At 71.2% G+C, this 57,450-nt stretch carries 50 protein-coding genes and 1 tRNA gene (2 of these 51 cut by a window edge); 14 read left to right on the plus strand and 37 right to left on the minus strand.

Features of this window, described 5'->3' with window-relative positions; genetic code table 11:
• A protein-coding gene (gene lipA, locus EDF21_RS03925; RefSeq protein ID WP_123570355.1) for a lipoyl synthase crosses the window boundary here: on the plus strand, positions 1-747 show its 3' portion. 240 nt of this gene lie to the left of the window's left edge; the window shows 747 of its 987 coding nt (coding positions 241-987); its start codon lies beyond the left edge, outside the window; its stop codon occupies positions 745-747.
• A gap of 20 nt (positions 748-767) precedes the next feature.
• On the opposite strand, the gene ftsY is transcribed toward lipA, so the two are convergent.
• Positions 768-1,649 carry a signaling recognition particle receptor family protein gene (ftsY, locus tag EDF21_RS03930; protein WP_369794381.1) on the minus strand — a complete coding sequence of 294 codons (882 nt, stop codon included), beginning with the start codon at positions 1,647-1,649 and terminating at the stop codon, positions 768-770.
• Positions 1,650-1,846: 197 nt separating this feature from the next.
• Here ftsY and EDF21_RS03935 point away from each other — a divergent pair, with 197 nt between their 5' ends.
• Together EDF21_RS03935 and EDF21_RS03940 are read left to right on the plus strand one after the other, a co-directional pair.
• Entirely contained in the window at positions 1,847-2,863 is a 1,017-nt protein-coding gene (locus EDF21_RS03935; protein WP_123570356.1) for a TerC family protein, read from the plus strand.
• Positions 2,864-2,950: 87 nt separating this feature from the next.
• A complete protein-coding gene (locus EDF21_RS03940) occupies positions 2,951-3,532 on the plus strand; it encodes a histidine phosphatase family protein (protein ID WP_056046205.1) in 582 nt (193 codons plus the stop codon).
• Between the two features lie 86 nt (positions 3,533-3,618).
• On the opposite strand, the gene EDF21_RS03945 is transcribed toward EDF21_RS03940, so the two are convergent.
• The 11 genes from EDF21_RS03945 to EDF21_RS03995 form a co-directional block, all read right to left on the minus strand.
• A complete protein-coding gene (locus EDF21_RS03945) occupies positions 3,619-7,353 on the minus strand; it encodes an AAA family ATPase (RefSeq protein WP_123570357.1) in 3,735 nt (1,244 codons plus the stop codon).
• Positions 7,354-7,456: 103 nt separating this feature from the next.
• Positions 7,457-8,470: an Fpg/Nei family DNA glycosylase gene (locus EDF21_RS03950; RefSeq protein WP_123570358.1), complete on the minus strand. Its 1,014-nt coding sequence runs from the start codon at positions 8,468-8,470 to the stop codon at positions 7,457-7,459.
• Between the two features lie 2 nt (positions 8,471-8,472).
• Positions 8,473-9,225, minus strand: a complete 753-nt coding sequence (gene rnc / locus EDF21_RS03955; RefSeq protein ID WP_056046210.1) for a ribonuclease III — start codon at positions 9,223-9,225, stop codon at positions 8,473-8,475.
• A 37-nt stretch (positions 9,226-9,262) separates the two neighbouring features.
• Entirely contained in the window at positions 9,263-9,466 is a 204-nt protein-coding gene (gene rpmF / locus EDF21_RS03960; protein ID WP_043593937.1) for a 50S ribosomal protein L32, read from the minus strand.
• Between the two features lie 71 nt (positions 9,467-9,537).
• A complete protein-coding gene (locus EDF21_RS03965) occupies positions 9,538-10,059 on the minus strand; it encodes a DUF177 domain-containing protein (RefSeq protein ID WP_082452364.1) in 522 nt (173 codons plus the stop codon).
• 77 nt (positions 10,060-10,136) lie between these two features.
• Positions 10,137-12,452: a DUF3488 and transglutaminase-like domain-containing protein gene (locus EDF21_RS03970; RefSeq protein WP_123570359.1), complete on the minus strand. Its 2,316-nt coding sequence runs from the start codon at positions 12,450-12,452 to the stop codon at positions 10,137-10,139.
• Positions 12,445-13,773: a DUF58 domain-containing protein gene (locus EDF21_RS03975; RefSeq protein ID WP_123570360.1), complete on the minus strand. Its 1,329-nt coding sequence runs from the start codon at positions 13,771-13,773 to the stop codon at positions 12,445-12,447. The genes EDF21_RS03970 and EDF21_RS03975 overlap by 8 nt, the downstream gene beginning before the upstream one ends.
• 2 nt (positions 13,774-13,775) lie before the next feature.
• Positions 13,776-14,807: an AAA family ATPase gene (locus EDF21_RS03980; protein WP_370274447.1), complete on the minus strand. Its 1,032-nt coding sequence runs from the start codon at positions 14,805-14,807 to the stop codon at positions 13,776-13,778.
• Positions 14,808-14,836: 29 nt separating this feature from the next.
• Positions 14,837-15,319 (minus strand): pantetheine-phosphate adenylyltransferase, encoded by a 483-nt coding sequence (coaD, locus tag EDF21_RS03985; RefSeq protein WP_056046215.1) that lies wholly within the window; start codon positions 15,317-15,319, stop codon positions 14,837-14,839.
• A gap of 81 nt (positions 15,320-15,400) precedes the next feature.
• The gene (locus EDF21_RS03990; RefSeq protein ID WP_123570361.1) at positions 15,401-17,641 is read right to left on the minus strand and encodes an ATP-dependent DNA helicase RecG; all 2,241 of its coding nucleotides are present in this window, start codon (positions 17,639-17,641) and stop codon (positions 15,401-15,403) included.
• 31 nt (positions 17,642-17,672) lie between these two features.
• Positions 17,673-19,379 carry an acyl-CoA dehydrogenase family protein gene (locus EDF21_RS03995; RefSeq protein ID WP_123570362.1) on the minus strand — a complete coding sequence of 569 codons (1,707 nt, stop codon included), beginning with the start codon at positions 19,377-19,379 and terminating at the stop codon, positions 17,673-17,675.
• 150 nt (positions 19,380-19,529) lie between these two features.
• On the opposite strand from EDF21_RS03995, the gene rsmD reads away from it, so the two are divergent.
• Positions 19,530-20,105, plus strand: coding sequence for a 16S rRNA (guanine(966)-N(2))-methyltransferase RsmD (gene rsmD, locus EDF21_RS04000; RefSeq protein ID WP_123570363.1), 576 nt, complete (start codon positions 19,530-19,532; stop codon positions 20,103-20,105).
• 28 nt (positions 20,106-20,133) lie between these two features.
• Here the strand turns inward: rsmD and thiL are convergent, their stop codons facing one another.
• Positions 20,134-21,153 (minus strand): thiamine-phosphate kinase, encoded by a 1,020-nt coding sequence (gene thiL / locus EDF21_RS04005; protein ID WP_123570364.1) that lies wholly within the window; start codon positions 21,151-21,153, stop codon positions 20,134-20,136.
• A gap of 24 nt (positions 21,154-21,177) precedes the next feature.
• On the opposite strand from thiL, the gene EDF21_RS04010 reads away from it, so the two are divergent.
• The gene (locus tag EDF21_RS04010) at positions 21,178-21,741 is read left to right on the plus strand and encodes a DUF3515 family protein (protein ID WP_056046223.1); all 564 of its coding nucleotides are present in this window, start codon (positions 21,178-21,180) and stop codon (positions 21,739-21,741) included.
• A 28-nt stretch (positions 21,742-21,769) separates the two neighbouring features.
• Here EDF21_RS04010 and EDF21_RS04015 read toward each other — a convergent pair whose 3' ends face one another.
• The 6 genes from EDF21_RS04015 to leuC form a co-directional block, all read right to left on the minus strand.
• A complete protein-coding gene (locus tag EDF21_RS04015) occupies positions 21,770-22,861 on the minus strand; it encodes a D-alanine--D-alanine ligase family protein (protein ID WP_233568395.1) in 1,092 nt (363 codons plus the stop codon).
• A gap of 168 nt (positions 22,862-23,029) precedes the next feature.
• Entirely contained in the window at positions 23,030-24,043 is a 1,014-nt protein-coding gene (locus EDF21_RS04020; protein ID WP_043594016.1) for an NAD(P)H-dependent glycerol-3-phosphate dehydrogenase, read from the minus strand.
• 73 nt (positions 24,044-24,116) lie between these two features.
• Positions 24,117-24,899, minus strand: a complete 783-nt coding sequence (locus tag EDF21_RS04025) for a 1-acyl-sn-glycerol-3-phosphate acyltransferase (RefSeq protein WP_233568353.1) — start codon at positions 24,897-24,899, stop codon at positions 24,117-24,119.
• Positions 24,900-24,906: 7 nt separating this feature from the next.
• Complete coding sequence (gene murA, locus EDF21_RS04030; protein ID WP_043593953.1) at positions 24,907-26,274, minus strand: UDP-N-acetylglucosamine 1-carboxyvinyltransferase; 1,368 nt, start codon at positions 26,272-26,274, stop codon at positions 24,907-24,909.
• Entirely contained in the window at positions 26,275-26,871 is a 597-nt protein-coding gene (gene leuD, locus EDF21_RS04035) for a 3-isopropylmalate dehydratase small subunit (protein ID WP_056046227.1), read from the minus strand.
• Positions 26,871-28,361 carry a 3-isopropylmalate dehydratase large subunit gene (gene leuC / locus EDF21_RS04040; RefSeq protein ID WP_056046229.1) on the minus strand — a complete coding sequence of 497 codons (1,491 nt, stop codon included), beginning with the start codon at positions 28,359-28,361 and terminating at the stop codon, positions 26,871-26,873. Before leuC ends, leuD begins: the two co-directional genes overlap by 1 nt.
• Positions 28,362-28,579: 218 nt before the next feature.
• Here leuC and EDF21_RS04045 point away from each other — a divergent pair, with 218 nt between their 5' ends.
• From EDF21_RS04045 to EDF21_RS04075, 7 genes are all read left to right on the plus strand, one after another.
• Complete coding sequence (locus EDF21_RS04045; RefSeq protein ID WP_123570366.1) at positions 28,580-30,079, plus strand: PQQ-binding-like beta-propeller repeat protein; 1,500 nt, start codon at positions 28,580-28,582, stop codon at positions 30,077-30,079.
• On the plus strand, positions 30,076-31,521 hold the full coding sequence (locus EDF21_RS16655) for a PQQ-binding-like beta-propeller repeat protein (RefSeq protein ID WP_158612850.1): 1,446 nt from the start codon (positions 30,076-30,078) through the stop codon (positions 31,519-31,521). Before EDF21_RS04045 ends, EDF21_RS16655 begins: the two co-directional genes overlap by 4 nt.
• A gap of 53 nt (positions 31,522-31,574) precedes the next feature.
• Positions 31,575-32,219, plus strand: a complete 645-nt coding sequence (locus EDF21_RS04055) for an alpha-ketoglutarate-dependent dioxygenase AlkB (protein ID WP_056046233.1) — start codon at positions 31,575-31,577, stop codon at positions 32,217-32,219.
• A gap of 87 nt (positions 32,220-32,306) precedes the next feature.
• Positions 32,307-33,338, plus strand: coding sequence for a LacI family DNA-binding transcriptional regulator (locus tag EDF21_RS04060; RefSeq protein WP_158612851.1), 1,032 nt, complete (start codon positions 32,307-32,309; stop codon positions 33,336-33,338).
• A gap of 129 nt (positions 33,339-33,467) precedes the next feature.
• Positions 33,468-34,826 carry an ABC transporter substrate-binding protein gene (locus EDF21_RS04065; protein ID WP_123570368.1) on the plus strand — a complete coding sequence of 453 codons (1,359 nt, stop codon included), beginning with the start codon at positions 33,468-33,470 and terminating at the stop codon, positions 34,824-34,826.
• 131 nt (positions 34,827-34,957) lie between these two features.
• Positions 34,958-36,097: a carbohydrate ABC transporter permease gene (locus EDF21_RS04070; RefSeq protein WP_056046238.1), complete on the plus strand. Its 1,140-nt coding sequence runs from the start codon at positions 34,958-34,960 to the stop codon at positions 36,095-36,097.
• A complete protein-coding gene (locus EDF21_RS04075; protein WP_043593968.1) occupies positions 36,094-37,077 on the plus strand; it encodes a carbohydrate ABC transporter permease in 984 nt (327 codons plus the stop codon). The genes EDF21_RS04070 and EDF21_RS04075 overlap by 4 nt, the downstream gene beginning before the upstream one ends.
• Before the next feature lie 222 nt (positions 37,078-37,299).
• On the opposite strand, the gene EDF21_RS04080 is transcribed toward EDF21_RS04075, so the two are convergent.
• Positions 37,300-37,375 (minus strand) — tRNA-Glu (locus tag EDF21_RS04080).
• A 102-nt stretch (positions 37,376-37,477) separates the two neighbouring features.
• Here EDF21_RS04080 and EDF21_RS04085 point away from each other — a divergent pair.
• Positions 37,478-38,113, plus strand: a complete 636-nt coding sequence (locus tag EDF21_RS04085) for an MBL fold metallo-hydrolase (protein ID WP_123570369.1) — start codon at positions 37,478-37,480, stop codon at positions 38,111-38,113.
• Between the two features lie 88 nt (positions 38,114-38,201).
• Here EDF21_RS04085 and serA read toward each other — a convergent pair whose 3' ends face one another.
• The 17 genes from serA to EDF21_RS04170 form a co-directional block, all read right to left on the minus strand.
• On the minus strand, positions 38,202-39,791 hold the full coding sequence (serA, locus tag EDF21_RS04090) for a phosphoglycerate dehydrogenase (protein WP_056046242.1): 1,590 nt from the start codon (positions 39,789-39,791) through the stop codon (positions 38,202-38,204).
• Positions 39,792-39,951: 160 nt separating this feature from the next.
• The gene (locus tag EDF21_RS04095) at positions 39,952-40,395 is read right to left on the minus strand and encodes a hypothetical protein (protein ID WP_123570370.1); all 444 of its coding nucleotides are present in this window, start codon (positions 40,393-40,395) and stop codon (positions 39,952-39,954) included.
• A complete protein-coding gene (locus EDF21_RS04100; RefSeq protein ID WP_148053625.1) occupies positions 40,392-40,895 on the minus strand; it encodes a hypothetical protein in 504 nt (167 codons plus the stop codon). Before EDF21_RS04100 ends, EDF21_RS04095 begins: the two co-directional genes overlap by 4 nt.
• Positions 40,892-42,031, minus strand: a complete 1,140-nt coding sequence (locus EDF21_RS04105; protein ID WP_123570815.1) for a mannitol-1-phosphate 5-dehydrogenase — start codon at positions 42,029-42,031, stop codon at positions 40,892-40,894. Before EDF21_RS04105 ends, EDF21_RS04100 begins: the two co-directional genes overlap by 4 nt.
• Before the next feature lie 102 nt (positions 42,032-42,133).
• Positions 42,134-43,159: a ketol-acid reductoisomerase gene (gene ilvC, locus EDF21_RS04110; protein WP_056046250.1), complete on the minus strand. Its 1,026-nt coding sequence runs from the start codon at positions 43,157-43,159 to the stop codon at positions 42,134-42,136.
• 72 nt (positions 43,160-43,231) lie between these two features.
• Positions 43,232-43,738, minus strand: a complete 507-nt coding sequence (gene ilvN / locus EDF21_RS04115; RefSeq protein ID WP_043593980.1) for an acetolactate synthase small subunit — start codon at positions 43,736-43,738, stop codon at positions 43,232-43,234.
• Positions 43,735-45,627: an acetolactate synthase large subunit gene (locus EDF21_RS04120; protein WP_123570372.1), complete on the minus strand. Its 1,893-nt coding sequence runs from the start codon at positions 45,625-45,627 to the stop codon at positions 43,735-43,737. Before EDF21_RS04120 ends, ilvN begins: the two co-directional genes overlap by 4 nt.
• Positions 45,628-45,731: 104 nt before the next feature.
• Entirely contained in the window at positions 45,732-47,444 is a 1,713-nt protein-coding gene (gene ilvD / locus EDF21_RS04125) for a dihydroxy-acid dehydratase (protein ID WP_056046252.1), read from the minus strand.
• A gap of 53 nt (positions 47,445-47,497) precedes the next feature.
• Complete coding sequence (mnhG, locus tag EDF21_RS04130) at positions 47,498-48,058, minus strand: monovalent cation/H(+) antiporter subunit G (protein WP_233568354.1); 561 nt, start codon at positions 48,056-48,058, stop codon at positions 47,498-47,500.
• On the minus strand, positions 48,055-48,318 hold the full coding sequence (locus EDF21_RS04135) for a monovalent cation/H+ antiporter complex subunit F (protein ID WP_123570373.1): 264 nt from the start codon (positions 48,316-48,318) through the stop codon (positions 48,055-48,057). Before EDF21_RS04135 ends, mnhG begins: the two co-directional genes overlap by 4 nt.
• Positions 48,315-48,935: a Na+/H+ antiporter subunit E gene (locus EDF21_RS04140; RefSeq protein WP_056046254.1), complete on the minus strand. Its 621-nt coding sequence runs from the start codon at positions 48,933-48,935 to the stop codon at positions 48,315-48,317. The genes EDF21_RS04135 and EDF21_RS04140 overlap by 4 nt, the downstream gene beginning before the upstream one ends.
• Complete coding sequence (locus EDF21_RS04145) at positions 48,932-50,569, minus strand: Na+/H+ antiporter subunit D (RefSeq protein ID WP_123570374.1); 1,638 nt, start codon at positions 50,567-50,569, stop codon at positions 48,932-48,934. Before EDF21_RS04145 ends, EDF21_RS04140 begins: the two co-directional genes overlap by 4 nt.
• On the minus strand, positions 50,566-51,078 hold the full coding sequence (locus EDF21_RS04150) for a Na(+)/H(+) antiporter subunit C (protein WP_123570375.1): 513 nt from the start codon (positions 51,076-51,078) through the stop codon (positions 50,566-50,568). The genes EDF21_RS04145 and EDF21_RS04150 overlap by 4 nt, the downstream gene beginning before the upstream one ends.
• Positions 51,075-54,077, minus strand: coding sequence for a Na+/H+ antiporter subunit A (locus EDF21_RS04155; RefSeq protein ID WP_123570376.1), 3,003 nt, complete (start codon positions 54,075-54,077; stop codon positions 51,075-51,077). The genes EDF21_RS04150 and EDF21_RS04155 overlap by 4 nt, the downstream gene beginning before the upstream one ends.
• A gap of 141 nt (positions 54,078-54,218) precedes the next feature.
• Complete coding sequence (gene otsB / locus EDF21_RS04160) at positions 54,219-54,998, minus strand: trehalose-phosphatase (protein ID WP_123570377.1); 780 nt, start codon at positions 54,996-54,998, stop codon at positions 54,219-54,221.
• Positions 54,995-56,494, minus strand: a complete 1,500-nt coding sequence (gene otsA, locus EDF21_RS04165) for an alpha,alpha-trehalose-phosphate synthase (UDP-forming) (RefSeq protein WP_123570378.1) — start codon at positions 56,492-56,494, stop codon at positions 54,995-54,997. Before otsA ends, otsB begins: the two co-directional genes overlap by 4 nt.
• Positions 56,495-56,602: 108 nt before the next feature.
• Positions 56,603-57,373 (minus strand): fructosamine kinase family protein, encoded by a 771-nt coding sequence (locus tag EDF21_RS04170; protein WP_123570379.1) that lies wholly within the window; start codon positions 57,371-57,373, stop codon positions 56,603-56,605.
• Positions 57,374-57,391: 18 nt separating this feature from the next.
• Here EDF21_RS04170 and EDF21_RS04175 point away from each other — a divergent pair, with 18 nt between their 5' ends.
• Positions 57,392-57,450, plus strand: the beginning of a protein-coding gene (locus EDF21_RS04175) for a magnesium transporter CorA family protein (RefSeq protein WP_123570380.1). The gene runs 982 nt beyond the window's last position; only the first 59 of its 1,041 coding nucleotides appear in the window; its start codon is at positions 57,392-57,394; its stop codon lies off the right edge, out of view.

The raw sequence follows: 57,450 nt of genomic DNA on the forward strand, positions 1-57,450 counted from the left end.
CAGTGCACGCGGCGCTGCGACTTCTGTCAGATCGACACGGGCAGGCCGAGCCCGATCGACCGCCGCGAGCCCCTGTCGGTCGCCGAGTCGGTGCGCGAGATGGGGCTGCGCTACGCGACCGTGACAGGCGTCGCGCGCGACGACCTCGACGACGGAGGCGCGTGGCTCTACGCCGAGACCATCCGTCGCATCCACGAGCTGAACCCGGGCACGGGCGTCGAGATCCTCGTCCCCGACTTCAACGGTCGCCCCGACCTGCTCGCGCAGGTCTTCGACGCCCGTCCCGAGGTCTTCGCCCACAACGTCGAGACCGTGCCGCGCATCTTCAAGCGCATCCGCCCCGCGTTCACCTTCGAGCGGTCGCTCGACGTCATCCGGCAGGGGCACGACGCCGGCCTGGTCACCAAGTCGAACCTCATCCTCGGCATGGGTGAGGAACGCGACGAAGTGATCGACGCCCTCGAGCGCCTGAGGGAGGCGCACACCGACGTCATCACGCTGACCCAGTACCTGCGTCCCAGCCCGCGACACCTGCCGGTGGCGCGATGGGTGCACCCGGACGAGTTCGTCGACTTCCGGGAGATCGCGGAGGACATGGGGTTCAGCGGCGTGCTGGCCGGGCCGCTCGTGCGCTCGTCGTACCGGGCGGGCCGACTCTGGGCGAGGGCGACCGAGGCGCGGGGCGAGGTCGTGCCCGAGGCCCTGCGACACCTGCTCGAGGCCGGGGCCGGGCGCCAGGCCGTGTGACCCGTGCCCGCCGGGGCTCGCTACGCGATGAGGTTCTGGACGAACACGTGCGGCGTGAAGCCCGTGAGGTCGCCGATGCCCTCGCCCTGCCCGACCAGCTTGATCGGGATGCCCGTCTGTTCTTGCACCGCGAGGACGAAGCCGCCGCGGGCCGAACCGTCGAGCTTCGTCAGCACGAGGCCCGTGACCCCGGCGTGCTCGATGAAGGCCTGCGCCTGGGCGAGGCCGTTCTGACCCGTCGTCGCGTCGAGCACGAGCAGCACCTCGGCGATCTCGGTCTGCTTCTCGACGACGCGTTTGATCTTGCCGAGCTCGTCCATCAGGCCCGACTTCGTCTGCAGGCGCCCGGCGGTGTCGATCAGGACGATCTCGATGCCCTCGCGCATGGCGAGCTCGACCGTCTGGAACGCCACGGACGCGGGGTCCTGCCCCTGTTGCTGCGGGCGGACGATGCGCGCCCCCGCCCGATCGGCCCAGGTCGCGACCTGCTCGACGGCCGCGGCCCGGAACGTGTCGGCCGCGCCCACGACGACCGAGCGGTCGTAGTTGCGGAGGAACTTGGCGAACTTGCCGATGGTGGTCGTCTTGCCGACGCCGTTGACGCCGACCATGAGCACGACGGCGGGTCGCGCGCTGAGCTTGAGGGTCGAGTCGAGCTTGGAGAGGCGCTCCTCGAGGGTCTCGCGCAGCATGCGCTTGAGGTCGGCGGGGTCGGTGGTCGAGTAGCGCTGCACCTTCGCCTGCAGGTCGTCGATGATCTGCTCGGTCACGTCCGGGCCGAAGTCGGCGCCGATCAGGGCGGCCTCGAGGTCGTCCCACGTGGTCTCGTCGATCGTCTTCTTGGCGAACATGCCACGGAGGGCACCGGAGAGGGACCAGGGAGAAGCCATGCGGGCCAGCATATTCGGCCCCGGGCGAGACCGCGGACGTGCAGAGGCTGTAAGCTCGCCAGGTTGAAGGGGAGTACTCCCACGCGGTGGCGTCGTCAATACGGAAGAGACCGATCTCGACCCGGTGCACCGGTTCGCAGCCGTCCTGATCAGGACGCGTCGCGAGTGGAGGAGACCTTCGGTACCCGCTGCGTACTGGAGGTACACACATGGACGTCCACTTCTTGACCTGGGCGATCACCATCGCCGGCATCATCGGCCTGCTGTTCTTCGACTTCTTCAGTCACGTGCGCACGCCGCACGAGCCGACCATCCGCGAATCGGCCATCTGGTCGGGCGTCTACATCGGCATCGCCGTCCTGTTCGGCGTCGGGGTCGGCGTCTTCTCGAACTGGACCTTCGGTGGCGAGTACTTCGCCGGCTACATCACCGAGAAGGCCCTCTCGGTCGACAACCTGTTCGTCTTCCTCATCATCATGACGAGCTTCGCGGTGCCCCGCATCTACCAGCAGAAGGTGCTGCTCGTCGGCATCGCCATCGCCCTGCTGTCGCGTGGTCTGTTCATCGCGGCGGGCGTCGTCATCATCGAGAACTTCTCGTGGGTCTTCTACCTCTTCGGCATCCTGCTCTTCTGGCTCGCCTACAGCCAGGTCAAGGGCGGCCACGGCGACGACGAGAAGGACGAGGCGGACAGCAAGCTCATCCGTGCCCTGCGCCGCGTCATCCCCACCTCGCAGGACTACGACGGCCAGAAGCTGACCACCAAGGTCGACGGCAAGCGCCTCTTCACCCCGCTCTTCCTCGTGATGGTCGCGATCGGCCTGACCGACGTGCTCTTCGCGCTCGACTCGATCCCGGCCATCTTCGGCCTCACGCAAGAGGCCTACATCGTCTTCACGGCGAACGCGTTCTCGCTGCTCGGCCTGCGCCAGCTGTACTTCCTCATCTCGGGCCTGCTCGAGCGCCTCGTCTACCTCGCCCAGGGCCTCGCGGTCATCCTCGCCTTCATCGGCGTCAAGCTGCTGTTCCACGCCCTGCACGTCAACGAGGTGCCGTTCATCAACGGCGGCGAGCCGATCACCTGGATCCCCGAGATCCCGATCTGGTTCTCCCTCGGCTTCATCGTGCTGACGATCGCCGTCGCGACCGTCGCCAGCCTCGCGAAGACCCGACGGGACGCCCGCGCGAAGGCCGACGTCACGGCGAGCACCGACGACGACCACTGATCCCCCGACGGGCGGCCCCCACCGGGGCCGCCCGTCGCCACTCCCCCGCGGCACCCCCGCGGCCGCACCACGGAACGGAACACCCCGATGCGCCTCGAACTCATCCGCCACGGTCAGACCGACTGGAACCTCGCCGACAAGCTCCAGGGCTCCTCGGACATCCCCCTGAACGACACGGGCCGCGGCCAGGCCCTCGAGGCGGCTCGCCTGCTGGCCGGCGTCGAGTGGAGCGCCATCGTGTCGTCGCCACTCGGGCGTGCCCGCGAGACCGCGGAGATCATCGCCGCCGAACTGGGCATCGAGCTGGGTGACGCCTACGACGAACTGATCGAGCGCGACTACGCGTCGCACGAGGGCCGCACCCCCGAGTCGCCGATCCCCGACCAGCCGAACGCGGACTACCCCGACATCGAACCGCGCGAGTCGGTGGCGGCCCGCGGACTCGGCGCCCTCGAGATGATCCGCGACACGCGGCTGCCCCTCGACGGTGACGACGCCCACATCGTCGTCGTCTGCCACGGCACGATCATCCGGTTCACCCTCGCCGAGATCCTCGGTCGCGAGGTGCCGCACATCGAGAACGCCGCGGCGAACACCGTCGAGTGGGACGGCACCGCCTGGCACGTGCTGAGCATCAACGGCGGGGTCGTCGACACGCCGATCGACTGACACCCCGGTTCCCCACGGGGCGCGGCGAGAACGCAGGAGGCGCGGCCGCGCAGGTCGCGCCTCCTGCGTTTCGCGTCGGGGGGGGCTCAGGAGGCGTCGGTGATGCTGCGCTCGGCCGTGCCGCCCGCGGCGGTGCCGCGCTCGGCGACGACGCGCTGGCCGACGACGGCACTGACCCCGTCCTGACGCATCGAGACGCCGTAGAGGGCGTCGGCGATCTCCATCGTGCGCTTCTGGTGCGTGATGACGATCAGTTGGCTCGACTCGCGGAGGTCCTCGAAGATCGTCAACAACCGGCCGAGGTTGGCGTCGTCCAGGGCCGCCTCGACCTCGTCCATGATGTAGAACGGGCTCGGCCGGGCCTTGAAGATCGCGATCAGCAACGCCACGGCGGCCAACGACCGCTCGCCCCCGGACAGCAGCGAGAGCCGCTCGATCTTCTTGCCGGCGGGCTTCACCGTCACCTCGATCCCGGTCGCCAGCAGGTCGTCGGGGTCGGTCAGGTGGAGCGAACCGCTGCCCCCCGGGAAGAGGATCGGGAAGACCCGGTCGAAGGCGGCCTGGGTGTCGGCGAACGCGCTCGCGAAGATGGTCTGCATCTTGTCGTCGATCTCGTCGATGATCGTCAGCAGGTCCGCGCGGGTGCCGGTCAGGTCGGAGAGCTGCTCGGTCAGGAAGAGATGGCGCTGCTCGAGCGCCGCGAACTCCTCGAGGGCCAGGGGGTTCACCCGGCCGAGCCGGGCGAGCTTCTTCTCGGCCACGGCGAGCCGGCGCTGCTGCGTCGCGCGGTCGAAGGGCACGCCCCGAGGAGGCGCGGTGGCGGCCCCGGCGAGGGTCGCGTCGTCGAGGTCGGCGGCACCGTCGGGTCCGCGGGCGGCACGGCCAGCGCCCTCCCCCGTGGCGTCGTCCTCGCCCGCGGCGTCGTCCTCGCCCGCGGCGTCGACGTCGACCAGGTCGACCTCGTCGTCCACGGACGGGCGGGTCGCGACCTCGTCGTCGCTCGGCACGAGCACGTGCGGTCCGTACTCGGCGACGAGGACGTCCTCGACGAGGCCGAGCTCGGAGCCGGCCCGTTCGAGCAGCCCGGACAGGTGCAGCGTCTTCTCGTAGATCTCCATCTCGAGGCCGTGCACGCTCTCGGTCACGGTGGCGAGCCGGTCGCGCAGCTCGCGCTCGGCTCCGCGGAGCGCCTGCAGCTCGGTGTTCTGCTCGGTCCGGGCCGCCTCGGCCTTCGCCAGGACCGCGCGCGCCTCGGCCACCGACCGGGCCGCGGCGTCCAGGGTCGGCGGCAGGGCCTCGAGCACCGACGACGTGGCGGCCATCTGGCGATGCCGCACCACCGTCTGACGGGCCTGGAGTTCGGCGGCCGCCCGTTGCTCGTCGAGTTGACGCTGCAGGGCCTCGGCCCGGGCGATCTCGGCCCGGACCCGTTCGCGGACGGTCTCGAGGGCGATGCGGCGCTCGGTCTCGACGGCGCGCGCCGTCTCGACCTCGGCCAGCAGGCCGTCGCGCGCCGACGCGTCGAGCAGCGGACGCGGGCGGGCGGCGTGTTCGTCGTGGGCGGCCGCGGCGGCGTCGACGGCGCGGCTCGCGGCGTCGACGGCCTCGACCGACGCGTCGAGCGCGACCGAGAGCCGATCGACCTCGGCCTCGGCGGCCTCGACCCGGGCACGCAGACGACCGAGCTGCTGCCCGTGGGAGGTGACCCGCGCCTCCTCGTCCCGGGCGGCGGCCGCTGCCTCTTTCGCGCGTGTGCGCGTCGTGGCGAGCCGTTCCCGGAGCTCGGCGAGCCCGGGAGCGAGCCGCTCGATCTCGGTGGCCACGCCGGTGAGCCGCTCGGCGGCCGCATCACGCTCGGCGACGAGCTCGAGACGCGACCGCTCGACGCCCGACCCGCCGCGCAGCACGTAGTCGGTCAGCACCTCGCCGGCCCGCGTGATGACGGTCACGGGGACCGGGTGGCCGGCGAGTGCCCGCCAGGCCGAGCGAGCGACCGCGAGGTCGTCGGCCACGACGGTGGCGGCCAGCAGTCCCAGCACCCCGGGAGGCGCGGTGACGACGGCCGTGGCGGCGACGGTCCCGGCCGGGAGGTCGACGTCGAGCGTCGACCGGGGCCGCTCGGGCTCGGCCACGACGACCTCGACACGACCGAGCTCGGCCTCGGTGGCGTGCGCGACCGCATCGACGGCGGCCTCGACGTCGTCGGCCAGCACCGAGTCGACCACGCTGCCGAGCGCCGCCGCGACGGCGGCCTCGTAGCCGGGACTCACCTGCACGTGCTCGGCCACCAGGCCGCGGATGCCCGGTCGGCCCGCGGCGACCAGGGCGGCCGTGGCGTCGTTCTGGTCGAGGGCCAGCGAGAGCGCGCTGCGGCGGGCCGCGAGGGCGTCGCGCTCACGCTCGGCCGCGTGCAGGCGGTCGCGCCGCTCGTCGACGCTCGCCGTGAGGCTCGACAGCTGTTCTTCGGCCTCGGCCTGGACGGCGGCGTGGTCGACGCCGTCGGCGTCGGCCCGCGGGGACCGCTGCTCGAGCTCGGCGTACTCGGCCCGCCCGGCGTCGCGACGCGCCTCGGCGGCCTCGAGTGCCGCGCGCTGCCGCAGCTGCTCGCCCCGGACGGCCGCGAGCCCCGACCGTGCCGCCTCGAGGGCGCCGCGCAGGCGGGTCGCCTCGAGGTCGTGCTGCGAGACGAGGACGCTCTGGGCCTGGATCTCGACGTCGAGGGCGTCGAGGGAGGCCCGGGCCGTGGCCAGGTCGGCCCCGGCCTGTCCCACCGCCGCCTCTGCCTGCGAGACGTCGCCGCGCAGGCGCTCGGCCTCGTCGCGGGCGTCGGCGACCATGCCCGAGCTGACGGTGGTCGCCACGGCGGGTCGGTCCCCCTGCTGGGCGAGCAGCTGGAGTCGCTGCTGCGCGAGGCTCGACAGGCTGCGCAGGCGCTCGTGGACCGACTCGAGTCCGAAGACCACCCGGCGGGCCTCGTCGACGGCGTCGCCGACCATGGCCTGCTCGAGGCGGTGCTCGCGCTGCTTGTTCTCGTCCAGGCGGCCCTGCAGGACGAGGCGCTCGCTCTTGCGCTCGGCCTCGCTGCTCGACCGGGCCGTGAGCGACTCGCGGAGGGCGACGACCTCGTCGGCCAGCAGACGGGCGCGGGCGTCGCGGACGACCGCCGCGATGGTCTGCGCCTCACGGGCGATCTCGGCCTGGCGCCCGAGCGGCTTGAGCTGGCGGCGGATCTCGCCCGCGAGGTCGCTGAGGCGCGTGAGGTTCGTCTGCATGGCCTCGAGCTTGCGGAGGGTCTTCTCCTTGCGACGACGGTGCTTGAGGATGCCGGCGGCCTCCTCGACGAAGCCCCGGCGGTCCTCGGGAGTGGCGCGCAACACGGCGTCGAGCTGCCCCTGCCCCACGATGACGTGCATCTCGCGGCCGAGGCCGGAGTCGCTGAGGAGCTCTTGCACGTCGAGCAGCCGACAGCCCTCGCCGTTGATGGCGTACTCGCTGCCCCCGTTGCGGAAGAGCGTCCGACTGATCGTCACCTCGGTGTAGTCGATGGGCAGGGCCCCGTCGGAGTTGTCGATCGTCAGCACGACCTGCGCCCGACCGAGCGGACCGCGGGTCGACGTGCCGGCGAAGATGACGTCCTCCATCTTGCCGCCGCGCAGGTTCTTCGCCCCCTGCTCGCCCATCACCCAGGCGAGGGCGTCGACGACGTTGCTCTTGCCCGAACCGTTCGGGCCGACGACGCAGGTGACCCCCGGCTCGAAGGCGAACGTGGTCGCGGAGGCGAACGACTTGAAGCCCTTGAGCGTGAGGCTCTTCAGGTACATGCGCCGCGCCTCCTCGGGACTCGTGACGGGTGGTGACCCGCGCTCAAGGATAGGGGCGGAGGCCCCGCGGACCGGGGAGGCGGACGCCCTCGGCCGTCGGGGTTCAGCGCGTGCGCACCCGCTGGCAGCGGGGGCAGAAGTGACTCGACCGGTTCATGAAGGCCTCGCGCACGATGAGCGTGCCGCACCGTGGGCACGGACGCCCCTGCTGCCCGTACGCGGCGAGGCTGTGGCTGAAATAGCCCGACTGGCCGTTGACGTTGACGTACTGGGCGTCGAAGCTCGTGCCCCCCTCGCCGAGGGCCTTGAGCAGCACGACCCGCACCTCGGCCAGCAGCACCCGCGCCCGAGCCCTCGACAACGACTCGGTGGGCTGTTCGGGGTGCACCCGCGCGGCCCAGAGGCTCTCGTCGGCGTAGATGTTGCCCACCCCGCTCAGCAGACCCTGGTCGAGGAGCGCCCGCTTCACCGCCGTGCGGCGGTCCAGCAGACGGGTGATCACCCGCGCCTCGTCGAAGGCCGGGTCGAGCGGGTCGCGCGCGATGTGCGAGACCTGCTGCGGGACGCGGCGCACCCAGGCGGCCGGGTCGGCGTCGGTGCCGACGGTCGTCGTGGCGGTCGTGGTGCCGGGTGTGGCCTCCCCCGCGGCCAGGACGTCGGAACCCAGGAGGCGCGGGCCGGCGAACCCCGCCGCGCGCCCGTCCAGGGTGGGCACCGTCTCGTCGAGGGCCATCGAGCCGAAGATGCGCTGGTCGACGAAGGCGAGCCGCACGGGGCCGAGCGACGGGCTCTCGACGTCGAGCCGGATGCGCATCAGACGGTCGGGCTCGGCATCCCGGCTGCGGAGCAACACCTGCCCGCTCATGCCGAGATGCGCGACCAGGGCCAGGGGCTGCTCGTGCCGCTCGACCGGTTCGAAGGGGAACCAGAGGAACTTGCCCCGGCGGACGGCCGAATCGATCGTGCCGCCGACGAGCCGGTCGACGAAGTCGTCGCTCGGACCACGGTGTCGCTTGAGCGACCGCTGGTCGAGCACCTCGACGGCCGTCACCACGGCGCCGGACACCACCGGGTGCAGACCGGCACGGACGACCTCAACCTCGGGCAGTTCGGGCACGGTCAGTCGACGGAGGCGGCGGCCCGACGGGCGGCGGCTACGCCGGCAGCCGACGCGTTGAGGGACGTCCACGCCCCGAGGGCGGCGGCCATCTCGGCCTGCTTCTTGCTGCTGCCGGACCCCTCGGCGACTCCCTGGTCGTCGCCCAGGGCGACGACGGCGTGGAACCGTTTGTCGTGGTCGGGCCCGCTGTCGGTCACCGAGTACGAGGGCATGCCCCTGCCGAGGGTCGCTGCTAGTTCTTGCAGGCTGGTCTTGGGGTCCATCGCGGCGCCGAAGCGATCCGGGTCGACCAGCAGAGGAGCCACGAGACGCAGGACGAGCGCCGTGGCGGCTTCACCGCCGGCCTCGAGGTAGGTCGCCCCGATGATGGCCTCGACGGTGTCGGCCAGGATCGAGTGCTTGTCGCGACCACCGGTCAGCTCTTCGCCGCGACCGAGGCGCAGGTGCGGGCCGAGTCCGATGATCCGCGCCACCTCGGCCAGGGCGACGGTGCTGACCAGGCTGGCCCGACGCTTGGCGAGGTCGCCCTCGTCGAGGTCGGGGTTCTCGGTGAAGAGCATGACCGTGACGGCCTGGCCCAGGATCGAGTCGCCGAGGAACTCGAGGCGCTCGTTGTTGCCGACACCGCCGTGCTCGTACGAGTACGACCGGTGGGTCAACGCCTGGTCGATCAGGTCGTCGCTGAGCTCGATCTGCAGTCGGGACAAGAGAACAGCCCGGTCGGCACCAGGGCTCGACTCGGGCTGACTCATGCGCTCACCGCGGGGGTGGACGGGTTCACGTCGGTGATCAGACGTCGGCGACCTTGCGGCCCTTGTACTCCATGTACAGGGCGGTGCCGGCGCTGTCCTCGACGACCTTGGCACGGTGCGGGAGGCTGTAGGTGACCTTGCCGTTCTCGATCGTCTTGACGAGCTGGACCGGCGTGGCCTTCCACTGCGAACGACGAGCGTGCGTGTTGGAGCGTGACTGCTTGCGCTTCGGGACGGCCATGGGTTTCTCTTCTCTCTGTCGGCACCCTCGCGGGTGCCTGGGTCTGACGATGGTGGGTGACGCGGTGGTGTTCAGTGCTGCTCGTCGGCCGGGCGCTGGTCGTCGTGACCGGTGCCCTGTGACGTGCCGTCGGCGGGTGCCGATTCAGCCTGGAACCCTGCCAGTGCCGACCAGCGGGGGTCGGCGATCTCGCGGGGCTGGTAGTCGGGGATGTCGTCCACACGCTCGCCCGTTTCGGGGTCGAGGCCCGGACAATCCGGCCGACAGACCGGCTGGAAGGGCAGTGACAGAACCACTGCGTCTCTGACCACGGGTTCAAGATCCACGTGATCGTCTTGAACCTGATAGTCAAAAGCTTCGTCGACATCGTACGCGAAAAGCTCGGCGAAATCGACTTCGACGGGCTCGGAGATGTCACGGAGGCATCGGCTGCACTCGCCGACCGCCGTGCCCGACACGTGTGCGGACACCAGGATGCCGTCGTGCAGCCCCTCGAGCTTGACGTCGATCGCGATCTCGGCACCCTTCGGCACCGAGATCTGGCCCTCGCCGAGTTTCTCGGGCACGACGACGTCGAGCTCGTGCTCGCGCATCTCGCCCGGACGGTGCACGAGGTCGAACACCGGGACGGTGTAGGGGGTCTGGGTGAAATGAGGCACGAACGAAGAGTTTACGCCGTCGAGCCGGACGCCGCCTCCGTGCCCCCGACGAGCGACCGCGGCGCGATCGTGGCGGTGAGACGCTGCCCCACGGACGAGGAGGCCCGGAGCCCGGCGATGACCCGACGTGCGTCCGCCTGCACCTGTCGGGCGGCCGGTTCGGCTCCGAAGCGCTCGGCCTGCAGGGCGTCCAGCAGCGCGACGGACGCGGCCCGCGCCTCCTGGGCCGTGGCCGTCCGGCCGGCGGACGGTGCGTGTGACGTCGTCGCCGCGGCACCGTCGCCGAGAGCCGCGAGTCGCTGCGCCAGCAGGTCGGCGACGGCGGGAGGTGTCATCGCGGCCGTCACCGGGACGCCGAGGTCCCGAGCGGTGTCGACCACCTCATGCCAGGCGTGCAGGGCCAGGTCGGGAGGCGACGCCGACAGGCGGCGGCGACGGCGACCGGCCCGCAGCCCCGAGGGGACGACGAGGGCCGCCAGCGCGAGCGCCGCGAGCACCGACAGGGCGATCGTCGGCACGGGACCGCCGCCGGCTCCCTGGCCGGAGGCGGTGGACGTCGGCGTGGCACTCGCGCCCGGGGCCGCGCTCGTCGGGGCGGCCGACGCCGAAGGCGCCGTGCTCGCGTCGGGCGCGGTGCTGGCGTCGTCGCTCGGGACGTCGCTCGGTTCGACGCCGGTCTGCTGCAGGTACTGCTGCGGTGCGCCGAGGCCGACGGTCGGCTCGAAGGGGACCCACCCGAGTCCGGCGAAGTACAGCTCGGGCCAGGTGTGCAGGTCGTCGCTGCTGACCCGGAACGCGGCGTCGTCGCCGACGCCCTGCAGGTCGCCCGGCAGGAAGCCCACGGCCACCCGCGACGGGATGCCCAGCGTCCGCGCCATGACGGCCATCGCCGAGGCGAAGTGCACGCAGTACCCGCTGCGGACCTGCAGGAACGTCTCGATCGCGTCGAGGCCGCTGCCGTCGTAGCCGCGCTCGACCGGGGTGTCCTCCGAGTAGGTGAAGTCGCCGTCGCGGAAGAAGTCCTGCAGCTCGACGGCCGCGTCGAAGGGGTTCGCGGAACCGGCCGTCACCTGCGCCGCGAGGTCGGTGACGGACTGCGGCACCTCGTCCACCGAGAGATAGGGCGCCATGTCGGGCCCCGTGTCGTCGAGCGAGGCGACGACCTGCTCGGGGCTGGGATCGACGGGCCGGCTCGTCACCTCGTACTCGAGGCCCTGCGTGCCCTCGGAATCGCTGCGGACGGTGACGCCGCTCTCGTCGACGAACCGCCACCCGTCGTCCAGGCCCTCGATGGTCGCGGGCGGCACCGGCACGGGCAGGTACGGGCTGCGGAGCGCCCCGATCGTGACGTCGGTCGTGACGTCGCGTCGAGCGGTGCCGGGGTCGATGCCGGGAGCGTCGGGCAGCGCGTCGAGCGTGTTGAGCGGGTCGAGCGGCACGTCGGCGGGGCTCCAGGTGCGGCCCGAGAAGTCGACGAGGTCGACGAGCTTGAGGTAGTTGCCCTGCGGGTCGTCGGTCCGGTACGACAGGACGGTGACCGGGGCCCCCCGCCGGAGGTCGTCGCCGAGGTCGATGATCGGGTTGACGCCGGTCGCGAGTCCGGTCCCGGTGCCCGAACCGGTCAACGGCGCCACGCCCGTGAGCGGGACGACGGCCGTCAGCAACCCCGCCACGGCGACCGACGCGGCGGCTCCGACGAGGCCGGCGCGCGAGGGTCGTCGGCCGGTGGACACCATCAGCAGCACCAGGAAGGCCAGCACGGTGGCCACCACCCAGGGCCAGCTCGTGACGACGCCCGGGACGAAGGTCGGCACCGCCAGCACGAGGGCGGGGAAGACCCCGGTCACGACCGGCAGCTGCCCCACCGACGACAGCAGGTCGGTGACGACGGCGACGACGAGCACCGAGAGGGCGACCGTGACCAGCAGGCCGTCGTTGACCTCGACGGGGGCCGAGCCCTCGACGATCGCCGCGTTCGCCTGCGCGGACAGCTCGGGGAGGCGCGCGAAGGTGGACCCCGTCGGCACGACGCCCAGCAGGGCCGTGCCGCCCGAGGCGAACGCCGTCGTGACGAGGGCGCCCAGCACCGCCCCACCGACGACGCCCAGCCAGGAGGCGCCCCCCAGCGCCCGCACGACGAGGGAACCGCCCAGCACGACGGCGGCCACCACGGCCCCGGCCACCCACCAGCCGATCCCGACGAAGACGGGGTGCAGGCTCGCGAGCGACAGGACGAGCACGAGCCAGAGCAGGGCCGTGGTCTGCCCGCGGACGGCGCCCGCGGGCTCGGCACCGAAGAACCCCGTGCGGGTCGGCGACTCAGTCATCGAGGACTCCCGACGTCGTGATCAGGCGGCCGACGTCGACGCTCGAGTCGGTCTCGACGACCCGCCAGCCCGAGTCACGCAGCGCACCGGCGACCTCGTCGGGGGTCAGCACGCGGTCGTCGGCCCGAGCACGACCGTCGGCGGGGCGGGTGGGTCGCGAGGTCAGGCCGGCGCCGAGGGGCAGCGCGGCCGTGACGACGACCGCGACCGCCGACGATCCGGGGGCCCTCGAGGCGACGAGCAGGTCGAGGTCGGGTCGGCCCAGCCCGGAGACGACCGCCACGACGGGCTCCCGGGGTGACGGGGCCGGAGCGGGCGCCCCGGGCGCGTCGTCGAGCCGCAGGTCGGCGAGGTCGTCGAGGAACATCGTGGTCGAGTCGGGATCGTGCCGGGCGACGAGCGTGCCGCCGGGTGTCGTCAGCAGGGTCGCCGAGCCCGCGTGGCCCACCTCGACCGCGACCGTCGCGGCGAACGACACCGCCCATTCGAAGGCGTCGCTGACGAGAGGAATCGCGGCCGTCGCCGCCCTGACCCCGACCCTGCTCGTCGGGGGCAGGGTCGGACGGGCGTCCGGCCATCCCTCGGCCGCGACGGCGATGACGACCCGCGCACTCGGCAGGCCGTGCTGCTCTTCTTGCCGGACCATGAGCTCGCCGTGCCGCGCCGTGGCCTTCCAGTGCACCCGTCGCATCGGATCGCCCCGGCGGTACTCGCGGGTGACCGGATCGTCCTCGCCGCCGGCCAGGCTGTGCTCGCGCTGGCGCCTCGACCCGTCGCCCAGCGCACGGGACTCGCGGCCGAGTCCCACCTCGACGACCTCGGGCACCACGACGAACTCCGCCACGCCGGCGGCCACGACCCGTCGACGGGCCACGCCGTACGACTCGACGAGGTCGACGTGCAGCGGGCCGATGCGGTGTCGGCCGCGCGGCAGGTCGTGGTGGCGGAAGACCGCCGAGGAGGCGCGGCCCGGCACCAGCAGGACGGCTGCGGCCTCGGCATCGGACAGTCGTCCGAACGGCAGCTGTTCGCGGACCCGCACGGTGCCGGAGGTCCGCCCCCCACGAGGGAGGACCGCGACCGTCTCGACGGCGGACCACCCCGCGACGCCCCGGTCGGGAGTGAAGCGACGGGTGACCCGCACGTCGGCCGTGCGGAACAGCAAGGAGATCGTGACGGCCACGATGAGCACGACCAGGGTCGTGCCGGCGAAGACGAGGGCGGGGGCCTGGAGCAGCCAGCCCACGAGCACGACCAGCACCCCGGCGGCGAGCACGCCGACGCCACGGCCGGTCGGCCTGGGGACCCCACCCCGTCCCATGGTCAGCGCGCGTCGGCCGCGTCGCCGAGCGGGACGGCGGTCTGCTCGACGATCTCGGCCACGAGGTCGTAGGCCGCCGAGGCGGCACCGGCACCGGCTCGACCGGCGAGGATCACCCGGTGACCGAGGACGGGACCGGAGAGGGCGTCGACGTCGTCGGGGACCACGTAGCCGCGGCCGTTGAGCGCGGCCCAGGACTTCGCCGCGCGCATGAGCTGCAGAGTCGCGCGGGGACTGGCCCCGAGCCGCACGTCGGGGTGGACCCGGGTCGCCTGGACGATCCGCACGGCGTACTCCTCGACGGCCTGGGCGGTGTAGACGGTGCGGACGGCGGCGATCATGCGCGTGAGCTCGTCGAGCGACACCAGCGGGCGCAGGGTGTCGAGAGGGCTGACCCGCTCGCGTTGCTGCAGCATGCGCAGCTCGCTGCGGGCGTCCGGGTACCCCAGCGAGATGCGGGCCATGAACCGGTCGCGCTGGGCCTCGGGCAGGTTGTAGGTGCCCTCCATCTCGACGGGGTTCTGCGTCGCCACGACGAGGAAGGGCGACGGGAGGGGATGCGTGATGCCGTCGACCGTCACCTGGCGCTCTTCGAGGCTCTCGAGCAGCGCCGACTGCGTCTTCGGCGAGGCACGGTTGATCTCGTCGCCGATGACGACGTTGGCGAAGACCGGACCGGGCTTGAACTCGAAGCCGCCGCTCTGCCGGTCGTAGACCGAGACGCCCGTGATGTCGCTCGGCAGCAGGTCGGGGGTGAACTGGATGCGGGTCACGGTCGCGTCGACGGCCTTGGCAAGCGCTCGGGCGAGCTGGGTCTTGCCGACGCCGGGGACGTCCTCGATCAGCAGGTGGCCCTCGGCGAGCAACACGGTGAGCGCCGTCGAGATGGCGCCGTCCTTGCCGTCGATGACGGTGGCCACGGCCTCGAGGACGCCCCGTGCCCGCTGCTGGACCTCGTCGAGCGACATCGTGGGACCGGAGCCGGCCGCCCGGACGGCGGCGGGCTCGACGGTGTGGTCGTTGGTCGTGGTCATCGCGGCGTCCTCGTCGGGTGGGGTCGGGGTCAGGTCGTGCTGAGGTAGGCGGCGACGGCCGCCGGCACGTAGGGCGACACGTCGCCGCCGAGCGAGGCCACCTGTCGCACCAGCGAGCTCGACACGTGCGCGTGGGCGGGATCGGGCAGCAGGAAGACGGTCTCGACACCGGCCAGACTGCGGTTCATGATCGCCATCGGGGTCTCGTAGGCGACGTCGACCTGCGAGCGGATGCCCTTGACGAGCACGCTCGCCCCGACCTCGGTGCAGTAGTCGACGAGCAACCCGACGCTCCAGCTGTGCACCGTGACGGTGTCGGGCAGCCCCGCCGCCCGGAGCGACTCGGTGAGCAACGAGACCCGCTGCGCCAGGGGCAACAACGCGCTCTTCTCGGGGTTGTGCACCACGAGGACGTGGACCTCGTCGAAGATGTTGGCGGCCCGGGCGATCACGTCCACGTGACCGAGGGTCACCGGGTCGAACGAACCCGGGACGACGGCGATCCTGCTCATCCGGTCACTGTAGCCCGCCGACCCCGGACGGATGCCCAGGGCGAGGACCGGGTCGAGGACGCGTCACGCGTCACCACCGGCTCAGTTCTTGCCCATGGCCTCGCGGCCCCGGTCGTCGAGGCGCCGCGCGATGGCGGCGGCGAGGGCGGGGTGGTCGACCAGGCGGGGATCGGCGTCGAGGACCTCGGCCGCGTGCTCGCGGGCGAGTCCGATGAGGTCGCCGTCGCGGGCGACCCTCAGCAGCCGGAGCGACGAGCGGCCGCCCGACTGGAGGTTGCCGAGCACGTCGCCCTCTCGGCGCAGGTCGAGGTCGACCTGCGCGAGCTCGAAGCCGTCGAGTGTGGCCGCGACCGCGTCGACCCGCTCGCGGGCCACGGTGTCGGCCGCCGCGTGGGTGACGAGCAGGCAGAGGCCCGGGTGGCCGCCACGGCCGACGCGGCCGCGCAGCTGATGGAGCTGCGAGACGCCGAAGCGGTCGGCGTCGAGCACGACCATGGTCGAGGCGTTCGGCACGTCGACCCCCACCTCGACGACCGTCGTCGCGACGAGGACGTCGATGTCACCGGCCGCGAAGCGGCGCATGACGTCGTCCTTCTCGTCGGACGACATGCGGCCGTGCAGGGGCTCGACCCGCAGGCCCTGCAACACGGGGATGGTGGGCACCCGGGCCATGACCCCCTCGACGCTGGCGCGTTCCGGCGCCGGTGCGTCGGAGGGCTCGGCACCGTCGGGGTCGTCACCGGGCGCGACCTCGGCGTCGGGCGGGTCACCCGGCTCGGCCGTCACCGCGTCGATCGCCGGGCACACGACGAAGACCTGTCGCCCCTTCGCGACCTCTTCGGCCGAACGTTGCCAGATGCGGCCGCCCCAGGTCGGGTGGTCGGCCAGGGGGACGACGAACGACTCGATCGGCTGACGGCCCTTCGGCAGCTCGGCGATGGTCGAGACGTCGAGGTCGCCGAAGACCGTCATGGCCACGGTGCGTGGGATCGGCGTCGCCGTGAGGACGAGAACGTGCGGCGGCGTGGCACCCTTCTTGCGGAGCGCCTCGCGCTGGTCGACGCCGAAGCGGTGCTGCTCGTCGACGACGACGAGGCCGAGGTCGAAGAACTCGACGGCCTCGCTGATCAGTGCGTGGGTGCCCACCACGACGTGCGCCTGCCCGCTGACGATGGAGAGCAGTGCCTTCTTGCGCTGGGCCACCGTCATCTGGCCGGTCAGCAGGGTCGGGCGCAGTCGGGCGGCGAGGTCGGGCCCGAGGGTGGCCGTGATCGACCGCAGGTGCTGAGCCGCGAGCACCTCGGTCGGAGCCAGCAGGGCCGACTGCCCACCGCTCTCGGCCACGGCGAGCATCGCCCGGAGGGCGACGAGGGTCTTGCCCGAGCCGACCTCGCCCTGCACGAGGCGGTTCATGGGCACCTCGGCCTCGAGGTCGCGGGTGATCTCGTCGCCGACCAGGCGCTGGTCACCCGTCCGCTCGAACGGCAGGGCCGCGTCGAAGACGGCGAGCAGGCCGTCGGGGGCGGCACGACGGGGGGTCGCGGCCGATCGACGCACGAGGGCCCGCTGTTGGAGCAGCGCGCTCTGCAGCACGAAGGCCTCGTCGAACCGCAGGGTGTCACGAGCCGTGAGGTGGTCACGATCGCTCTCGGGCCGGTGGATGCGCTCGTACGCCTCGGACACGGGCATGAGGTCGAGCTCGGACCGGACCGACGCCGGCACCGCGTCGTCGATCGGCGGCAGTCCGTCGAGCAGCACCTCGACCGACTTCTGCACCTGCCAGGACGCCACGGAGGCGCTGGCCGGGTAGATCGGGATGGGCTGCTTCGCCCACTTCTGGGCCTGCTGGTCGCCGACCCCGGCGACGGCCTCGTGCGAGGCGTCGAAGAGCTCGTAGTCGGGGTGCGCGAGCTGACGGAGCCCCCGGTAGTCGCCGACCTTGCCCGCGAAGATGCCGCGGGCGCCGGGCACGAGGTCCTTCGCCCGCCAGGCCTGGTTGAAGAAGGTGAGCGTGAGGATGCCCTGGCCGTCGCCGATGCGCACCTCGAGGATCGACCCGCGCCGGGCCCGCATCGTGCGTTCGCGGACGTCGAGCACCTGGGCCACGATGGTGACGGACTCGCCGAGCGGCAGCTGGTCGAGGGCCGTGAGCTCGCCCCGGCGGGCATAGCGCCGAGGGAAGTGCGTCAGCAGGTCGCCGACCGTGCGCAGGCCGAAGGCCTTCTGCAGGGCGGTGGCCGTCCGGCCGCCGAGGGCCCCGGCCAGCGACGCGTCGAGGGGTGAGTCGGGCACGCACACCACGCTAGCGCGCGCCCCCGACATCGCCCGCCCCCGGCGGACGCGCCTCCCGGCGTCAGAGGGTGAAGGAGTACCCGCCGGAGGCGCGGGTCGCCTTCGCGAGGTCGGCCCCGTGCCCGTCGTCGTTGACCTCGAGGGCCCTCAGCTGCCGCCCCACCCCGCGCGCGGACTGCTTGCAGAAGCCGACGGCGAGGTGACGCTCCGCGTCGGAGTCGGCCCGCGCCTCCTGGAGGGCCGTCGAGGCGCGGGACAGGACGGCCGTCTGCGCGTAGATGCCGCTCGCCGCGTCGGCGAGGCGCTTCTGCACGAGCTGCTTCTCCTGCACCTTCTTGCCGTGCTTGCGGAGCGCGCCCTCGGTGCGCTCGCGCAGTCGCGAGACCTGGTCGCCGAGCTCGGCGGCCTGCTTGGCGAGCGCGGGATGGACCCCGACCGGCCGTTCGGGCCGGATGCGACGCTGGACGCGGCCCGCGACGTACGGCGCGAGCACCCCGAGCGCCCGCCCCGGGTCGCCGATGCGGAGCGACGCCACGTCGGGCAGTTCCTCGCTGAGCGTCTTGAGCCCGTTGAGGGCGACGAACGCGCGGAGGACGTCGTTGGCCCCCTCGAAGATCGGGAAGATCCGGAAGTCGCGCAGGGCCTTCGACAGCGGGTGACCTTCCATGTACGCCTCGCCGCCGTGCAGCTGGACGGCCCGGTTGAGGGCGTACCAGCCGGTGTCGCTCGCCGCGACCTTGGTCAGGGCGGACTCCAGGGCGAAGTCGGTGTCGCCGCGGTCGACGAGGCCCGTGGTCAGGTACGACATCGATTCGACGCCGTAGATCTGCTGGGTCATCCACGCGAGCTTGTCGCCGACCATCTCGAAGTCCGCGAGCGGTCTGCCGAACTGGTGCCGCGCCTCCGTGTGCTCGAGGCTCAGCTCGAGGAACCGCTTCATGCCGCCCGCGATGGCCGTGCCCATCGACATGCGACCGTTGTTGAGCGTGTTGACGGCGATGCGGAAGCCGTCACCGGGCTCGCCGAGCAGGTTCTCGGCGGGCACGCGGACGTCCTTGAAGTGCACGCGCTGCAGGTGGTTGGCCTTGAGGCCGTGCGTCTCGAACCGCGGGCCGGCGCTCAGCCCCTCCATGCCCTTCTCGACGATCAGCGCGACGTGCCCGAGGTCGCTCTGCGCGAAGACCGTCAGGACGTCCTTGTCGCCGTTGCCGATCCACCGCTTCTCGCCGTTCAGGAGCCAGCTGCCGTCGCTCTGCCGCTCGGCCCGGGTCTCGAGCGCGTAGGCGTCGCTGCCGACGTTCGGCTCGGTGAGCACGAACGCCGCGAGCTTGCGGCCGCTCGCCAGGTCGGGCAACCAGCGGGCCTTCTGGTCGTCGGTGCCGAAGAGGTGCAGCGGCTTGGTGCCGATCGACTGGTGCACCCCCATGACCGTGGCCAGGGTGCCGTCGACCCGACCGAACTCCTCGTACACGCGGCAGTAGGCGCTCTGGCCGAGCCCGAGACCGCCGTACTCCTCGGAGACGAAGAGTCCCATCAGGCCCCGCTCGCCCAGCTCGCGCACGAGGTCGTCGCCGATCCACCCCTCGCGTTCCGCCTTCAGCGGGTCGTAGCCGGCGAGCACCTCGCGGGCGGACGCGGACACCGTCTCGACCCGGGACTTCTCGGCCGCCGTCATGTGCGGGTACGGGAAGGCGAGTTCGGAGGCGATGCGCCCCGCGAACAGCGACTTGGTGAACGAGGGCCTCACGGTGCGATCGACGCTGGTCATGGGACCCGATGCTGCCGACGCGGGCGGGTGGCGACAACTCGGTTGTGCAGGTCCGACGACCGGGCGCGGGAGTCGACGGTCGCGCGTTGTCGGGATGCTCGAACCCGACGGGCGACGGGTGGCGGGTGACGACCTGGCAAGGTTGACCCCATGTCCCGCATCATCTCCGGCTTCGCCGACAACCTCTCGCTCGTCGTCCCCAAGGTCGGGACGCGGCCCACGAGCGACCGGGTCCGCGAGGCGCTGTTCTCGTCGCTCGACGCGCGCGACGAGATCCGGGGCCGGCGCGTGCTCGACCTCTACGCCGGGACGGGCGGCCTCGGGCTCGAGGCGGCGTCGCGAGGAGCCGCCTCGGTCGTGCTGGTCGAGAAGGCCCCGGCCGCCGCGAAGGTGCTGCGTCGCAACGTCGAGTCGGTGCTGGCCCGGGCTCCCCGCCCGCCGCGCGGCACTCCCCCGCGCGTCGACGTCGTGACCCAGCCCGTGCGGTCCTACCTCGAGGGCGGTTCGGCGCTCGTCGACCTCGTCTTCTTCGACCCGCCCTACGAGTTGTCGGCCGCCGACCTCACCGCCGACCTCACGGCCCTGCTGCCCTCGCTCGACGCGCAGGCCCTCGTCGTCGTCGAACGCGCCTCGCGCGATGGCGAACCGGGCTGGCCCGAGGGCCTCACCCTCGACGTGAAGAAGCAGTACGGCGACACGACCGTCTGGTTCGCGCTGCGCGACTGACCCCCCGCAGGAGGCGCGGGTCGGCTCGTCAGCCCTGCGCCCCCGACCACAGGCGGTACGGGTCCCACCCGCCGGCCTCGCCGGGCTCGGAACCGTCGACGATGACGCGGGGCGCGCCTCCTGCCGGATCACGGACCGTGCCGACGGCGCGGAAACCACCGGGCAACGCCACGTCGGGCGGGAACGTGGCGAACAGGGAGTGGTCCTCACCACCCGAGAGCGCGAGCCGTGGGTCGTCGCCGAGGGCAGGGCCCCACAGGTCGACCACGACACCGCTGGCGCGGGCCACCCGACCGGCGTCGAGGGCGAGGCCGTCCGACAGGTCGAGCATGGCGGTCGCCCCTGCCAGCGCCGCCGAGCGGCCGTCGGCCACGGGCGGGGTCGGGGCGAGGTGCCAGCCGACGTCCGGGTCGCGCTCGCGCAGGGCGGCGGCCGCGGCGGTGTCGGGCGACCCGTCGTGGTCGACGCCGAGACGGAACAGCAGGTCGAGCCCCCGCGCCGAGCGGCCGAGCGCGCCCGACACGGCGACGACGTCGCCGACGCGCGCCCCGTCCCGCCGCACGGGCGTGCGCCCCTCGAGGTCACCGAACGCCGTCACCGCGACCGTGAAGGTCGGCGACACCGAGAGGTCGCCGCCGACGACCCCCGCGCCCGGGGACATCACGGAACAACCCGCGCGCAGACCGTCCGCGAAGGCCTCGAGTTCGGTGACGCCCGTGTCGCCGGGCACCGCGAGGGCGACCACCAGCGCCGTGGGCCGAGCGCCCATCGCCGCGACGTCGGACAGGTTCGACGCCGCGGCCTTCCAACCGAGGTCGTACGACGTCGACCACGCGCGCCGGAAGTCGGGGCCGTGCACCATGAGGTCGGTCGTCACGACGAACCGACCGTCGGGCGCCGCGACGACGGCGGCGTCGTCACCGGGACCGAGCAGCGTGTCGTCGCCGCGGGGCAGGCGGGGCAGGATGCGGGCGAGGGTGGCGAGCTCGCCGACGCCCTCGACGGTGTCGGCGTCGTCCGGGCGGGGGTCCGTGGAGCGTCGTTCCATGTGCTGAACGGTAGCCTGGATGCGATGTCGAACCCGTCCTCGCGCCTCACCGCGCGCCTCCGTCCCCGCCTTCGCGTCCCGGCCCTCGTGCTCGTCGGGGCCGGTCTCGCGACGACGCTCGTCGGCTGCTCGCAAGCGGTCCCGATGCAGCCCGCCGCGGGGGCGAACGACCCGGCCTGCGCGCAGGTCACCGTCCACCTGCCCGAGGTCGTCGACGACGGTCAGGACCGCCGCGAGACCGACGCGCAGGCGACCGGCGCCTGGGGTTCGCCGACGAGCGTGCTGCTGCACTGCGGCGTCGAGACGCCCGCCGTATCCGACCTGCCCTGCTACGACATCCAGGGCGTGGACTGGCTCGTCGACCAGGACCCCGACGACGCCGAGACCTCGATCCTCACCACGTACGGCCGTGAGCCGGGAGTGCAGGTGATCGTCGACACCACCAAGGCGAACGGCGGCAACGTGCTGCGCGACCTGGCCGACTCGGTCGGCTACCTGCCGAACGACGGCAAGGAGTGCGTCGGCGCGGGCGACCTGCCGGGCTCGGCCGGATCGGCCGACGACCCGTCGGCGACACCCACGCCGTAGGCCCGGTGGCCCGGACGGACGGGTTCCGTCAGCGCTCGGTCTCGAGGCCGAGGGCGATGAGCTCGTCGATCAGCTCGGGGTAGCTGAGGCCGCTCGCGAGCCAGCAGGCGGGGAACATCGAGATGGGCGTGAAGCCCGGCATCGTGTTGACCTCGTTGACGACCCAGCCGTCCTCGGTCAAGAAGAAGTCGACGCGGGCGAGGCCCGTGCCGTCGATGGCCTCGAAGGCCAGAGCGGCGAGACGCTGCATCTCGGTCAGGTCGCCGGGTGCGAGGTCGGCGGGGCAGACCAGGTCGGCCCCGGGGGCGCCGAGGTACTTCGACTCGAAGTCGTAGAACGTGTCGCCCGCGAGGACGATCTCGCCCGCGACCGAGGTGCGGGGAGGCGCGCCGTCGCGTCCGCCGAGCACGGCGCACTCGATCTCGCGGCCGACGACCGCGGACTCGACGAGCACCTTGTGGTCCTCGGCGAAGGCCTTCCGCATGGCCGCCGGGAGGCCGGCGGGCGAGTCGACGCGCGACACCCCCACGCTCGATCCGGCTCGGGCGGGCTTGACGAACATCGGGTAACCGAGCGCCTCGACGTCGGCGGCCACGCGCTCGGGTGCGGCGTCCCAGTCCCGACGACGCACGGTGCGCCAGGGGGCGACGACCACGCCGGCAGCCTGCAGCACGGTCTTGGTGAAGTGCTTGTCCATGCCGAGCGACGAGGCGAGCACGCCCGCGCCGACGTAGGGCAGCCCGGTCAGCTCGAGCAGGCCCTGCACCGTGCCGTCCTCGCCGAACGGACCGTGCAGGATCGGGAACACCACGTCCACCTCGCCCAGCAGGCGCGTCGTGCCGTCGGGCTCGGTGACGGTCAGCTCGCGGGTGGTGGACGACTCGGGCCAGTGGACGCGGGTGCCGTTGTCGACGACGGTCGGCAGCGTCTCGGCGTCGAGCTCGAACCGTGCGGCGTCGTCGGGCTGAAGCGTGAACGCCCCCTCGACGGTGATGCCCACGGGCACCACGTCGTAGCGGGAGCGGTCGATCGCCGAGAGGACTCCCCCGGCCGTCGCGCAGCTGATCGAGTGCTCGCTCGAGCGGCCGCCGAAGAGGACGACCACGACGGTCTTCGCCACCCCGGGTGCCGAGGCGCCGACCGGCGAGGCATCGGTCGCGGCGACGCGCGGGGTCGTGGTGGGCTCGGTGCTCGCCATGAGGGGCCTTTCGTCGGTGTCACGGCCCGCGGGCCGACCCGCGGTGGGCGGGCTCTGGTCGTCACGCGCCCCGGCACGGCCGACCAGCGGTCACTCGCCCTGCGGCTCGTCCGTCTCGGTCAGGTGCGGGGCGATGTTGCGCGGGTCGAGTGTACCGGCGAGCACCTCGGCCACCTGCTGGACGATGGGCATGTCGACGCCGCGGGACCGCGCGAGTTCGAGGATCGGAGCGACCGAGGCCAGTCCCTCGGCGGTCTGGTTCATCTGGCGCACGACGTCGCCGAAGGCGTAACCCTGACCGAGCAGTCGACCCGCGGTGTTGTTGCGCGAGAGGGGCGACTCGCACGTGGCGATGAGGTCGCCCAGGCCGGCGAGGCCGGCGAGGGTCTCGGCCTTGGCCCCGAACGACACCGCGAACGCGGTCATCTCGGCCAGCCCGCGCGTGATGATCGAGGCCTTGGTGTTCTCGCCGTACCCCACGCCGTCGACGATGCCGATGGCGACGGCGATCAAGTTCTTGAGGACCCCGCCGAACTCGGTGCCGATCACGTCGGTGTTGACGAACGAACGGAAGTACGGGTTGGTGGCGGTGGCCGCGACCAGGGTCGCCGTGTCGAGGCTGTACGACGACACGACCGCGGCCGTGGGCTGCCGCTTCGCGATCTCGAGGGCGAGGTTGGGCCCCGACGCGACGGCGATCAGGTCGCGGTCGATGCCGAGCTCGGCCTCGATCACCTCGCTCATGCGCAACCCGGTGGCCTTCTCGACGCCCTTCATCAGGCTGACGACCGGCACGCCGGACGGGACCATGCCGCGGATGGCGGTCAGGTTGTCGCGGAGCGTCTGGCTGGGGACCGACAGGTAGACCTGCTCGGCACCCGCCAGAGCCTGTTCGACCGAGGGGGTGGCGACGAGGGTGCGGGGCAGGTTGATGCCCGGCAGGTAGTCGCTGTTGCGCTTGCTCTCGGTGATCTCGCGTGCCACCTCGGGACGGCGGGCCCAGAGCGTGACGTCCGCGCCCCCCTCGGCGAGGACCTTGGCGAAGGTCGTGCCCCAGCTGCCCGACCCCAGGACGGCGACCCGGCGCGGGATCGAGTCGCGCATGACGATCGAGATCGCCTCGGTCGTGACCGCCCCTTCTCCGAGGGCCTCGATGGCGCCTTCGCGTGACTCGGAGCTACTCAAAGCGGCCTGTCTCCTTCTGGTGGTTCTTGGTGGGGTTCCAGCGTTCGGCGGGTGCCTTCTCGCCCCGCAGCCGCTCGACCAGCTCGGTGACGGCGTCCATCACCAGGGCGGTGGCGGCCGTGACCGAGGCCTGGTCGAGGGGACGATCGCGGAAGGCCGAGAGGTCGACGGGGTCGCCGATCACGACGGTGATGCGCTTCCGGGGGAAGGCGTGCAGCCGACTCGAGTAGCGACCCATGAGGTGCTGACTGCCCCAGTGCGCCATCGGGACGAGCGGCACCCCGGCGGCGAGGGCGAGGCGCACGGCACCGCTCTTGCCCTTCATGGGCCAGAGGTCGGGGTCGCGGGTGAGGGTGCCCTCGGGGTAGACGATCACGCCACCGCCCCGGGCGACGAGCAGACGCCCGGCCGCCAGGGGGTCGTGGTCGTGGGTGCGACCCGCCCGCTCGACGGGGATGTGCCCCATCGCGTGCATCATGCGACCGAAGACGGGGACCCGGAAGAGGGACGCCTTCGCGAGGAAGCGCGGCACCCGCCCGAGGGACCACATCACACGGCCCACGACCACCGGGTCGATGTTCGTGTAGTGGTTCGGGGTCAGCACGAAGGCACCCTCGGCCGGCAGCTTGTCGCCGTCGACGATGTCGATCCGGGCCATCAGGTCGAAGAGCGGTGCCGCCGGAGTCGCGAGGACGCGGAAGAACGCACCCTTCTCCTTGCGACGCCTCCGCGCCGGGACCGGGACGACGGGAGCGTCGGGGTCGGCTGTCGACACCGGCCGATCAGCCCTTGAAGTCGAAGTCGGCGCCCAGCTTGCGCAGCTTCGCGATGAAGTGCTCGTAGCCGCGGCTGATGATGCCGACGTTGCTGATCTTGGACTCGCCCTCGGCGGTCAGGGCCGCGATGAGGTGGCTGAAGCCGCCCCGCAGGTCGGGAACGCGGATGTCGGCACCGTGCAGGGCCGTCGGTCCGTTGATGACCGCGGCCTGCTCGAACTCGCGACGCGCGACGCGACGGTCGTGGTCGGGCAGTCCGTCCTTGTGCACCGTGATGTCGGCGCCCATGTCGTTGAGGGCCTCGGTGAACTGGAAGCGGTTCTCGTAGACCGTCTCGTGCACGACCGAAGTGCCCTGCGCCTGCGTCAGGGCGACGATGAGCGGCTGCTGCCAGTCGGTCATGAACCCGGGGTGGACGTCGGTCTCGACGACGACGGGCTTGAGCTCGCCACCGGGGTGGAAGAAGCGGATGCCGTCCTCGTGGACGTCGAAGTCGCCGCCGACCTTGCGGAAGACGTTGAGGAAGGTCATCAGGTCTTTCTGATCGGCGCCCTCGACGAAGATGTCGCCCTTGGTCGCGAGTGCGGCCGAGGCCCAGCTCGCGGCCTCGTTGCGGTCGTTGATCGCCCGGTGCGTGTAGCCGCGGAGCTTCTCGACGCCCTCGATGAAGATCACGCGGTTCGGCTCGACCGAGACGACGGCGCCCATCTTCTGCAGGATCGCGATGAGGTCCATGATCTCGGGCTCGATGGCGGCGTTGCGCAGCTCGGTGACGCCCTTGGCGAGGACCGCGGTCAGCAGCACCTGCTCGGTGGCCCCGACGCTCGGGTAGGGCAGCTCGATGTTGGCACCGGTGAGCCCGTCGGGCGCGGTGAGGTGGATGCCGTTGTACGACTTGTCGACGACGGCGCCGAAGGCGCGGAGGGCGTCGAGGTGGAAGTCGATGGGCCGGTCGCCGATGCGGCAGCCGCCGAGGTCGGGGATGAACGCCTCGCCCAGGCGGTGCAACAGCGGCCCGCAGAAGAGGATCGGGATGCGGCTCGACCCGGCGTGGGCGTCGATCTCGGCGAAGTGGGCGGACTCGACGTTGGACGGGTCGAGGATCATCTCGCCGCGGGCCGGGTCGGTGATGCGCACCCCGTGGACCGAGAGGAGGCCGCGGACGACGTTGACGTCGCTGATGTCGGGGACGTCCTTGAGGATGCTGGGGGTGTCTCCCAGGAGGGCGGCGACCATGGCCTTCGTGGCGAGGTTCTTGGCACCGCGCACCTCGATGCGACCGATCAGCGGTTTGCCGCCCCGGATGACGATCTCATCGGAGGTGAGCCCCACACGGGCACCTGCTGCTGCTGCGTCTTGGACGAGAGAGTTCACTTACTTCACCGGCAATGTCTTCGGGCGCCAGGCGGCGCGGCGGGATTCGAATTCTGTGATGGCCGCTTCGTCGCGGAGGGTCAGGCCGATGTCGTCGAGGCCTTCGAGGAGTCGCCACTTAGTGTAGGCATCGACTTCGAATCCGACGGTGAGGCTGCCGACCGTGGCGGTCTGCGCCACGAGGTCGACCGTGATCTCGACGCCCGGCTGCCGGTCGATCTCGGCCCAGATGCGCTCGACGTCGTCCTCGGCGACGGCCGCCGCGAGGAGCCCCTGTTTGCCGGAGTTGCCTCGGAAGATGTCGCCGAACCGCGAACTGATGATCACGTCGAAGCCGAAGTCGCGCAGCGCCCAGACGGCGTGCTCACGGCTCGAGCCGGTGCCGAAGTCGGGACCCGCGACGAGGACGCGCGCGCCCTGGAACTCGGGTCGGTTCAACACGAACTCGGGGTCGTTGCGCCACCCGAAGAAGAGGGCGTCCTCGAAGCCGGTCTTGGTGACCCGCTTGAGGAACTGAGCCGGGATGATCTGGTCGGTGTCGACGTTCGAGCGCTTCAGCGGCGCGGCGACACCGGTGACGGTGGTGAACTTCTGCATCAGCGGACCCCTGCCCGATCGGTGCCGTCGGCGAGGACGGGTTCGTCGGACGTGCGGACGGCCGTGGAGGCCGCCGCGTCGTCGTCGGCCTGGAGGTCCCACGGCGAGGACAGCGTCCCGCGCACCGCGGTGGCCGCGGCGACGAGGGGCGACACGAGGTGCGTCCGACCGCCCTTGCCCTGGCGACCCTCGAAGTTGCGGTTCGAGGTCGACGCACATCGCTCGCCCGGTGCGAGCTGGTCGGGGTTCATGCCCAGGCACATCGAGCACCCGGCGAAGCGCCACTCGGCACCGAAGGCGGTGAAGACCTCGTCGAGCCCCTCGGCCTCGGCCTCGAGGCGGACGCGAGCCGACCCCGGCACGACCATGACGCGCACGCCCTCGGCCTTGGTGCGCCCGCGGATGATCGACGCGAACGCACGGAGGTCTTCGATGCGGCTGTTGGTGCACGACCCCATGAACACCGCGTCGACCGGGATGGCCTTCATCGGCGTGCCGGCCTCGAGGGCCATGTACTCGAGCGCCCGCGTCGCCGCGGCCTTCTCGTTGGGGTCGACGACGGTCTCGGGGTCGGGCACGGAGTCGCTGAGCGACACGCCCTGGCCCGGGTTGGTGCCCCACGTGACGAAGGGCTCGAGCGTGTCGGCGTCGAGGAAGATCTCGGCGTCGAACACCGCGTCGTCGTCGGTCGGCAGGGTGTCCCAGTAGGCGATCGCCTCGTCCCAGTCGGCACCCGTGGGGGCGTGCGGACGACCCTGCAGGTAGTCGTACGTGATCTGGTCGGGAGCGACCATGCCGGCCCGGGCACCCGCCTCGATCGACATGTTGCAGATCGTCATGCGCCCCTCCATCGAGAGGGCGCGGATCGCGCTGCCGCGGTACTCGAGCACGTAGCCCTGGCCGCCGCCGGTGCCGATCTGCGCGATGACGGCGAGGATGATGTCCTTCGCGGTGACGCCGGGGCGCAGCGTGCCCTCGACGGTGACCGCCATCGTCTTGAACGGCTTCAGCGGCAGGGTCTGCGTAGCCATGACGTGCTCGACCTCGCTGGTGCCGATGCCGAAGGCCATGGCGCCGAAGGCCCCGTGGGTCGAGGTGTGCGAGTCGCCGCAGACGACGGTGATGCCCGGCATGGTCAGTCCGAGCTGCGGGCCGACGACGTGCACGATGCCCTGCTCGGCGTCGCCCAACGGGTGCAGGCGGACGCCGAACTCGGCCGTGTTGCGACGGAGCGTCTCGATCTGCGTGCGACTGGTGAGGTCGGCGATCGGCTTGTCGATCGCCAGGGTGGGCGTGTTGTGGTCTTCGGTGGCGATCGTCAGGTCGGTGCGACGCAGCGGCCGATCGGCCTGGCGCAGTCCGTCGAACGCCTGGGGGCTGGTGACCTCGTGCACGAGGTGGAGGTCGATGTAGAGAAGGTCGGGGGCGCCGTCTTCGCCCTTGACGACGACGTGGTCGTCCCACACTTTCTCGGCCAGCGTCCTACCCACGGGCACGCCCCTTCTCCTGTATCGACGGAAAGATGATCCGTGGAGTCTACGCCAGTGCCTCCGGCACGTTTCTCGACGGTCGTGGGGTGAACCCCGCCCCGAGGGCGGCCATTCCCGGCGCACCCGGGGGCTGCGGCGAGCGCGTGGGACGAGGGCTCCGAATAGCATGACGACATCCGTCGGGCGGACGACGGCTGCGCTCGACGAGGAGGCCGACCATGAGCCACCCCGAGCGCGCACGCGACCACCCCGGGGAGGCGCGGGTCGTCGGTCGCTGGCACCGCGCCTCCCCGGGTCGTCGCGTCGCCGCCGTGCTCGGCGCCCTGGTGGTGGCGTCCACGCTCGTGGCCGCCGGGGCGGTCTCGGTGGCTCCGCACTACGGGGACGGCCGCCCGTGGACGGGGCTCGCGGTCGACGACCTCCGACGGTCGCCGGACGCGACCGGTTGGACGCTCGACCTGGCGGCGACGCTCGCGCCCGACGCCCCGCGGCGGTGCCTGAACTTCTGGACGTCCCCCGCGGTCGACGGACTCGTGGCGGTCGGCACCTCGGTCGACCTGGACTTCGGGGACGCCCTGGGGGCGCCGGCCTGCCGCTCGTACGCGTCCGAGGCGAGCACGAGCCTCGTCGGGCTGGTCGAGACGGCCACGGGCACGGTCCGCTGGGTGCACGACCTGGCCCGAGACGTCCCCGACACCGACGCCCTGAGCATCCCCGCGACGCAGGTCGTCCCCTCGGCCGGTCGCGTGCTGGTGCAGACGCAGACGACGGGGGCGACCGTGCTGGCCGCCCTCGACCTGCGTGACGGCTCGCTCGTCGAGTCGACCCGCGGCCGGCGCGACCTGCCGAGCGTGAGCGTCGACTCGCGGGGACCCCTGCAGTTGCGCACCTTCTCGGGCATCGCGGGGTCGGGCGATCGGTACCAACTCGTCGAGGCCTCGCGTCTGGCCGACCCGGTGTGGGAGGGCGGGGTCGACTCGGGCAGTTCTCCGGCGCTGCTGAACGACGGCGCCCTCGTGTCACGGGGCGGTGAGACCGTGTTCGTCGACGCCGCCACGGGCCGCGAACGTCCCTTCGCGGCCTCACCGGACGAGATCGCCGTGCCGCCCGTCGGCTCGCCCGTGACGACCGGGGACGGGCGCCGCATCGTCGCCTTCGGCATCGAGAGGACCAGGGCCGACGGCACCGTCGAGGCGCTCGACGAGGACGGGGAGGCCGTCTGGAGCCGACCCACCTCCGGGCGCCGCCTGGCCGTCACGCCGTCCTGCGTGGTCGTCGTCACCGACGGCGACACGGCCGCGGAATGCCTCGATCCCCGCGACGGCTCGGTCCGCTGGAGGACCGACCTCGGCGCCCCGTTCGCGGTCGAGGCCGTGCCGGGTCAGCGCGCGACCGACGTCTTCGTCGTCGTGCAGCGGTCGGGCGGGTCGCGCCTGCTCGCCCTCGACGGCGCCGACGGGCACACCCGCTTCAGCTCGTCCGTGGGGCTGCTCGACGACCTCGCGGCGGCGGGCCGGTCGGTGCTCTACCTGCAGACGGAGGACGGTCGCTCGTCGGGGCGGGAGGTCGCGGCCCTCGACCTGGACGACGGTCGGCCGCTGTGGGCGACCTCGTCCTCGGGCACCGTGGTGTTCTGGGGCGGTCATCTCGTGCGCATCGACGACCAGGGGATCGCCCGACGACTCGTGGACACCGCCCGCGTCGGGGCGACGTCGTGAGGGCGGGACGTCGCCTCGCCGTGGTCTACGCCGCCGTGGTCCTGGCGGCGCTGGCGACCACGGTGCTGGTCGCGCCGACGCAGCCCGAGTACGGGTCGGACCCGCCGTGGCAGGGCATCGCCGTCGACGACCTCCGGCAGGAACCCGGCACCACCGGGTGGCGCGTCGACCTCCGTGCCGCTCTCGCCCCCGGGGCCCCCGCCGAGTGCCTCCGCTACCGGGCGACGCCCGTCGCGCAGGGGCTCGCACTCGTGAGCGCGGCCGGGGCCTGGACCTACGGATTCGCCAACGACGGCGACTGCGCCACCCCGACCCAGGGGGTCGGCACGCGCATCGGAGCGCTCGACGTCGACCGCGGCACCTTCCGCTGGGTGCACGACGTCGCCGACGACCTCGCCGGGCTCGGCCTGACCGGCCCGGCCCTCGTCTCGTCCGTGACGGCGGTGCACGAGGCGGGACTCGTGCTCGTCCGGGCGTCGGTCGACGGCGAGCAGGTGCTGATGACGTTGTCCGTCGAGACCGGGCGACCCGTCGAGGTGGTCGAGACCGGTTCGGCGGGTGACGGGGACCAGTTCCAGACCGTGGGGGCCGTCGTGGTGACCGGTCGGCAGCAGGGCGTCGGCGGCGTCTACCGCTACGACCTGCGCGACGCCCGCGACCTCGACCGCGTGACGTGGAGCGGACCCGCCTCGACCACGGGCGTCGCCCTCGCGCTGAGCGACCGGTTGGTCGTCGCGCGGGCCGACGGCTCGGTCCAGGTCGACCTCGCCACCGGTACCGAGCGCCCCTGGGCGGCACGGCTCGACCGCCTCATCGGCTACGTCCTCCACGACGACGTCGTCTACGCCCCCCGAGGAGGCGCGGCAACGGGACGAGGGGACGCCGGCTTCGTCGCGTTGACCGCCGACGGAGAGCGCCTCTGGAGCTCGGACCGGGACGTCCGGGGCGGCTACTCGGTGACGCGTTCGTGTCTCGCCGTCACCGACGTGCGCGCGCAGACGGTGACCTGCCTCGACCTCGCGACGGGAGACGTGCGGTGGACCGACCCGGCGTCGAGCTCGTCCGGCGTCGACGGCCTGCCCGGCCAGACCGACGACCGCGTCTTCGCGACGGCGACCGCCGCGGGCCCGGGGCCCGTGGTGGTCCGTGCGCTCGACGGCTCCAGCGGCTCGGCCGGCGCCCGCCTGTCGCTGCCCGACGGAGCCGTCCTCGCGGCGGCGGGCCGGACGGTCGGCTACGCCCTGGCCTACGGCACCTCGGGTGGGCGGTCGACCCTCGTCGCGTTCGACCTCTCGAGCGGGCGCGCCCTCTGGGAGCACGCCGCGGAGCTGCAGGTCTACGCCTGGGCGGGGCGGCTGGTGGACGTGGACGTCGAGGGGGTCGCGCGGGTGCTGGTCTCCCCCGAGCGCCTCGCCGTCCCGACGGTCTCCTCCGGGGGGTGACGCTTCGCCCACTCCGTTCGAACACGTGTTCGAATCGGGCGTAGGGTGTCGGCATGAGCCTCCCCTTCACCGCCTCGCTGCTGGACGGCCTGTCCGACGGCCCCGACCTCGCGCCGCTCGTCGGGCGAGTCGACCACCTCGACCTCGGCGAGGGCGCCTGGCTGGACGTCGTCCCGGGCTGGGCGTCGAATTCCGACGCCCTGTTCGAACGTCTCGTGACCGACGTGCCGTGGCGAGCCGACCGCCGCCAGATGTACGACCGGGTGGTCGAGGTGCCCCGGCTCGTCTCCTCCTACGACGCGGGCGACGCGCTCCCCGATCCGGTGCTCGCCCAGGCTCGAGACGACCTCAACGCGTACTACGCGCTCGAGCGTGGCGCCCCCGTCGAACAGCGCTTCGACCGGGCGGGGCTGTGTTTCTACCGGACGGGCGACGACAGCATCGCCTGGCACGGCGACCACGTGGGGCGCACGATCGACCGCGACACGATGGTGGGCATCCTCTCGCTCGGGGCACCGCGCACGCTCGCGGTGCGGTCCCGATCGACCGGCACGACCCGGCGGTTCCCGCTCGGCCACGGCGACCTCCTGGTGATGGGCGGCAGCTGCCAGCGGACCCACGAGCACGCCATCGCCAAGACCAAGAAGGCCGTCGGCCCGCGAATCAGCGTGCAGTTCCGACCAGTGTGGCCCACCTAGCCCGCCTCTGACGGACCGGCCGGCCGCGCGGACCACGGGGCCGTCGCTCGTATGCTGTGCACACGATCGACGACGAGGTGGACGAGTATGCCGGCAACCCGTGACGACGTGGCGCGTCTGGCAGGCGTCTCGTCGAGCACCGTGTCGTACGCCATCAGCGGGCGACGGACCATCTCCGTCGCCACCCGCCGCCGGGTCGAGGCGGCGATGGCCGAGCTGAACTACACCCCCAACGCGTTCGCCCGGGGTCTCGCCGGAGCACGGGGCGGCATCCTCGCCCTGCACTACCCCTACGGACGCCGCGGCGTCACGTCGTCCGAGTTCGAGTACGTGGCGGCGGCCACCGACCGGGCGAGAGAGCGCGGCTACCACCTGCTGCTGTGGTCGAACCCCATCGACGACGTCGAAGGACTCGGCAGCCTCGTCAGCGAAGGCCTCGTCGACGGCGTGATCCTCATGGAGCTCACCGCGCGCGACGACCGCGTCGCCGTGCTGTCGCGGTCGCGCCTGCCGTTCACGAACATCGGTCGCCCCGACGACGTCGAGGGACTCTGGTTCGTCGACGCCGACTACGACTCGCTGGCCCGACAGGCCGTCGACCACCTCGCCGACCTCGGCCACCGACGCGTGTTCTTCCTCGGTCAGAGCATCCGGGCCCCCGAGCGCGGGTCGGGTCCGCTCGACCGCACGACGAGGGCGTTGCGCGGCCCGGCCGACGAGCGGGGCCTGTCGCTCGAGACGCACGCCGCCACCGACTCCGTCCCGGGCGGCCGCCGGGCCTTCGACGCGTTCGCCGCCTCGACGGCCCGCCCCACGGCCGTGCTGGCGTTCAACGAGATGGCCCTCGCCGGCTTCGTGCAGGCCGCCGCGGCGGCAGGCCGGTCCATCCCGGACGACCTCACGGTGGTCGCACTGAGCATCGGCGACCTCGCCGCCGAGATGACCTCGCCGCCGCTCACGACCGTCAACCCTCCCGGAGCCGACATCGCGGCCGCCGCGGTCGACGACCTCGTCGACCGCATCGAGGGTCGACGTCACGACGCCCCCCACGTCCTCGTCGCACCCCGTCTGGTCGTGCGGGGCACGTCGGCCGCCGCCCCGTCGGAGCGGGCTCGATAGCAGACGCGGTTGCGCGCCTCCTGCGAGTATGTGACACTCATCGTCGACGCGCGTCGACGACGACGTGCGGCGGACGATCACCCCGACAGCACGGGCCGTCCAATCTTGCGACTCAATGAGGAGACACCAATGCGAGCATCCCTGCACCGCCGCTTCACGGGCCCCCTGGCCATCCTGGCGGCGTCGAGCTTCCTGTTGGCCGGATGCTCCGGCACGGCCGACCCCAACGACCCCAACGCCGGAGGCGCGGGTGCCGGTGACGTCGGAACCGCCGACGGCGTGGTCAACGTCTACGGCACGATCAACGGCGACGAGGCGACCCTGCTCGAGCAGTCGTGGGCCGACTGGGAGAAGGCCAACGACATCGAGATCAAGTACACGGGCGACAAGGAGTTCGAGAAGCAGATCGGCATCAAGGTGCAGGGTGGCGACACCCCCGATCTCGCGATCTTCCCCCAGCCCGGCCTGCTGGCCGACACGGTCGCCTCGGGCAAGGTGCAAGAACTGCCCGCCGACGCCCTGGCCAACGTCAAGGAGGGCTGGTCCGAGGACTGGCAGAAGTACGGTCAGGTCGACGGCAAGCAGTACGGGGCCCCGTTGATGGCGAGCGTCAAGGGCTACGTCTGGTACTCCCCCGCCAAGTTCGAGGAGTGGGGCGTCGAGGTCCCGAAGACCTACGACGAACTCGTCGCCCTGTCCAAGACCATCCAGGAGAAGACCGGCGGCCCGTCGTGGTGCGCCGGCTTCAACTCGGGCGAGGCCAGCGGCTGGCCCGGCACCGACTGGGTCGAGGACCTCGTCCTGCGCGAGGCCGGACCCGACGCCTACGACTCGTGGGTCGCGGGAGACACCGAGTTCACCGACCCCGAGATCAAGGCCGCGTTCGACTCGGTCGGCGACATCCTGCTCGACCCGACCCTCGTCAACGCCGGCTACGGCGACGTGAAGTCGATCAACTCGACGGCCTTCGGAGACGTCGCGACCAACGTGGCGAACGGCAGCTGCGCCCTGACCCACCAGGCCTCGTTCTTCGAGGGCTTCCTGACGGCGGCGAACAACGCCAGCGGACAGCCGGCGACGGTCGCCGAGGACGGCGACGTCTGGGCCTTCCTCACCCCGCCCATGAAGGAGGACGACCCCGCAGCCGTCACCGGCGGTGGCGAGTTCGTCGCGGCGTTCTCGAACGACGACGACACCGCCAAGGTGCAGGCCTACCTCGCCAGCGCCGACTGGGCGAACAGCCGCGTCTCGCTCGGCGGAGTCATCTCGGCCAACAAGGGACTCGACCCCGAGAACGCCGGTAGCGACCTGCTGAAGGGCGCCGTCGAGATCCTGCAGGGCACCGACACCACCTTCCGCTTCGACGGTTCCGACCTGATGCCCAAGTCGGTCGGCTCCGACAGCTTCTGGAAGGGCATGGTCGACTGGATCGACGGCACCGACACCGACACGGTGCTCGACGAGATCCAGGCCGGCTACACCTCGTAACACCCGCGCCACAGGGGCCACCGCACGTCGGTGGCCCCTGACCCCGCGCCCGCTCGCCGCCCCGCTCGCCGATCCGAGCGGCGGCGGCGACGGGTCGCGTCCTGCTCGGACCCGAACGTGAAAGGACAGAGATGTCCAGTTTCTTCCAGTGGCTGGCGGGAATCCCGCCCCTGGCGCAGATCCCCTTGATCCTCATCGCCTTCACCGCCCTCGTGGCCGTGGTGCTCGTCTTCGTCGAGTTCGCCCCCCGCCGAGGCACGCAGTACACGATCATCCGACTGGCCGTCTGCGTGGTCGTCCCGGTCGTCGTGCTGCTGGCGTTCGGCCTCTACAACTCGGTCATCTGGGTCGCCGCCGTCGCGGCCGTCCTGGGAGGCGGACTGTTCCTGCTCGACTACCGCTCGAAACGCGGTGCCGGCTACTCGCTGCAGCTGATCGCCTTCATGACCCCGGCCGTGTTCTTCCTCGTCATCGGCCTGATCTACCCGACCATCACGACCGCCGGCCAGGCCTTCATGAAGAACGACGGATCGGGCTTCGCCGGGCTCGACAACTTCGTCTGGGTGTTCACGAGCCCCGACGGCCTGACCGCCTTCGGCAACACCCTCGTCTGGGTGCTGCTCGCACCGATCACGGCGACCGCGATCGGCCTCGCCTACGCCGTCTTCATCGACAAGAGCCGGGGCGAGAAGTTCCTCAAGCTGCTCGTGTTCATGCCGATGGCCATCTCGTTCGTCGGCGCCTCGATCATCTTCAAGTTCTTCTACGACATCCGCCAGGGAGAACAGATCGGCCTGCTCAACGGCATCCTCGTCGCCTTCGGCGGCCAGCCGGTCGACTGGCTGGGGCTCGAACCGTGGAACACGCTGCTGCTCGTGATCGTGCTGATCTGGACCCAGGCCGGATTCGCCATGACGGTGCTGTCGGCAGCGATCAAGGGCGTCCCCGCCGAGCAACTCGAGGCGGCGTCGCTCGACGGCACCAACGGGTTCCAGGCGTTCCGGCACATCACCGTCCCCGGCATCCGAACGACCATCATCGTCGTGCTGACGACCATCTCGATCGCCTCGCTGAAGGTCTACGACATCGTCTCGGCCATGACCGGCGGACGCAACGACACGACGATCCTCGCGTTCGAGATGGTCCGGCAGTTCCAGCTCGGCAGCCGTACCGGCTACAGCTCGGCGCTGGCGGTCATCCTCTTCGTGCTCGTGCTGCCGATCGTCATCTACAACGCCCGCCAGATCCAGAAGCAGAGGGAGATCCGATGACTGCCACACCCACCCCCGTCGGGGTCGCCGTCGGCTCGGGCACCGAGAGACAGCTCAAGCGAGGAATCGCGAAGATCGAGACCTCGAGCGGCAAGCTGAAGAAGGGCACGACCAGCCGCGGCGCCACCATCGCCGCGTTGATCATCGCCGTGATCTGGACCCTGCCCACGGCCGGGCTGTTCATCTCGTCGTTCCGGCCCGCGAACGACATCAAGACCACCGGCTGGTGGACCGTCTTCGCCAACCCGGGGTTCACGCTCGACAACTACGTGAACGCCCTCAACTCGGGCGACAGCCTCACGCTCGGGAAAGCGTTCCTGAACTCGCTGGTGATCACGTTGCCGGCGGCGCTGATCCCGATCACGATCGCCAGTCTCGCGGCGTACGCGTTCGCCTGGATCGACTTCAAGGGACGCAACACGATGTTCGTGCTGGTGTTCGCCCTGCAGATCGTCCCGATCCAGATGGCTCTCGTGCCGCTGCTGCGCCTGTTCTCGGACGGTCTGCGCATCGGCGGTCTGTACATCCTGCCGGGGCTCGGGGTGAACGGTCTCGACGGCTCGTTCGCGAAGGTCTGGATCGCCCACACGATCTTCGCCCTGCCGCTGGCCATCTTCATGCTGCACAACTTCATCTCGGAGATCCCGGCCGAGGTGATCGAGGCCGCCCGCATGGACGGCGCCGGTCACGGGCAGGTGTTCTTCCGCATCGTGCTGCCGCTGTCGATGCCCGCGATCGCCTCGTTCGGCATCTTCCAGTTCTTGTGGGTCTGGAACGACCTCCTCGTGGCCACGGTCTTCACCTCGGGCCAGGGCTTGCCGATCACGAAGGCGCTGCAGGACCTCTCGGGGTCGTACGGCCAGTCGTGGGAGCTGCTCACGGCCGGGGCGTTCATCTCGATCATCGTGCCGCTGATCGTCTTCTTCGCCCTGCAGCGGTTCTTCGTCCGCGGCCTGCTGGCCGGCGCCACGAAGGGCTGACCTCGTCGCAGCACGAGAGACCGCCAGGCGACCGCCTGGCGGTCTCTCGTCACGTCGTCCGGTCTTGCGCCGGGCCGGGCCGGGCCGGGCCGGGCCGTGTCGGACCGTGTCGGGTTGGACCGTGCCGGGTCAGACCATGCCGGGCCGTGCCGTGCCGTGTCGGACCACGTACCGGAAACGAAGAAACCGCCAGGCGAGAGCCTGGCGGTTTCATATCGGTGCTGGTGACCCCAACGGGATTCGAACCCGTGTTACCGCCGTGAGAGGGCGACGTACTAGGCCGCTATACGATGGGGCCGTATTTGCAACTCGTCGAGTATGCCACACCGCGCGAGCCCGTCACAAATCGAGGCACCGGCGCGTCGAGATCGAGCCAGCTGACGCGCGTACAGTCGCTGTCATGCGCCTCACGAAGCTCGAACACGCCTGCCTGATCCTCGAGAAGGACGGGCGCAAGCTCGTCGTCGACCCCGGGTCGTTCACGGCTCCCCTCATCGACCTGCACGACGTCGACGCCGTCGTGGTCACCCACGAGCACGCCGACCACTGGACGCCCGACCAGCTGACCCACCTGCTCGCCACGAACCCCGGGGTGACGGTCTACGGCCCCGTGGGCGTGGCCACGGCCGCCGGGGGCTTCGACGTGCACGTGGTCGGCGACGGAGACACGGTCGAGGTCGGCCCCTTCACGCTGGCGTTCCACGGCTCGCGCCACGCGGTCATCCACGAAAGCATCCCGGTCGTCGACAACGTCGGCGTGCTCGTCGACGGATCGCTGTTCTACCCGGGTGACCAGTTCACGGTCCCGCCGGTGCCGGTCGACGTCCTCGCGACGCCCGTCGGGGCGCCCTGGCTCAAGGTGGCCGAGGTGATCGACTACGTCGCGGCGGTCGCGCCCCGACTGGCCTTCCCCACCCACGAGCAGACCCTCTCCGGCCCCGGGCTCGCCATGCACTTCGACCGCATGAAGGCGTCCGCGCAGTCGATCGGTGGCGACGCCGTGAAGCTCGAGGCGCACGAGTCGATCGACCTCTAGCCCCGCCCGCGAGGGGCACTCCCCCGACGACGAACCGCCCCCCTCCGGCGTGACCGGATGAGGGGCGGTTCGTCGTCGGCCGCCGTGGCTACAGCGTGACGTCGATCTCGCGCAGCGTCTTCGCGTCGATGGCCACGCGCACCTTCTCGACGAGTTCGTCGGGCGCGGGGCTGTCGATGGTCAGGACGCTCAGGGCCTGACCACCGGCGCTCTGCCGGGCGATCTGCATGCCCGCGATGTTGATGCCGGCGTCACCGAACTCGCGACCGTAGACCGCCACGATGCCGGGGCGATCGGTGTAGACCATCACGAGGTGGTGGGCCGCGAGGGGGACCTCGACGTCGTAGCCGTTGATCTCGACGATCTTCTCGACCTGCTTCGTGCCGGTCAGGGTGCCCGAGACCGAGATCTGCGAGCCGTCGCTGAGCGAGCCGCGCAGGGTGATGACGTTGCGGTACTCGTCGCTGGTCGGGTCGGTGAGCAGACGAACGGTGATGCCGCGCTGCTCGGCCAGCAACGGCGCGTTCACGTAGCTCACCGACTCGCTGACGATGTTCGTGAAGATGCCCTTCAGGGCCGCCAGCTTCAACACGCTGACGTCGTACTCGACCAGGTCGCCGCGCACCTCGACGTCGACGCTCGTCAACGGGCTGTCGGCGAGGCCCGAGAACACCTGACCGATCTTCTCGACCAGGGGGATGCCGGGTCGCACGTAGGGGTCGATGACGCCGCCGGCCACGTTGACCGCGTCGGGGACGAGCTCGCCGCCGAGTGCGAGCCGCACCGAGCGGGCCACCGAGACGCCGGCCTTCTCCTGCGCCTCGTCCGTCGAGGCACCGAGGTGCGGGGTGACCACGACGTTCTCGAGACCCAGCAGCTTCTGGTCGACCGGGGGCTCCTTCACGAACACGTCGAGTCCGGCACCGGCGATCTCGCCGGTGGTCAGGGCCTCGTACAGGCCGTCCTCGTCGATGAGGCCGCCGCGTGCGACGTTGACGACGAAGGCCGACTTCTTCATCGCCTTCATCTGCTCGAGGCCGATCATGCCGGTCGTCTCGGGGGTCTTGGGCATGTGGATCGTCACGAAGTCGCTCGTGGCGAGCAGCTCGTCGAGCGACAGCAGCGTGACCCCGAGCTGCTGGGCGCGGGCCGGCGTGACGTAGGGGTCGTAGGCGACGACGTTCACGCCGAAGGCCTGCAGGCGCGCCGTGATGAGGGCGCCGATGCGGCCGAGGCCGACGATGCCGACCGTCTTCTCGTAGAGTTCGACGCCCGTGTACTTCGACCGCTTCCACTGCCCCTGGGCCAGGGCGGAGTGCGCTGCCGGGATGTGCCGCGCGAGGCTGAGGATGTGCCCGACCGTCAGCTCGGCGGCGGAGATGATGTTCGACGTCGGTGCGTTGACGACCATGACGCCGGCCGTGGTGGCCGCCTTGATGTCGACGTTGTCGAGCCCGACGCCGGCGCGCGCGACGACCTTGAGCGACGGGGCGGCGGCGATGGCCTCGGCGTCGACCTGCGTCGCCGACCGCACGAGGATCGCGTCGGCGTCGGCCAAGGCGGCCAGCAGTGCGGGGCGGTCGGTGCCGTCCACCGATCGCACGTCGAAGTCGGGCCCGAGGGCGTCGACGGTTGCGGGTGACAGTTCTTCTGCGATCAACACGACGGGCTTGGCCACGGGGCGGACGTCCTTCTCTGGGTGATGTTCGGTGAGGGGCCGCGACGCGCCGTGGGCGCGGCTGATGACGACTCTATCGACTCGCGCGGATCGTTACGTCCGCATGACGACGTCCCCGGCGGGCGGCGTCACGGACGCGACCCGCGCCTCCTGGGCTCGCTCAGACGGTCGTGACGTAGGCCGTCAGGGTCAGCGACACGGCCGCCACGAGACCCAGGGCCGCGAACAGCGCCAGCGTGAACTTCCACAGTTCACGACGGCGCCCCACCACGATCGCCCCGACGAAGGCCAGCGGCGGCACGACGACACCCACGATGAGCGGCACCCACGGGGGTGAGACCACCAGGCCGTCGAGGCCGTTCTCACGGTAGAACTCGTTGTTCTGCGTGAAGACCTGCGGCACGAGCACGAGGTTCGAGATGGCCTCGAACAGGTCGAAGGCGAAGAAGACGGCGAAGACGATCGCCACGGCGAGGTAGAAGAAGAAGGAGGCGCGGCCCGGTTCGCTCGCGTCGCCTGCCGTCACCGAGACGGCGTCGTGCTCGTGGTTGTCGCCGTGGTCGTGGTCGTGCTCGTGCTCGTGCTCGTGGCCGTGGTCGTTCATGCGGAGCCTCCCGTCACGAGGGGCCAGGGGGCCACGAGGAGCGCGCCGAGGGCCATCCACGCGAGGCGACGGCCCGTGCGATCGACGGGGACGAGGACGATGACGGCCACGAACCACGCGATCGGGGCCACCACGGCGAACAGTTCGCCGAGGTTCCACATGAGCGACGAGATCGCATCGGTGAACGGGTTGGTGAAGTCGCCGACGGCGACGATCCAGCCCGCGGCCCAGAGGAGGAACACGCCGCCGAGGACGCCGTGGACCACGAGCGACGCCGAACTCATCACCGCGGGGCCGTCGTCGACGTCGTCCTCGTCTTCTTCGTCCGGGTCGACGGGCTCGTCGACGGGCTCGTCGCCTGCACCGTCCGACCGCCGGGTACGACGCGGACGACCCGTCGGCGCAGGGCCTTCGACGTGGCTGCTGTCGGCCTCGTCACCCCAGGTCAGGGCGTCGTCGGCGTCGCCGCCGGTCGGCACCCGCGGGTCGGCTGGCGTCATGCGGTGAGCTTGGACGAGACCGCCGCGAGCAACGCGGGGAACAGCGGGTGGTCGTCCTGGACGCCGGTCAGCGTGCGCGTCAGCTCGTCGGCGGCGAGGCCCGAGCTCAGCAGCGACTGCAGCTCGACGCTCTCGACGTCGTCGGGCACGGAGAAGTCGAGGGCGGCACGCACGGCGCGGACGAGTGCGTCGTAGGGCAGCCCACGCTCGGCGGCCTGGGCCGCGGGGCCGACGAACCGCTCGTGGCGGCTGAGCTTGCGGAGGGGGTTGCGGCCGACGCGTTCGGTCGTGTCGGGTAGGTGCGGGTTGGCGATGCGGACGAGGTTCTTCTCGATGTAGGACTGCTGCTCGTCGGCGTCGAGCTCGTGCTTGGCCACGAGCAGGCCCTTCGTCTCGGCGAGGACGCCGCGGACCTCGGCCATGACCTCGGCGTCGTCCAGGGCCTCACGGATGCTCGTGAGCCCCTTGCGGAACCCGTGGTAAGCGGCCGCGGCGTGGGCGGTGTTGACCGTGAAGAGCTTGCGCTCGATGAAGGGCTCGAGGTCGGCGACCCAGGTGACACCCTCGATGTCGGGGCGGTGCTCGCCGAACGGCGTGCTCTCGACGACCCATTCGAAGAACGACTCGATGGTGACGTCGAGCGTGCCCCCGGCCTGCTCGGGCACGATCCGGTCGATGGCACAGTTCGCGAAGACGGCGTTCTCGGCCGGATCGTGCTCGCGCACCGCGGCCGCCAGCGAGTCGGTGGCGTTGATGGCGTTCTCGCACGCGATGACGGAGAGCGGCGCCCGATCGGCGGACCGCTGGGCCAGCCCCTTGGCGATGACCGGTGCGACGAACGGCAGGATGCGGGCACCGACCGCGGTGGTCACGACGTCGGCGGTCGCGATCTCGGCGACGAGGGCCGCCTCGTCGGTGCGGCTGTTGATGGCGCGATAACCGTCGACGACGGTCGTACGGCTGTCTTCACCGACCTCGTGCACCTCGAACGACGACTGCGACTGCAGCGCCCCGATCAGGTCGTCGTTCACGTCGGCGAAGACGACCTCGTAACCACTCGCGTGGAGGAACTGGGCGACGAAGCCCCGACCGATGTTGCCGGCGCCGAAGTGCACGGCCTTCTTGCTGTGAGCCATGCCATAGATCATGCCACGACGTCACCGCGCCGGCGGACGGCGAGAGGGCCCCGCACCGGGTGGTGCGGGGCCCTCTCGGGTGGTTCCGGTGCTGCGTCGAGGTCAGCGCGCAGCGCTGCCGTCGACGTAGTCGGAGTCCTGCTGCTTCCAGGCGAACAGGGCACGCAGCTCTTGGCCGGTGGCCTCGATCGGGTGCTCCTCGCCCTTCTTGCGGAGCTCCGTGAACTCGGGCGCGCCGGCGTCCTGGTCCTCGATGAAGCGCTTCGCGAAGGCGCCCGACTGGATGTCGGCGAGCACGGCCTTCATGTTGTCCTTGACGTCGGGGGTGATGACGCGGGGGCCCGAGACGTAGTCGCCGTACTCGGCCGTGTCGGAGACGCTCCAGCGCTGCTTGGCCAGGCCGCCCTCCCAGATCAGGTCGACGATCAGCTTGAGCTCGTGCAGCACCTCGAAGTAGGCGATCTGCGGCTGGTAGCCGGCCTCGGTCAGGGTCTCGAAGCCGTACTGGATCAGCTGCGAGGTCCCGCCGCAGAGCACGGCCTGCTCGCCGAAGAGGTCGGTCTCGGTCTCTTCGGTGAAGGTGGTCTTGATGCCGCCGGCTCGCAGGCCGCCGATGCCCTTGGAGTACGACCAGGCGAGATCCCACGCGGCTCCGGAGGCGTCCTTCTCGACGGCGACGATGACGGGCACGCCGCGGCCGGCCTCGAACTCGCGACGGACGGTGTGGCCGGGGCCCTTGGGGGCGACGAGGACCACGTCGACGCCCTCGGGCGCCTCGATGTAGCCGAACCGGATGTTGAAGCCGTGGCCGAAGACGAGCGCCTTGCCGTCGGCGAGGTTCGGCGCGATGTCGTCGGCGTACACGTGACGCTGGACCTGGTCGGGCGCGAGGATCACGATGACGTCGCCCCAGGCCGAGGCCTCGGCGGGCGTCTGCACCGTGAAGCCGGCCTCCTCGGCCTTGGCGCGGCTCTTCGAGCCCTCCTTGAGGCCGACGACGACCTCGACGCCCGAGTCGCGGAGGTTCAGCGCGTGGGCGTGGCCCTGCGAGCCGTAGCCGATGACGGCGACCTTCTTGCCCTGGATGATCGACAGGTCGGCGTCGTTGTCGTAGACGATTTCAGTCACGGTGTGGTTCTCCTTGGGTGGTGACGGTGGGGTGTCGGGGCGAGGAGGCGCGGTGCGCGACCCCTCGCGGGTTCAGTTCTTGAAGACGCGGTCGGTGATCGACTTCGCGCCGCGGCCGATGGCCAACAGGCCCGACTGCGAGATCTCCTTGATGCCGTAGGGCTCGAGCACGCGGAGCAGCGCCGTCGTCTTGCCGGTGTCGCCCGTGACCTCGATGACGAGGGCGTCGGTCGACACGTCGACCACCGAGGCGCGGAAGAGGGTGACGGCCTCGAGCACCTGCGAGCGGGTCGTGTTGTCGACGCGCACCTTGATCAGCAGGTGCTCGCGCTGCACGGACTGCGAGTAGTCCAGCTCGACGATCTTGATCACGTTGATCAGCTTGTTCAGCTGCTTGGTGACCTGCTCGAGCGGCAGTTCTTCGACGTCGACGACGACCGTGATGCGGCTCAGCCCCTCGACCTCGCTCTTGCCGACGGCGAGGCTCTCGATGTTGAAGCCGCGCCGGGCGAAGAGGCCGGCGACACGGGTCAGCAGACCCGGCTTGTCTTCGACGAGCAGGGACAGGACGTGGCTCATGCGTGTTCTCCGGTCATGTCGCCGTCGCGGGTGGTGTCGGAGGCGCTCGTGCCCGGCGCCTCGTCGTCCCACTCGGGAGCGAGGGCGCGGGCGTGCTGGATCTCGGAGTTCGAGACCCCCTGCGGCACCATCGGCCAGACCATCGCGTCGCGGCTGACGACGAAGTCGATGACGACCGGGCGGTCGTTGGTCGCGAGGGCGAGCTCGATGGCCGCGTCGACCTCGTCCTCGGTGCGGACCCGGATGCCCAGGGCGCCGTAGGCGTCGGCGAGCTTGACGAAGTCCGGCACCATGCGCGTCTCGTGACCCGTGTTGAGGTCGGTGAACGAGTGGCGCCCCTCGTAGAAGAGCGTCTGCCACTGCCGCACCATGCCGAGCGACGAGTTGTTGATGATCGCGACCTTGATCGGGATGTCGTTGATGACGCAGGTGGCCAACTCCTGGTTGGTCATCTGGAAGCAGCCGTCGCCGTCGATCGCCCACACCACGCGGTCGGGCTGGGCGACCTTGGCCCCCATGGCGGCCGGGACCGAATAGCCCATCGTGCCCGCGCCTCCGGAGTTGAGCCAGGCGTGCGGGCGCTCGTACTCGATGAACTGGGCCGCCCACATCTGGTGCTGGCCGACGCCGGAGGCGTAGATCGCCTCGGGGCCGGAGATCTGCCCGATGCGCTGGATGATCGCCTGGGGCGACAGCAGGCCGTCGTCGGGCTGGGTGTAGCCGAGCGGGAACTGTTCGCGAAGACCCTCGAGGTGCTCCCACCAGGCCGCGATGTCGGGCTTGACCCCACCCGTGACCTCGGCGAACGCGCTCGTGAGGTCGGGGATGACGACCTTGGCGTCACCCACGATCGGCACGTCGGCGATGCGGATCTTCGAGATCTCGGCGGGGTCGATGTCGACGTGGACGACCTTGGCACCGGGCGCGAAGAGCTCGGCCTTGCCGGTCACCCGGTCGTCGAAGCGCGCGCCGAGGGCGATGATGAGGTCGCTCTCCTGGAGTCCCAACACGGCCGGCACCGTGCCGTGCATGCCGGGCATCCCGAGGTGTTGCGGGTGGGTGTCGGGGAACGCACCGCGGGCCATCAGGGTGGTGACGACGGGAGCCCCGGTGAGCTCGACGAGGGCCTTGAGCTCGGCCGACGCCCCGGCGCGGATCACGCCGCCGCCGACGTAGAAGACGGGTTGCTTGGCGTCGGCGATCATCTGGGCCGCGGCGGTGATCTGCTTGCCGTGCGCCCTCGTCACCGGTCGGTAGCCCGGCAGGTCGACGACGGGCGGCCAGATGAAGGGTGCGCTGTTCTGCTGCGCGTCCTTCGTGATGTCGACGAGCACCGGGCCGGGACGCCCCGTGCTCGCGATCTGGTACGCGGCGGCGAGCGTCGCCGGGATGTCCTCGGGCTTGGTCACCAGGAACGAGTGCTTCGTGATCGGCATCGTGATGCCGACGATGTCGGCCTCCTGGAAGGCGTCGGTGCCCATGAGGGTCGAGAAGACCTGCCCGGTGATGGCCAGCAGCGGCATGCTGTCCATGTAGGCGTCCGCGATCGCCGTGACGAGGTTCGTCGCGCCGGGGCCGGACGTCGCGATCGCGACGCCGACGCGACCGGACGCGGCGGCGTAGCCCTCGGCGGCGTGCCCGGCGCCCTGCTCGTGGCGGACCAGGATGTGTCGGATCGCCGTCGAGGCCATCAACTCGTCGTAGAACGGGATGATGGCTCCGCCGGGCAACCCGAAGACGTCGGTCACGCCCAGGTGCTCGAGCGACTTGAGGATGGCGCCCGACCCGGTCAGCACGGGAGGCGCGGTCGGCGCCCCGACGGACGCGCCGGCGCTCGGCCGGGCCGTCCGTGTCGCGGTGCCGGGCGTGGGGGTGGACTCTGCAGGCATCAGTGCCGGTTCCCTGTTCGTGGTCGGTGATCGATGGTGACGGTGCGGGACGCGGCCGTGCACGGGGTGCGACGTCGCGACGGCTCGACCGGCGGTGGGACGCGTCAGTAGGTGACGGCGCCCTCGGCCGCGGAGCGGACCTGGCGTGCGTACTTCGCGAGGACACCGCGGGTGTAGCGCGGGGGAAGCGGTGCCCAGCCGTCTCGGCGGGCTTCCAGCTCTGCGGCGTCGACGAGTAGGTCGATCGAGCGAGCGGCGATGTCGACCCGAATCAAGTCACCATCGCGCACGAAGGCGATCGGACCGGAGTCGACCGCTTCGGGTGCTATGTGGCCGATGCACAGGCCGGTTGTGCCGCCTGAGAATCGTCCGTCCGTCAACAGTAGTACATCTTTGCCGAGCCCTGCGCCCTTGATGGCCGCGGTGATGGCGAGCATCTCGCGCATGCCCGGGCCACCCTTGGGGCCCTCGTAGCGGATGACGACCACGTCGCCCGACTCGATGCGCCCCTCGGTGAGGGCGTCCATGGCGCCACGTTCGCGTTCGAAGACCTTCGCCGGCCCCTCGAACACCGACGCGTCGAAGCCCGCCGTCTTGACGACGGCGCCCTCGGGGGCCATCGAGCCGCTGAGGACGGTGAGGCCGCCGGTCGCGTGGATCGGGTTGTCGAGCGTCCGCAGCACCTCGCCGTCGAGCGGCTTCGGCTTGATGGACTCGAGGTTCTCGGCGACGGTCTTGCCGGTGACGGTGAGGCAGTCGCCGTGCAGCAGACCCGCGTCGAGCAGCGCCTTCATGACGACGGGGACGCCACCCATGCGGTCGACGTCGTTCATGACGTACTTGCCGAAGGGCTTCAGGTCGCCGATGTGCGGCACCTTGTCGCCGATGCGGTTGAAGTCGTCGATGGTCAGGTCGACCTCGGCCTCGTACGCGATGGCGAGCAGGTGCAACACGACGTTGGTCGAGCCACCGAAGGCCATGGCCACGGCGATGGCGTTCTCGAACGCCTTCTTGGTGAGGATGTCGCGCGTCGTGATGCCCTGACGGAGCATCTCGACGACGGCCTCGCCCGAACGGTGGGCGAAGTAGTCGCGGCGGCGGTCGGCCGACGGCGGGGCCGCCGAACCGGGGAGGCTCATGCCGAGGGCCTCGGCGACGCTGGCCATGGTGTTGGCCGTGTACATCCCGCCACAGGCCCCCTCGCCCGGCACGATGGCGCACTCGATCGCCTTCAGGTCGTCGTCGCTCATGTTGCCGGCCTTGTAGGCGCCCACGGCCTCGAACGAGTCGATGATCGTGACGTTCTTCTCGGTGCCGTCGCTGAGCTTGACCCAACCGGGGGCGACGCTGCCGGCGTAGAGGAAGACGCTGGCGAGGTCGAGCCGGGCGGCGGCCATCAGCATGCCGGGCAACGACTTGTCGCAACCGGCGAGCAACACCGACCCGTCGAGCCGCTCGGCGTTCATGACGACCTCGACGCTGTCGGCGATCACCTCGCGTGAGACCAACGAGAAGTGCATGCCCTCGTGGCCCATCGAGATGCCGTCGGACACCGAGACGGTGCCGAACTGGAGCGGGTACCCTCCCCCGGCGTGGACGCCTTCCTTGGCACCCTGGGCCAGACGGTCGAGCGACAGGTTGCAGGGGGTGATCTCGTTCCAGCTGCTGGCGATGCCGATCTGGGGCTTGCTCCAGTCTTCGTCGCCCATGCCGACGGCACGGAGCATGCCTCGCGACGTGGTGGCCTCGACGCCGTCGGTGACGACGCGGCTGCGCGGTTTGATGTCGATCCCGTCCGGGGTGGGCTTCTCTGGCATGGGTCGAGTTTAGGGCGTGACCGCGCTCGCGCCGTCCACCGTCGCCGACGGCCTCAGAGCTCGCCCGGCTCCCCCGCGGCGTCTCCGGTCGACCGCGTCCGCCGGCCCTCGTGGTCGCGGGCGTCGTCGTCACCCTCGCTGTCGTCGAGCCCGGACGAGTCCCCGACCCGGTCCATCTCGACGGCCAACGCGTCGGCCGACCCGACGGGCAGGTCGGACACGTCGAGATCGGCGACGTCGCCCTCGGTCGTCTCGGCGATCTCGCCGGCTGCCCGGGCCACGGCGTCGTCGAGTTCGTCCACGACCAACCGATCGCGCAGGAGGTCGCCGTTGCGGTACCCCGCCCGACCGATCATGTGCGCCGAGATGGGTGCGGTCAGCATCTGGAAGACGAGGACGACGAGCAGGGACGCGATCGTCCCCATGGTGTGCTGGTCGAGCGCGATCGCCGCCAGGACCAGGATGAGGCCGAAGATCTGCGGCTTGGTCGCGGCGTGCATGCGCGACAAGGCGTCGGGGAACCTCAGGAGGCCGATGCCCGCCGCGACCGAGAGCAGCGCCCCGCCGATGAGCATGACCGAGGCCGCCACGTCGTAGACCGTCTCGGGGATCACGAGGGATCCTGCTTCGAGACGTAGCGCGCGACCGTGATGGAGCCGAGGACGGCCGTCAGGGCGAGGACGAGGATGACCGGGATGGTCCGGGTGTGGCCGTTGAACACCATGTCGGCGGCGAGGACGCAGATCAGGGTGGTCAGCAGCATGTCGGACGCGATCATGCGGTCGAGGATGGACGGCCCCCGCACGATGCGGATGACCGACGCGAGGCCGGCGAACGCGAAGAGCGCTCCGACGACGTAGGCGACGACGGTCACGAGGGACCTCCTTCGTGGGACGAGGAACGGCTGACCGCTTCGTGGACCTCGGCCGCGGCCGGGGTGCCCTCCGCGATGCGACGGCGGTCGTCGTCGCTGCCGAGCACCCGGACGAGGCGGGCCTCGACGACCAGGACGCCGTCGCGGACGCCCTCGACACCGGCGAGGTCCTCGACCGCGAGCGCGTGCAGGTAGAGGATCGACCGCTCGCGGTCGGCCTCGACCACGAGCGACCCGGGGACGAGCGAGATCGCCTCGGCGACGAGGGTCATGATGAAGTCCGACCTCGTGTGCAGCTGCACCGCGACGATCGCGTTCGAGGTCACGCCGCGAGGTCTGACGGCCTGCCAGGCGACGATGACGGAGGCGCGCACCAGGTCGACCACGAAGTGCGCCAGGAAGACCACGGCGTACCAGAGGTTGAACCGGCCGCTCAGTTCGACCGGGGGCAGGAAGAACACCCGGGTCACGAGCAGCGCCACGGCGACGCCGGTGACGAAGGCCAGGACGGTGAACTGGTTCCACAGGGCCATCCAGAGGACGACCAGTCCGACGAGCAGGGGGAGCTGGCGGGCGAGGCTGCGGCCGACCTCGCCGCGGGTGGGACGGCCGGTCACGGGGTGCTCCCCTCGTCTGCGGAGTCCGAGGCGGGTTCGGGCTCGGGCGACGACGGGTCGGACGTCGTCTCGCCCTGACCGCCCGGGAAGACCGTCTGCACGTAGTCGTTCGAGCCGTAGACCCGGCCGGCCGCACGTTCGGCGACGCCGTAGAGCGGGCCGGCGGCGAAGGTCAGGGCGAGCGAGACGAGCACCATGCCCGCGGTCGCGCCCACCATGGTGCGGGGGTTGGTGCGACGTCGCTGGACGGCCACCCGACCCGGGGCCTCCTCGAGGTGCTCGGTGAAGGGCGACTCGTGGTCGTCGACATCGGCTTTCGGGCGCCAGAACGCGAGGTTCCAGGCACGCATGAGCGCGTAGAGCGTCAGCAGCGACGTGAGGGCCCCGGCTCCGATGAGGACGTACACGAGGGGATCGTCGAGCCGGGCACCGGCCTCGAAGAGCGCGACCTTGCCGATGAAACCGGAGAACGGCGGGATGCCGCCCAGGTTGAGGGCCGGGATGAAGAAGAGGACGGCGACGATCGGTGCCGCCTTGAGGAGACCGCCCAGGCGGGTGATCGACGCCGTGCCGCCTCGCCGTTCGATCAGGCCCGCCCCGAGGAAGAGCGTGGTCTGCACCGTGATGTGGTGCACGACGTAGTAGATCGTGGCGGCCAGGCCCTCGACGGTCCCGAGTGCGATGCCGAAGATCATGTATCCGATGTGGCTGACCAGGGTGAACGAGAGCAGACGCTTGATGTCGGCCTGGGCCACGGCCCCGAGGATGCCCACGATCATCGTCAGCAACGCGATGATCAGCAGGTAGACGTTGACGTTGCTCTCGACGAACAGCACCGTCTCGGTGCGGATGATGGCGTAGACGCCCACCTTGGTCAGCAGGCCGGCGAACACGGCGGTCACGGGGGCGGGAGCGGTCGGGTACGAGTCGGGCAGCCAGAACGACAGCGGGAAGATCGCCGCCTTGATGCCGAACGCCGTGAGCAGCATGACGTGGATGATCGTCTGCACGTCGGGCGGGATGGTGTCCATCTTCTGGGCGATGTCGGCGAGGTTGACCGTGCCGAGCGCTCCGTAGATCATCGCGATGGAGGCGAGGAACAGGACGGACGACACCAGGCTGACGACGATGTAGACCACGCCGGCCCGGATGCGCTGCTCGGTGCCGCCGAGGGTGATCAGCACGTAGCTGGCCACCAGGAGGATCTCGAAGCCCACGTAGAGGTTGAAGAGGTCACCCGCGATGAAGGCGTTGAACACGCCCGTGGCGAGGATGAGGTAGGTCGGGTTGTAGATCGAGACCGGGGCCTCGCCGTCACCGTCGGCCTGGCCCTGCCCGACCGAGAACACGAACACCGCCAGCAGGACGATCGACGAGATGCTGAGCATGAGCGCCGCGAGTCGGTCGACGACGAGCGTGATGCCGAACGGCGCCTGCCAACCACCCACCTGCACGGCGATCGCACCCTGCGTGTCGACGACCACCAGCAGCACCAGGCTGATGACGACGACGAGCGCCAGGGCGACGATCGAGACCACGGCCTGCGACCGGGGCCGCCGACCGGCGATCATCGCCGCCGCGGCTCCGAGCAGCGGGATGAGGACGACGAGCGGCACGAGGTAGCTGGTGGTCATGCTCGGTGCCCTTTCTCGTCGTGGTGGGGCCGGTCGTCGCGCAGCGACCGGTCGTCCGTCGGCACGGCCGCTTCGGCACGGCTGCCGAACTCGCTGTCGCCACCCGCCTCGTCGTCACCGTCGCCCTGTTCGGACTCTTCTTCGGCCGGGACGCCGCGACGCCCGATCTCGAGGTCTTCGGCGTCGTCCGCGAGGGTGTCGCCCTGGGCCAGCCGCCACGACCGGTAGATCAACGCGAGCATGAAGGCCGAGATGCCGAAGGTGATGACGATGGCCGTCAGCACGAACGCCTGCGGCAGCGGGTCGGCGAAGTCGGCCGGATCGGCCTGGCCGTCGACCACGGGGGCCGCGCCGCGACGGCCGGACATGAGGAGGATGAGGATGTTCGTGGCGTTGCCGACGAGCAGGAAGCCCAGCAGCACACGGGTCATGCTGCGCTCGAGCAGCAGGTAGACGCCGCAGGCGTACAGCGCGGCCATGACGACGATCAGGACGAGGGAGACGCTCATGCGCGGCCCCGCTCGGTCGGGGGCGTACCGGCGACGGACACGGGGAGCGCCTCCTCTTCGGGTTCGGACACCTCGCTCGCGTGGCCGAACGCGTCCTCTTCTTCTTGACGGTCGACCTCGGCTCCGAGGCTCCGGAGCACGTCGAGGACGAGCCCGACGACGACCAGGTAGACGCCGACGTCGAAGAAGGTCGACGTGACGAACTCGACGTGGCCGAGCAGCGGCACCTCGGCCTCGACCCAGGTCGAGGTCAGGGCGTCGACGCCGAAGAAGAGCGGGACGAGTGCCGTCGCGGCGACCGTCAGGAGACCGGCCCCGAGGAGCTTGCCGGCATCGAGGGGCGCGGCCGCACCGAGTTCGTACCGACCGCCCGCGAGGTACCGGGCCACGAACGCGAAACCCGCCACCAGACCGCCGGCGAAGCCACCACCGGGCAGGTTGTGACCGGCGAAGAGCAGGTAGATCGAGACGACGATGATGGCGTGGAAGATCAGGCGCACGACCACCTCGAGCAAGATCGACCGGTTCTGCGGGGCGAGTTTGCGCCCGGCCAACAACCAGGCGCGCCGGTCGCCCTCGGTGCTGTCGCCGATCTGCGCCGTCGCCCCGCCGACGGGCACGACCGGCGCCGGCTCGCGCACGGGCCGGACCCGTGCCAGGAACCGCTGGGCACGCGTACGCCGCTCGGGCCGGGGCAGGACGTCGGCGCGGGAGGTCAGGAAGACCAGGCTCGCGACACCGGTCGCGGCGACGATGAGGACCGCGATCTCGCCCATGGTGTCCCATCCGCGGATGTCGACGAGCGTCACGTTGACGACGTTGCGGCCGTGACCGCCGTCGACGGCGAGGTCGGGGAAGGCGCCCGAGACCGTGGGGATCGAGCGTGCCCCGAGGGCGACGACGGCGATGGCGGCCATGACGGACCCGACCGAGATGCCGATGACGGCCCGGATCGCCCGGTGGGTGCGGCCGTTTCGCTCGCCCAGACGGGCCGGCAGCCGACGCAGCACGAGGACGAACGCGATGAGGGTGATGGTCTCGATCAGCGCCTGCGTCAGGGCCAGGTCGGGGGCCCCGTGCAGCGCGAAGAGCGCGGCCATGCCGTAGCCGGTCACCCCGACCAGGACGACGGCCTGGAATCTCTTGTTGGAGAGCGCCGACGCGATGGCGCCGATGATCATCAACCCGCCGATGGCCAGCTGCGCCGGGTAGTCCCAGAGCACGGCGGTGGTCGGCCAGTCGCTGTTGAGCGCCAGCGTCACCACCGACGAGGCGATGAACACGACGAGGATGGTGGCGAGGTAGAAGGGCAACGAACCGCGCTGCGTCGTGGCGGTCGTCCGCGACGCCGTCCGGTCGATGGTCGCCATGATCCGCACGTACCCGTCGGAGGCGCGGGGCAGGAACGAGACGGCCTTCTGCACCTGCGATACCCGGTCGCGCTGCCAGAAGAGGAGGGCCCCGACCCCGAGCGAGACCGCCGTGAAGCCGAGGGCGGGCTCGAGACCGTGCCAGAGGGCCAGGTAGTAGGGGCCGTGCTCGCCCGGGGCCGAGGGGAGCGTGTCGGCATAACGAGCGAAGACCGGACCGACCTGGTACGAGACGAGGCCGAGCACCAGGCCGGCGACGGCCAGGACGATCGGCGACGCCAGGAAGTCGACATGCTCACGGACGAAGTCGACCGGCTCGACGCCCTTCTTGCGACCGAAGGCCCCCCAGAGGAAGCGCAGGCTGTAGGCGGTGGTCAGGATCGACCCGACGACGACGCCGACCAGGGCGACGACGCCCCAGGCCGACCCGGTCACGGCGTCGTCGTAGAGGGCCGTGAGCACGGCCTCCTTCGCGACGAAGCCGAAGGTCGGCGGCACGCCTGCCATCGAGGCGAGGGCGAGGAGCGTCACCACGAGGAGGACGGGAGCCTGACGACCGAGCCCGCAGAGCTTGCGCAGGTCTCGCGTGCCCGCCCGATGGTCGATGACCCCCACCACGAGGAAGAGCGTCGACTTGAACAGGGCGTGGGCGACCAGCAGGGCGAGCCCGGCGAGGGCTGCGTCGCGGGTGGCGAACCCCACCACGATCGTCAGGAAGCCGAGTTGGCTCACCGTGCCGTAGGCCAGGACGAGCTTGAGGTCGTGCTGACGGAGCGCGCGGTACCCGCCGAGGACCATCGTGACCACCCCGACGGTGACGATGATCTCTTGCCAGCCGGGCTGATCGTGGTAGCCGGGGGCGAGACGGGCGACGAGGTAGATGCCGGCCTTGACCATCGCGGCGGCGTGCAGGTAGGCACTGACCGGCGTCGGAGCCGCCATCGCGGCCGGGAGCCAGAAGTGGAACGGCACGAGTGCCGACTTCGACAGCGCCCCTACGAGTACGAGCACGACGGCGACCGTGACGACCGTCCCGGTGGGTGGCTGCTCGACGAGCTGGGACAACGAGCTCGTGCCGCCCTGGACGGCGAGGATCACGAGGCCGACGAGCATCGCGAGCCCGCCCGCGGTCGTCACGATGAGCGCCTGCAACGCGGCCCCGCGGCTGGCCTGCTTCGCCGTGTAGTGCCCGATCAACAGATACGAGAAGACGCTCGTGGCCTCCCAGAAGACGAACAGGACGAACACGTCGTCGCTCGTGACGAGGCCGTACATCGCTCCGGCGAAGGCCACCAGCACGGCGGCGAAGCGTGCCCGACCGGCCTCGTCCCGCTCGAAGTAGCGCGCACAGTAGACGAGCACGAGGCCGCCGATGCCCGTGACGACGAGCGCGAGGACCCAGGCGAGGACGTCCATGCGGAGGGTGAGCGAGATGGCGAGCTGGGGAATCCACGGCACGGCCTCGGTGGGCACCTCGCCCGACAACACGGCGGGCCCCTGGAGGGCCGTGAAGGCGAAGGCGGCGAAGGGGACGACGGACGCCCAGAGGAAGAGCGAACGGCCGAGTCGTCCGCCGACGCAGGCCACGACGACGGCCGCCACGGCGAACGCTGTCAGGACTACGATCACGAGGACCTCCGTCGGCTGGCGACCTCGTCGGACCGGCTCGGCTGAGCGGCGGCGGGGAGTCGCGGCGGGGTGTCCAGACTACCTTGCAGTCGCCTGGGAATGCTCAGACCCGGACATCACACCCGTTCAAGGCATGCGCGCTCAGGCATGACCGAGATGCCCACGCAGGCCGGCCAGTTCGACGAGCAGGTCCGCCACGGCGGCGGGGTCGGCGACGCGATGCATCGCCCCCGTCTCGCCCGGGCCGACCTTGATCGACAGGTCACCCTCGCCGAGTGCCCGGAAGCCGTCCTCGTCGGTGACGTCGTCCCCGGCGTAGAGGACGCCCGTGGCCTGGACGGCCTCCCGGAGCCGGTCGATGCCGTCGTTCTTGCCGGTCGCCCGGACGGCGAACTCGAGGACGTTCTTGCCCACGCGCTCGTGCATGCCGCCGAGCGCCTCGACGGCCTCGCGGGCCGCCGTGTGGACGGCCTCGGTGGTCGCGGCGTCCGCCAGCCGCGTGTGCAGGGCGAGGCCTGCGGGTTTCTCTTCGACGAAGACGCCGTCACGCCCCTCGGCCACACCGTGGACGGCGTCGGACAAGCGCGCACGGCCGGCCTTCTCGTCGTCGCTCAACGAGGTCTCGTGACCGTCGACCCGCACCTCGATGCCGTGCGAGCCGACCAACAGCACCTCGTCGGGGGTCTGGCTGACCTCGATCAACGAGGCGAGGTCGCGCCCGGACACGAGGGCGACGGTGGTCTGGTCGAGTGCCGACAGGCGCATGATCGCGTCCATGGCCGCGGGCAACGCCCGGGCCCGCAGGGGCGCGTCGACCTCGGGCGCCAGGGTGCCGTCGAAGTCGAGCGCGACGAGGAGGCGCGGGGTCGTCGCGAGACGACCGAGCGCGTCGCTCAGGGCCAGGGGGTCGGAACCGGTCACGAGACGTCACCGTCCGTCGTCGCCGAGGCCGGGGCAGGCGTGATCTGCTGCCCGGGTCGCACGTTCTCGAGGGCCTGCAGGAAGGACGCCGACCACTTGGCCACGTCGTTCTCGAGGACGCGTCGGCGCAGGGCCCGCATGCGGGTGGTGCGGTCGCGCTTGGGCATCTCGACGGCGCGCATGATGGTGTTCTTGAGGCCGCCGATGTCGTGCGGGTTGATCAGCAGGGCGCTCTTGAGCTCGTCGGCCGCGCCGGCGAACTCGCTCAGCACGAGCACGCCGTCGTTGTCGCGCCGCACCGCCACGTACTCTTTCGCGACCAGGTTCATGCCGTCGCGGAGGGCCGTGACCAGCATGATGTCGGCGGCGAGGTACAACGCCACCATCTCTTCGCGCGGGTAGCCGTGGTGGTGGTAGCTGATGGCCGTGTGGCTCATGGTGCCGTAGTCGCCGTTCACGCGGCCGACGGTGAGCTCGATCTCGTCGCGCAGCAGCTTGTAGGTCTCGACCCGCTCACGGCTCGGGCTCGCGACCTGCACGAGCGTGGCGTCCTCGACGCTGAGCCGACCGTCGGCGAGCAACTCACCGAACGCCTTCATGCGGTGCCGGATGCCCTTCGTGTAGTCGAGACGGTCGACGCCGAGCATGATCGTCTTGGGGTTGCCGAGGCCCTCGCGGATCTCGCGGGCCCTGGCCTGCACGTCGGGGCGCGCGGCGAGCTCTTCGTAGCTGGCGGCGTCGATCGAGATCGGGAAGTGCTTCGCCAGCACCCGGCGGACCTTGGTGCCCCGGCGCGAGACCGGCGCGGACTCGTCGTCGACCGGGACCTCGATGTAGGGGCGCGTCGTCGAGTACCCGAGCAGGTGGCGGACGGCGCGGGAGAAGTTCGACGCGTCGTCCGCCCGCTGGAAGCCGATGACGTCGGCACCGAGCAGGCCCTCGACGATCTGCTGCCGCCAGGGCAGCTGAGAGAAGATGCCGAGCGGCGGGAACGGGATGTGGTTGAAGAACCCGATGGTGACGTCGGGTCGGGCCTCGCGCAGCATCTTCGGCACGAGCTGCAGCTGGTAGTCCTGCACCCAGATGGTGCCGCCCTCTTCGGTGATCTCGGCCGCGCGGTCGGCGAAGCGCTGGTTGACCTGCACGTAGGACTCCCACCAGACCCGGTGGTAGGTCGGAGCGGCGATGACGTCGTGGTAGAGCGGCCAGAGCGTGTCGTTGCTGAAGCCCTCGTAGTAGCGCTGCACCTCGTCGGCGCTGAGCGGCACGGGGACGATCTCGATGCCGTCGGACTCGAAGGGCTCGAACTCGAGGTCGGGTTGGCCCGCCCAGCCCACCCACGCCCCGTCGTTGGCCTTCATGACGGGTTCGAGGGCCGTGACGAGACCCCCGGGCGAATGCTGCCACGACGCCAACCCGTCGTCGGCGATGACCCGGTCGACGGGGAGGCGGTTGGAGACGACGACGAAGCCGTAACGTTCGGGGGTGTCGGGCATGGGGTGGGTCGGCTCCTGTCGCATCGCCCGCACGGACGCGGGACGGCCAGATTATCAGCGGTGCCCCAGACGGCTCCTGGCGACCGGCGTACCCCACCCGGACGATCTTCAGACGAGGCGCAGGGTCGCCTCGGCGGCCCGCACGAGGGACGCCCCGTAGCTCGGTCCGTGTCCGGCGGCGTGCACGGCCAACGGGTGGAGCTGGTGCAGCGGCACGCGACCCCGCCACCCCTCGCCCAGCGGCGAGCGCGCCTCGTAGCCCGCCAGCACGTCCTCGAGGTGCGGGCAGCCGAACAGGGCCAGCATCGCCAGGTCGGTCTCGGGATGACCGCCGTGGGCGGCCGGGTCGATGAGCACGACTCCCCCGGCGTCGAAGAGCACGTTGCCGGCCCACAGGTCCCCGTGGAGGCGGGCCGGGGGCAGGTCGTCGTCGAACGCGCCCTCGGCGACGAGGCGGCAGGCTCGCTCGACGACCTCGAGGCCCGCCCGGTCGAGACCGCCCGCCCGGACGGCGACGCGGGCGTAGGGCAGGACCCGCTGCTCGGCGTAGAAGACCCCCCAGGTCGCCTTCGGTCGCACCGTCATCGGACGGCTGCCGATGAAGCACGGCCCCGCCCACCCCCGAGGAGGCGCACCGAACGCCTCCGCGCCGCTCGCGTGGGTCACCGCGAGGGCCTCGCCGAAGGCCCGTGCGGCCTCCGCCGTGGGACGGACCTCGTGCACGGGATCGAGGTCGATGCGCCCCGGGGACGCGGCCTGGACGCCGACCGTGCGCGCGCCTCCTCGGGGCGTAGCCTCGGCGAGCCAGGCGAGACCGGCCGCCTCGGCCTCGAAGAACCCGGCGGGGGCGTCGGCACGCTGCTTCGTGTAGGAGGTCACGGGAATAGCATGCGCCCCATGACCGACACCCGTCCCCCGCGCACCGAGGGGCCCCGCGGCCCCGCCGACGACGGCGC

It is taken from the genome of Frigoribacterium sp. PhB118, from assembly GCF_003751725.1.
In the GTDB taxonomy this organism is placed as follows: Bacteria; Actinomycetota; Actinomycetes; order Actinomycetales; family Microbacteriaceae; genus Frigoribacterium.

Excerpts from the sequence above, each read along its gene's own strand:
- ftsY (WP_369794381.1), bottom strand. The coding sequence starts at position 1,649 with ATGCTGGCCCGCATGGCTTCTCCCTGGTCCCTCTCCGGTGCCCTCCGT.
- EDF21_RS03935 (WP_123570356.1), top strand. The coding sequence starts at position 1,847 with ATGGACGTCCACTTCTTGACCTGGGCGATCACCATCGCCGGCATCATC.
- EDF21_RS03940 (WP_056046205.1), top strand. The coding sequence starts at position 2,951 with ATGCGCCTCGAACTCATCCGCCACGGTCAGACCGACTGGAACCTCGCC.
- EDF21_RS03945 (WP_123570357.1), bottom strand. The coding sequence starts at position 7,353 with ATGTACCTGAAGAGCCTCACGCTCAAGGGCTTCAAGTCGTTCGCCTCC.
- rnc (WP_056046210.1), bottom strand. The coding sequence starts at position 9,225 with ATGAGTCAGCCCGAGTCGAGCCCTGGTGCCGACCGGGCTGTTCTCTTG.
- rpmF (WP_043593937.1), bottom strand. The coding sequence starts at position 9,466 with ATGGCCGTCCCGAAGCGCAAGCAGTCACGCTCCAACACGCACGCTCGT.
- EDF21_RS03965 (WP_082452364.1), bottom strand. The coding sequence starts at position 10,059 with ATGCGCGAGCACGAGCTCGACGTCGTCGTGCCCGAGAAACTCGGCGAG.
- EDF21_RS03970 (WP_123570359.1), bottom strand. The coding sequence starts at position 12,452 with ATGACTGAGTCGCCGACCCGCACGGGGTTCTTCGGTGCCGAGCCCGCG.
- EDF21_RS03975 (WP_123570360.1), bottom strand. The coding sequence starts at position 13,773 with ATGGGACGGGGTGGGGTCCCCAGGCCGACCGGCCGTGGCGTCGGCGTG.
- EDF21_RS03980 (WP_370274447.1), bottom strand. The coding sequence starts at position 14,807 with ATGACCACGACCAACGACCACACCGTCGAGCCCGCCGCCGTCCGGGCG.
- coaD (WP_056046215.1), bottom strand. The coding sequence starts at position 15,319 with ATGAGCAGGATCGCCGTCGTCCCGGGTTCGTTCGACCCGGTGACCCTC.
- EDF21_RS03990 (WP_123570361.1), bottom strand. The coding sequence starts at position 17,641 with ATGTCGGGGGCGCGCGCTAGCGTGGTGTGCGTGCCCGACTCACCCCTC.
- EDF21_RS03995 (WP_123570362.1), bottom strand. The coding sequence starts at position 19,379 with ATGACCAGCGTCGATCGCACCGTGAGGCCCTCGTTCACCAAGTCGCTG.
- rsmD (WP_123570363.1), top strand. The coding sequence starts at position 19,530 with ATGTCCCGCATCATCTCCGGCTTCGCCGACAACCTCTCGCTCGTCGTC.
- thiL (WP_123570364.1), bottom strand. The coding sequence starts at position 21,153 with ATGGAACGACGCTCCACGGACCCCCGCCCGGACGACGCCGACACCGTC.
- EDF21_RS04010 (WP_056046223.1), top strand. The coding sequence starts at position 21,178 with ATGTCGAACCCGTCCTCGCGCCTCACCGCGCGCCTCCGTCCCCGCCTT.
- EDF21_RS04020 (WP_043594016.1), bottom strand. The coding sequence starts at position 24,043 with ATGCGCGACTCGATCCCGCGCCGGGTCGCCGTCCTGGGGTCGGGCAGC.
- leuD (WP_056046227.1), bottom strand. The coding sequence starts at position 26,871 with ATGCAGAAGTTCACCACCGTCACCGGTGTCGCCGCGCCGCTGAAGCGC.
- EDF21_RS04045 (WP_123570366.1), top strand. The coding sequence starts at position 28,580 with ATGAGCCACCCCGAGCGCGCACGCGACCACCCCGGGGAGGCGCGGGTC.
- EDF21_RS04055 (WP_056046233.1), top strand. The coding sequence starts at position 31,575 with ATGAGCCTCCCCTTCACCGCCTCGCTGCTGGACGGCCTGTCCGACGGC.
- EDF21_RS04060 (WP_158612851.1), top strand. The coding sequence starts at position 32,307 with ATGCCGGCAACCCGTGACGACGTGGCGCGTCTGGCAGGCGTCTCGTCG.
- EDF21_RS04065 (WP_123570368.1), top strand. The coding sequence starts at position 33,468 with ATGCGAGCATCCCTGCACCGCCGCTTCACGGGCCCCCTGGCCATCCTG.
- EDF21_RS04070 (WP_056046238.1), top strand. The coding sequence starts at position 34,958 with ATGTCCAGTTTCTTCCAGTGGCTGGCGGGAATCCCGCCCCTGGCGCAG.
- EDF21_RS04075 (WP_043593968.1), top strand. The coding sequence starts at position 36,094 with ATGACTGCCACACCCACCCCCGTCGGGGTCGCCGTCGGCTCGGGCACC.
- EDF21_RS04085 (WP_123570369.1), top strand. The coding sequence starts at position 37,478 with ATGCGCCTCACGAAGCTCGAACACGCCTGCCTGATCCTCGAGAAGGAC.
- EDF21_RS04095 (WP_123570370.1), bottom strand. The coding sequence starts at position 40,395 with ATGAACGACCACGGCCACGAGCACGAGCACGAGCACGACCACGACCAC.
- EDF21_RS04100 (WP_148053625.1), bottom strand. The coding sequence starts at position 40,895 with ATGACGCCAGCCGACCCGCGGGTGCCGACCGGCGGCGACGCCGACGAC.
- EDF21_RS04105 (WP_123570815.1), bottom strand. The coding sequence starts at position 42,031 with ATGGCTCACAGCAAGAAGGCCGTGCACTTCGGCGCCGGCAACATCGGT.
- ilvN (WP_043593980.1), bottom strand. The coding sequence starts at position 43,738 with ATGAGCCACGTCCTGTCCCTGCTCGTCGAAGACAAGCCGGGTCTGCTG.
- EDF21_RS04120 (WP_123570372.1), bottom strand. The coding sequence starts at position 45,627 with ATGCCTGCAGAGTCCACCCCCACGCCCGGCACCGCGACACGGACGGCC.
- ilvD (WP_056046252.1), bottom strand. The coding sequence starts at position 47,444 with ATGCCAGAGAAGCCCACCCCGGACGGGATCGACATCAAACCGCGCAGC.
- EDF21_RS04145 (WP_123570374.1), bottom strand. The coding sequence starts at position 50,569 with ATGACCACCAGCTACCTCGTGCCGCTCGTCGTCCTCATCCCGCTGCTC.
- EDF21_RS04150 (WP_123570375.1), bottom strand. The coding sequence starts at position 51,078 with ATGAGCGTCTCCCTCGTCCTGATCGTCGTCATGGCCGCGCTGTACGCC.
- otsA (WP_123570378.1), bottom strand. The coding sequence starts at position 56,494 with ATGCCCGACACCCCCGAACGTTACGGCTTCGTCGTCGTCTCCAACCGC.